General features: G+C 69.3%; 39 protein-coding genes (2 of these 39 cut by a window edge). 22 read left to right on the top strand and 17 right to left on the bottom strand.

Annotation, left to right across the window (positions count from 1 at the left end; genetic code table 11):
- A protein-coding gene (locus ASD47_RS03595) for an NAD(P)H-quinone oxidoreductase (RefSeq protein WP_056751898.1) crosses the window boundary here: on the bottom strand, positions 1–814 show its 5' portion. 173 nt of this gene lie to the left of the window's left edge; the window shows 814 of its 987 coding nt (coding positions 1–814); the start codon lies at positions 812–814; its stop codon lies beyond the left edge, outside the window.
- Between the two features lie 101 nt (positions 815–915).
- Between ASD47_RS03595 and ASD47_RS03590 the strand changes: the two genes are divergently transcribed.
- From ASD47_RS03590 to ASD47_RS03580, 3 genes are all read left to right on the top strand, one after another.
- Positions 916–1,122, top strand: coding sequence for a DUF1192 domain-containing protein (locus ASD47_RS03590; protein ID WP_056751782.1), 207 nt, complete (start codon positions 916–918; stop codon positions 1,120–1,122).
- Positions 1,123–1,309: 187 nt separating this feature from the next.
- Entirely contained in the window at positions 1,310–1,819 is a 510-nt protein-coding gene (locus ASD47_RS03585) for a DUF1465 family protein (RefSeq protein WP_056751781.1), read from the top strand.
- Positions 1,816–2,244: a hypothetical protein gene (locus ASD47_RS03580; RefSeq protein WP_056751780.1), complete on the top strand. Its 429-nt coding sequence runs from the start codon at positions 1,816–1,818 to the stop codon at positions 2,242–2,244. The genes ASD47_RS03585 and ASD47_RS03580 overlap by 4 nt, the downstream gene beginning before the upstream one ends.
- 81 nt (positions 2,245–2,325) lie before the next feature.
- On the opposite strand, the gene rpmE is transcribed toward ASD47_RS03580, so the two are convergent.
- Positions 2,326–2,553, bottom strand: coding sequence for a 50S ribosomal protein L31 (gene rpmE, locus ASD47_RS03575; protein WP_056751777.1), 228 nt, complete (start codon positions 2,551–2,553; stop codon positions 2,326–2,328).
- Positions 2,554–2,667: 114 nt separating this feature from the next.
- Between rpmE and ASD47_RS03570 the strand changes: the two genes are divergently transcribed.
- Positions 2,668–4,521 carry an ABC transporter transmembrane domain-containing protein gene (locus ASD47_RS03570; protein WP_162251614.1) on the top strand — a complete coding sequence of 618 codons (1,854 nt, stop codon included), beginning with the start codon at positions 2,668–2,670 and terminating at the stop codon, positions 4,519–4,521.
- 193 nt (positions 4,522–4,714) lie between these two features.
- On the opposite strand, the gene ASD47_RS03565 is transcribed toward ASD47_RS03570, so the two are convergent.
- Both ASD47_RS03565 and ASD47_RS27215 read right to left on the bottom strand, forming a co-directional pair.
- Positions 4,715–5,521, bottom strand: a complete 807-nt coding sequence (locus ASD47_RS03565) for a hypothetical protein (protein ID WP_156402096.1) — start codon at positions 5,519–5,521, stop codon at positions 4,715–4,717.
- 29 nt (positions 5,522–5,550) lie between these two features.
- Positions 5,551–6,294: a hypothetical protein gene (locus ASD47_RS27215; RefSeq protein WP_056751772.1), complete on the bottom strand. Its 744-nt coding sequence runs from the start codon at positions 6,292–6,294 to the stop codon at positions 5,551–5,553.
- 188 nt (positions 6,295–6,482) lie between these two features.
- Between ASD47_RS27215 and ASD47_RS03555 the strand changes: the two genes are divergently transcribed.
- Positions 6,483–7,877: an MFS transporter gene (locus ASD47_RS03555; protein ID WP_056751769.1), complete on the top strand. Its 1,395-nt coding sequence runs from the start codon at positions 6,483–6,485 to the stop codon at positions 7,875–7,877.
- Between the two features lie 164 nt (positions 7,878–8,041).
- Entirely contained in the window at positions 8,042–10,309 is a 2,268-nt protein-coding gene (locus ASD47_RS03550) for a PAS domain-containing protein (protein ID WP_056751766.1), read from the top strand.
- Positions 10,310–10,315: 6 nt separating this feature from the next.
- On the opposite strand, the gene ASD47_RS03545 is transcribed toward ASD47_RS03550, so the two are convergent.
- The 4 genes from ASD47_RS03545 to ASD47_RS03530 form a co-directional block, all read right to left on the bottom strand.
- On the bottom strand, positions 10,316–10,534 hold the full coding sequence (locus tag ASD47_RS03545; protein ID WP_056751763.1) for a hypothetical protein: 219 nt from the start codon (positions 10,532–10,534) through the stop codon (positions 10,316–10,318).
- 90 nt (positions 10,535–10,624) lie between these two features.
- Positions 10,625–12,178 (bottom strand): hypothetical protein, encoded by a 1,554-nt coding sequence (locus tag ASD47_RS03540; protein ID WP_056751759.1) that lies wholly within the window; start codon positions 12,176–12,178, stop codon positions 10,625–10,627.
- A complete protein-coding gene (locus ASD47_RS03535; RefSeq protein WP_235525751.1) occupies positions 12,175–12,885 on the bottom strand; it encodes an ABC transporter ATP-binding protein in 711 nt (236 codons plus the stop codon). The genes ASD47_RS03540 and ASD47_RS03535 overlap by 4 nt, the downstream gene beginning before the upstream one ends.
- Before the next feature lie 154 nt (positions 12,886–13,039).
- Positions 13,040–13,795, bottom strand: coding sequence for a DeoR/GlpR family DNA-binding transcription regulator (locus tag ASD47_RS03530; RefSeq protein WP_056751754.1), 756 nt, complete (start codon positions 13,793–13,795; stop codon positions 13,040–13,042).
- A gap of 223 nt (positions 13,796–14,018) precedes the next feature.
- Between ASD47_RS03530 and ASD47_RS03525 the strand changes: the two genes are divergently transcribed.
- From ASD47_RS03525 to ASD47_RS03500, 6 genes are all read left to right on the top strand, one after another.
- Entirely contained in the window at positions 14,019–16,790 is a 2,772-nt protein-coding gene (locus ASD47_RS03525; RefSeq protein ID WP_056751751.1) for a TonB-dependent receptor, read from the top strand.
- 61 nt (positions 16,791–16,851) lie between these two features.
- The gene (locus tag ASD47_RS03520; RefSeq protein WP_056751747.1) at positions 16,852–18,639 is read left to right on the top strand and encodes a phosphocholine-specific phospholipase C; all 1,788 of its coding nucleotides are present in this window, start codon (positions 16,852–16,854) and stop codon (positions 18,637–18,639) included.
- A 104-nt stretch (positions 18,640–18,743) separates the two neighbouring features.
- Positions 18,744–21,695 (top strand): LodA/GoxA family CTQ-dependent oxidase, encoded by a 2,952-nt coding sequence (locus ASD47_RS03515; protein WP_056751745.1) that lies wholly within the window; start codon positions 18,744–18,746, stop codon positions 21,693–21,695.
- Between the two features lie 6 nt (positions 21,696–21,701).
- The gene (locus ASD47_RS03510; protein ID WP_082564440.1) at positions 21,702–22,868 is read left to right on the top strand and encodes a tryptophan 7-halogenase; all 1,167 of its coding nucleotides are present in this window, start codon (positions 21,702–21,704) and stop codon (positions 22,866–22,868) included.
- Between the two features lie 409 nt (positions 22,869–23,277).
- A complete protein-coding gene (locus ASD47_RS03505; RefSeq protein WP_235525748.1) occupies positions 23,278–26,079 on the top strand; it encodes a TonB-dependent receptor in 2,802 nt (933 codons plus the stop codon).
- 83 nt (positions 26,080–26,162) lie between these two features.
- Positions 26,163–28,259: a beta-galactosidase gene (locus tag ASD47_RS03500; RefSeq protein ID WP_056751740.1), complete on the top strand. Its 2,097-nt coding sequence runs from the start codon at positions 26,163–26,165 to the stop codon at positions 28,257–28,259.
- A gap of 176 nt (positions 28,260–28,435) precedes the next feature.
- Here ASD47_RS03500 and ASD47_RS03495 read toward each other — a convergent pair whose 3' ends face one another.
- Together ASD47_RS03495 and ASD47_RS03490 are read right to left on the bottom strand one after the other, a co-directional pair.
- A complete protein-coding gene (locus tag ASD47_RS03495; RefSeq protein WP_056751736.1) occupies positions 28,436–29,875 on the bottom strand; it encodes an OprO/OprP family phosphate-selective porin in 1,440 nt (479 codons plus the stop codon).
- Positions 29,876–29,972: 97 nt separating this feature from the next.
- Positions 29,973–31,310, bottom strand: a complete 1,338-nt coding sequence (locus ASD47_RS03490) for a dicarboxylate/amino acid:cation symporter (protein WP_056751734.1) — start codon at positions 31,308–31,310, stop codon at positions 29,973–29,975.
- Positions 31,311–31,541: 231 nt separating this feature from the next.
- Here ASD47_RS03490 and ASD47_RS03485 point away from each other — a divergent pair, with 231 nt between their 5' ends.
- From ASD47_RS03485 to ASD47_RS03475, 3 genes are all read left to right on the top strand, one after another.
- Positions 31,542–33,362 carry an ATP-binding protein gene (locus ASD47_RS03485; protein WP_056751732.1) on the top strand — a complete coding sequence of 607 codons (1,821 nt, stop codon included), beginning with the start codon at positions 31,542–31,544 and terminating at the stop codon, positions 33,360–33,362.
- Positions 33,359–34,717: a sigma-54 dependent transcriptional regulator gene (locus ASD47_RS03480; protein ID WP_056751729.1), complete on the top strand. Its 1,359-nt coding sequence runs from the start codon at positions 33,359–33,361 to the stop codon at positions 34,715–34,717. The genes ASD47_RS03485 and ASD47_RS03480 overlap by 4 nt, the downstream gene beginning before the upstream one ends.
- A 120-nt stretch (positions 34,718–34,837) precedes the next feature.
- A complete protein-coding gene (locus ASD47_RS03475) occupies positions 34,838–37,450 on the top strand; it encodes a response regulator (RefSeq protein ID WP_082564438.1) in 2,613 nt (870 codons plus the stop codon).
- A gap of 25 nt (positions 37,451–37,475) precedes the next feature.
- Here the strand turns inward: ASD47_RS03475 and treF are convergent, their stop codons facing one another.
- From treF to ASD47_RS03455, 4 genes are all read right to left on the bottom strand, one after another.
- Positions 37,476–39,068, bottom strand: coding sequence for an alpha,alpha-trehalase TreF (gene treF, locus ASD47_RS03470; protein WP_082564437.1), 1,593 nt, complete (start codon positions 39,066–39,068; stop codon positions 37,476–37,478).
- A 268-nt stretch (positions 39,069–39,336) separates the two neighbouring features.
- On the bottom strand, positions 39,337–41,931 hold the full coding sequence (locus tag ASD47_RS03465) for a TonB-dependent receptor (protein WP_056751724.1): 2,595 nt from the start codon (positions 41,929–41,931) through the stop codon (positions 39,337–39,339).
- 58 nt (positions 41,932–41,989) lie between these two features.
- Positions 41,990–43,069 (bottom strand): FecR domain-containing protein, encoded by a 1,080-nt coding sequence (locus ASD47_RS03460; RefSeq protein WP_056751720.1) that lies wholly within the window; start codon positions 43,067–43,069, stop codon positions 41,990–41,992.
- Positions 43,066–43,572 carry an RNA polymerase sigma factor gene (locus ASD47_RS03455; RefSeq protein WP_056751717.1) on the bottom strand — a complete coding sequence of 169 codons (507 nt, stop codon included), beginning with the start codon at positions 43,570–43,572 and terminating at the stop codon, positions 43,066–43,068. Before ASD47_RS03455 ends, ASD47_RS03460 begins: the two co-directional genes overlap by 4 nt.
- Positions 43,573–43,759: 187 nt before the next feature.
- Here ASD47_RS03455 and ASD47_RS03450 point away from each other — a divergent pair, with 187 nt between their 5' ends.
- The 6 genes from ASD47_RS03450 to ASD47_RS03425 all read left to right on the top strand — a co-directional run bounded on the left by ASD47_RS03450 (position 43,760) and on the right by ASD47_RS03425 (position 53,524).
- On the top strand, positions 43,760–44,698 hold the full coding sequence (locus tag ASD47_RS03450) for a polysaccharide deacetylase family protein (protein ID WP_082564436.1): 939 nt from the start codon (positions 43,760–43,762) through the stop codon (positions 44,696–44,698).
- A gap of 103 nt (positions 44,699–44,801) precedes the next feature.
- On the top strand, positions 44,802–46,463 hold the full coding sequence (locus tag ASD47_RS03445) for a carboxylesterase/lipase family protein (protein ID WP_056751891.1): 1,662 nt from the start codon (positions 44,802–44,804) through the stop codon (positions 46,461–46,463).
- A gap of 554 nt (positions 46,464–47,017) precedes the next feature.
- Complete coding sequence (locus ASD47_RS03440) at positions 47,018–50,125, top strand: TonB-dependent receptor (protein ID WP_056751714.1); 3,108 nt, start codon at positions 47,018–47,020, stop codon at positions 50,123–50,125.
- A gap of 129 nt (positions 50,126–50,254) precedes the next feature.
- Positions 50,255–50,968 (top strand): SapC family protein, encoded by a 714-nt coding sequence (locus ASD47_RS03435; protein ID WP_056751712.1) that lies wholly within the window; start codon positions 50,255–50,257, stop codon positions 50,966–50,968.
- 14 nt (positions 50,969–50,982) lie between these two features.
- Positions 50,983–52,014 (top strand): cupin-like domain-containing protein, encoded by a 1,032-nt coding sequence (locus ASD47_RS03430; protein ID WP_056751710.1) that lies wholly within the window; start codon positions 50,983–50,985, stop codon positions 52,012–52,014.
- A 19-nt stretch (positions 52,015–52,033) separates the two neighbouring features.
- Positions 52,034–53,524: a tryptophan halogenase family protein gene (locus ASD47_RS03425; RefSeq protein WP_056751708.1), complete on the top strand. Its 1,491-nt coding sequence runs from the start codon at positions 52,034–52,036 to the stop codon at positions 53,522–53,524.
- An 8-nt stretch (positions 53,525–53,532) separates the two neighbouring features.
- Here the strand turns inward: ASD47_RS03425 and ASD47_RS03420 are convergent, their stop codons facing one another.
- The 3 genes from ASD47_RS03420 to ASD47_RS03410 all read right to left on the bottom strand — a co-directional run bounded on the left by ASD47_RS03420 (position 53,533) and on the right by ASD47_RS03410 (position 56,977).
- Positions 53,533–55,497 carry a HAMP domain-containing sensor histidine kinase gene (locus ASD47_RS03420; RefSeq protein ID WP_056751705.1) on the bottom strand — a complete coding sequence of 655 codons (1,965 nt, stop codon included), beginning with the start codon at positions 55,495–55,497 and terminating at the stop codon, positions 53,533–53,535.
- On the bottom strand, positions 55,494–56,225 hold the full coding sequence (locus ASD47_RS03415) for a response regulator (protein ID WP_235525745.1): 732 nt from the start codon (positions 56,223–56,225) through the stop codon (positions 55,494–55,496). Before ASD47_RS03415 ends, ASD47_RS03420 begins: the two co-directional genes overlap by 4 nt.
- A gap of 173 nt (positions 56,226–56,398) precedes the next feature.
- Positions 56,399–56,977 carry a TetR/AcrR family transcriptional regulator gene (locus tag ASD47_RS03410; protein WP_369800251.1) on the bottom strand — a complete coding sequence of 193 codons (579 nt, stop codon included), beginning with the start codon at positions 56,975–56,977 and terminating at the stop codon, positions 56,399–56,401.
- Between the two features lie 146 nt (positions 56,978–57,123).
- Here ASD47_RS03410 and ASD47_RS03405 point away from each other — a divergent pair, with 146 nt between their 5' ends.
- Positions 57,124–57,671 carry the start of an oxygenase MpaB family protein gene (locus ASD47_RS03405; protein ID WP_056751698.1) on the top strand. It continues 769 nt past the right edge of the window, so the window shows 548 of its 1,317 coding nt (coding positions 1–548); the start codon lies at positions 57,124–57,126; its stop codon lies beyond the right edge, outside the window.

The following is a 57,671-nucleotide window of genomic DNA, read 5'->3' as shown; positions in this document are numbered from 1 at the left end:
CCGAGCGCGGGCGCAGGGTCGAGCCGGTGATCACCGCGCGCTTCTGCATGATCTTCATCACCGGAACCTCCAGCACCGGCCCGGCCAGGGCGGCGATGTAGACGATGCGGCCGCCGGTGTTCAGGGCCTCGAGGTTGCGGTCGAGATAGCTGGCCCCGACCATGTCCAGCACCACGTCGACCCCGCCGGCCGCCCTGGCGACCTCGGCGAAGTCCTCGGCCTTGGCGTCGACAGCGATGTCGGCGCCCAGGGCCAGGGCCTGGGCCTTCTTGTCGGCGCCGCGGCCGGTGGCGATCACCCGCGCGCCGTGCGCCTTGGCCATGGCGATCGCCGTTGTCCCGATACCGGACGTCCCGCCGTGAATCAGCAGCGTCTCGCCAACCTTGAGCGCGCCATGTTCGAACACGTTGGCGAACACGGTGAACACGGTTTCCGGCAGGGCGGCGGCATGGGCGAAGTCGAATTCTCCTTCGCTGTTGGCGGGGATCGGCAGGGCGTGGCGAGCGTCGACCACGGCGTACTGGGCGTAGCCGCCGCCGCCCAGCAGAGCGCAGACCTTGTCGCCGGCTTTCCAGCGTCCCGCGCCGGTAACGACCTCGCCGGCGACTTCCAGGCCGAGGGTGGCCGGGGCGCCGGGCGGCGGCGGATAGAACCCCAGGCGCTGCAGCAGGTCTGGACGGTTCACCCCCGCGGCCCGCACGCGGATCAGGATCTGACCCGGGCCCGGTCGCGGGCGCTCGACAATCCCGGGACGGAGCGCGTCGGCCGCTCCCTTGCCGCCCTCGACGGCGATGGCGGTCATGGTGTCGGACATCGGGTCGGACATGGGCGGACATCCCGTGAGGCTTGCGTCGCGCCCTTGGTAGGCGTCAGATGGAGGATCGAAAAGGGGTCGAGCAAAGGGAGACCGATCGGATGATCGAAGAACCGGTCGAGCCGCGCGCCTTCCGTGGCGATGCGCTTAACGCCACCACGCACGAGGACCTGGACACCTATGGCGTGGCGGAACTGGAAGAGCGGATCGAGGCGCTGGAAGCGGAAATCGCCCGCACCCGCGCCCAGCTCAGCAAGAAAAAGGCGGGGCGCGACGCGGCCAATGCGCTGTTTGGTCGCCTAGACTAACGATCGGTTTACGCTACAGGCGGAGTCTCGGACCCGCCTGACTCGGATATCGGACTCGGACACGAGCTTGAAACGGACCTGGGGGCGGGGCGGTCGCGAAACGGGACGATCATGTCTGGCACGGGGGTTGCAGTCCTCCTGTCCGGCGGGACCTTCTCGCGGCCTTTCGAAGGGGCATTGAGTAGCTATGACCGAGTTGAACGTGGCCGCGGCCCCCTGGCGTGCTGGCGTGATCCAGGACTTCGCTCGCTCCGAGCTTTTCGACCGGACGTTCGAGGAGGGCATGACGCTGGTCGAGGAGACCGCCGCCTATCTCGACGGGGCCGGACGCCATGACAGCAAGATCCTCTCGCGCAATGCGGCGCTGGCCTACGCCAGCGAAAGCATGCGCCTGACCACGCGGCTGATGCAGGTGGCCTCGTGGCTGCTGGTCCAGCGCGCGGTCAAGGAAGGCGAGATGGCCGCCGAGGCCGCCTGCGCGGAGAACTATCGCCTGGGCCTGGAGGCCGGTGAACCCGCCGCCGTCGAGGACCTGCCCTTCGGCCTGGTCAACCTGCTGCAGCGCTCCGAGCGGCTGTATGAGCGCGTCCGCCACCTGGACAAGCGCATGTATCTTGAAGCCGCCGCCGACGAGGAAGCGCCCCGTCCCGTGCAGGCGCAGTTCGACCGCCTGAGCGCGGCGTTCGGGGTGGCGTGAGGCGACGCGAAGCTGTCTGGCTGCCGGGTTTCAGGATCCTTCTGACCTGCGTCGCGGTGGTTCTTGCCCTGGGCGCCGCCACGTTCAGCCTGACATTCCAGCCCTATGTACTGGTGGTGGCGCACAATCTCACAGGTGCGCCGGTGGATCTTGATCTGGGCATCGAAGGCTCTGCGATCGGGGCCCGCCACGTGGGACGCGGCGGCTGGAGCCTGGGCGTCCTGAAAGTGGGCCCTGACACCGAGGCCTATGTCACTTGCCGCCCTGAGACCGAGCCGTCAGTTCGCACGGAAACGGGGCTCTACGTTACGTCGAGCCTGCAGCAGCTGCTGGTGGCGGACGTGAAACGGTGCGACCAGATCGATATCGACAGCCACGCCGTGATCGACCCGCTGGTCTGGGTGCTGTCCCGACCTCGCGGCTAATCGGCGCCCGAAACGGAAAAGGCCGGCCCGCGAACGCGGAACCGGCCTTTCGTCGCCCTTACGGCGAGAAGCGTGAGACGCTTACTTCTTGGCGGTGAAGCCGGCGAACTTGGCGTTGAAGCGCGAGACGCGGCCGCCGCGGTCGAGCATCTGGCTGTTGCCGCCGGTCCAGGCCGGGTGCACGCGCGGATCGATGTCCAGCGCCAGGGTCGCGCCTTCTTTCCCGTAGGTCGAACGGGTCTGATAGGTGGTCCCGTCGGTCAGGGTGACGGTGATGAAGTGGTAGTCGGGGTGAATGTCTTGTTTCATCGGGCGATCCAACCGACTTGAGGCGGCGTGTAATGTGAGCGGGCGCCAAACCTTGCGGGTGGCTCTCGGAGACGCGCGGCTATAAAGAAAGCGCGCGATTTTGGCAAGGGTCAGTTGATGAGCGACGTGAACGCGGGCGAGATTTCGGCCGAAGGCAGGCCGAGCGCGGGCGCGGAGCTGGTGCAGAGCCTGGCCGAGGCGGCCAACCGCCGGCCGCGCCGCAAGGATGTCCGCCCGCTGGCCCACCTGCTGCCGTTCGTGCGCCGCCACATCGGCGACGCCCTGGCCGCCGGCTTCTTCCTGCTGTTCTCGACCAGCGCCACCCTGGGCCTGACGGCGGCCTTCAAGGGCGTGATCGACAAGGGTTTCGCCAAGGGTTCCGGCGACGCCGTCAACACCGCCTTCCTCGGCCTGGGCGCGGTGGCCCTGGTGCTGGCCGTGGCGACGGCGCTGCGCTTCTTCTTCGTCACCCGGCTGGGCGAGCGGGTGGTCGCCGACCTGCGCCGGGCGCTGTACGGCCACACCCTGACCCTGGATCCAGCCTTCTTCCTGAAGACCCGCACGGGCGAGGTGCTGTCGCGGATGACCACCGACATCACCATTGTCGAGACCCTGGTGGGGACCTCGGCCTCGGTGGCGCTGCGCAACACGCTCAGCCTGATCGGCGGCCTGGGCTACATGGCCGTGGTCAGCCCCAAGCTGGCCGGCTTCATCGTGCTGATGGTGCCCGTGATCCTGGCGCCGATGTTCCTGCTGGGCCGCAATGTGCGCAAGCTGTCGGTCGCCGCCCAGGACCGGTTCGCCGATGCGGTCGGCTACGCCGGCGAGAGCCTCGACGCTCTGGACACCGTCCAGGCCTTCGGGCGCGAGGCGGCGGCCGACACCCGTTTCGGCGGCGCCGTCGAGGCGGCCTACAAGGCCTCGGTCCGCCGGATCAGCGCCCGGGCGGGCATGACCGCCGTGGTCATCGTCCTGGCGTTCGGCGGCATCACCCTGCTGCTGTGGACCGGCGCGCACCTGGTTCTGTCCGGCGAGATGACGCCGGGCACCCTGGCCCAGTTCGCCCTGCTGGCGATCATGGCCGCCGGCTCGGTCGGGGCCCTGGGCGAGGTCTGGGGCGACGTCCAGAAGGCGGCCGGGGCCATGGAGCGGATCTCCGACCTGCTCAATTCCGAACCGGGCATCGCGGCGCCGGATCAGCCCCGCACGCTGCCTACGCCGGCCCGGGGCGCCATCGCCTTCGAGGGCGTGACTTTCGCCTATCCCGGACGGCCCGACCTGCCGGCCCTGAAGGGCTTCGACCTAGTGGTCAGGCCGGGCGAGACCGTGGCCCTGGTCGGTCCGTCCGGTGCGGGCAAGAGCACGGTGCTGCGGCTGCTGCTGCGCTTCTACGATCCGCAGGCCGGCGTGGTGACGCTGGACGGTGTCGACCTGCGGGCCGCCGACCCCGCCGAGGTGCGCGACCGCATGGCCCTGGTGGCCCAGGACAGTCCGCTGTTCTCCGGTTCGGCCCTGGACAACATCCGCTTCGGCCGCGAGGACGCCACGGAGGAGGAGGCGCGCGCCGCCGCCGACGCGGCCCAGGCCACACCCTTCATCAACGCTTTGCCGCAGGGCTTCGACACGCCCGTCGGCGAGCGGGCCAAAACCCTGTCGGGCGGCCAGCGCCAGCGCCTGGCCATTGCCCGCGCCCTGGTCCGCAACGCGCCGATCCTGCTGCTGGACGAGGCCACCAGCGCCCTGGACGCCGAGAACGAGCGCCTGGTCCAGAAGGCCCTGCACGACGCCATGAGCGAGCGCACCACCCTGGTCATCGCCCACCGCCTGGCCACCGTGCTCAAGGCCGACCGCATTGTGGTCATGGAGGACGGGCGCGTGGTGGAGCAGGGCACCCACGCCGAACTCTCGGCCCAGGGCGGGCTCTACGCCAAGCTGGCCCGGCTGCAGTTCGGGGTGGAAGCGGCTTAGAGCGCATTAGAACGCGTGAGCGGTTTCACCGACGACGCGCTCCAAATGTTTGACTAGAGCCTTTTTAGACGCCTCAACCTGGTCAGGCTAAAAGGCTCTAGTCCGGGTCACGACGACGCCAGGCGCAACAGGCCTTCCGCGCGGGCGACCGGTCGCCGTCGGGAGGGCGAGCAATGCGGCGGTCCTTGCGCCGCTATTGGAACCATTGTGAATGACGCCAGCTGAAACTCAGCAGCGTGGTCGTCAGCGGGGTTTCTCGCAGCGTCAGTGCAATCTGGCCGGAGGGCGTGTCGAGCGACGGAAAGTAGGTCACGCCTTCCACGGGCAGGGTCGAGGTCAGAACCGGCTTGACCGGCCCGGTATTGAGAGCGTCGCGCTGGCTGAAGCTGGCGACCGTCCAACGGTCGCCGTCACGCCACAGGCCTAGATAGTCGCTGACCAAGGCTTGGGCTTCCCTGCGGTAGCCGACCCGTGTCGCCATCAGGAACTGGCCGCCGTTTTGGGGCGGGGGTCCTGCCAGGGCCACGGGCTTGAGCAAGTCGGCCGGTTCCCGCGATGTAATCGATCCGTCCTTGCCGAAGTCGAACCCTTCGCCGCTTTCCAGAACCGCGGTGTTGACCAGGAACGCCTTGACGGTCTTGGCGCATGGCCCCGTCACCCGCCTGTTTTCGACCAGCCGATGGCTGTCGGTCGCCACTTGCGGACTCCAGGCGATCACGCGGTCGACCTCCGCCTCGCCCGGTTTTACGGACAGGGCGGCCAGCCGCTGACCGGCGGGCGCGCAGGCCGGGCCGCGGCCCGGCATATCGGTCGGCGGCCCGGCGACGGCCGTCGAGGTGCAAGCGCTCAAAAAAAGACCAAGGCTCGAGAGGCCCGTCAAAAGCAGGCATGTCTTCATAATATGACCTCGGGTACTGGAGCATTCCCCGACCCGATTGCGTCGGGCCGAGGCTTTTGCTCCTTGGTTTAAAGCATTTTCCAGCGACGAACCGGCGTCCACTCGCCGGAAAATGCCCTAGACTCGCGCCGTTATTGGAAGGTGAGCGGGGCTCCGCTGTAGCCGCCGCCCGGATTCGCCATCACCACGCCCCCCGAACCCGCCACGAGCGCCTGGGCGATGTCGTTGGCGACCCGTTCATTGGCGTCATTCTCGGCTTGCGAAACCGTGCCGTCGTGGTTGGCGTCGATGTTGGAGTTGCTGTCGCGGCCCGCCTGCGTCATGTGCCCGAGCTCGTGCATGGCCAGATAGTCCATGCCGCCGGCCAAGTTGTTATAGGCTGTCAGGATGTCGATATTGTAGCCTACCACCGGATCGCCGTTATTGTAGTTCGCTTCACCGCGCATGCTTTGGTTGGGATAGTTGGTTCCGACCTCGTTGATCTGGAAATCGGTTTTCGACCAAGTATCCTTCAGGTCGGCGCCAGTGACGATATGGCCATTGGGAAGCGTAATCTGCGCAGTGTCCGACAGGCTGTCGATGTAGGCGGTTTCCTTGGCGATCGATACTTTAAGATTATCGACAGCCGCTTGTTCGGCGGGGGTCAACGGCCGGCTGAAGTTGACCTGAACGTCGATGGAGGCTTGGTCGGCCGAGGGATCGGATCCGCCGCCGCCGCCGCCGTCATAGCCTCCGTCGTACCCCCCGTCGTAGCCGCCATCCCACCAACCATCCCAGCCGCCGTCTCCGCCGCCGTCGCCGATGACGGTGATTCCGTCGACGGTGTCCGTGCCGCCGGTGATCAGTTCCATCTCTTCAAGCGTCAGTTCACGCATGTCCCGATTGCTCCCCTGGGGCGTTTCGACAATGCAATCTGAGATTGGCCGCGCGGTTTTGACCAGCGATCATCTGCAGCGTTGGCATGACGATTGTGTGATCTGAGGTTGTGTCCTGTCGAGCGTGCGGCGGCGATCCTTCATCCTTCGAGGTGACATTCCGCCGCGGCGTCGGCGAAACTGCGACCATGACCCCTGTCCGAGTCGCGTCCCCCGCCCGTCCCGCTGGCCTGCCGCTGATCCTGGTCGCCGCCAGCTTCGGCTTCACGATCGTCCAGCTGGACGTGACCATCGTCAACGTGGCGCTGGACGCCATCGGCCGCGAGTTCGGGGCGCCGACCGCCAGCCTGCAATGGGTGGTCGACGCCTATACCCTGCTGCTGGCGGCGTTGCTGCTGTCGGCCGGGGCGCTGGGCGACCGGTTCGGGCCGCGCCGGGCCTTCCTGACGGGACTTCTGTTGTTCGCGGTGTCGTCGGCGGCCTGCGGCCTGGCCCGGGACGCGCTGCAACTGGTCCTGGCCCGGGCGATCCAGGGGGCGGCCGCCGCCCTGCTGGTGCCGCCGTCCCTGGCCCTGATCGCCCATGCGGCGGCCGGCGACGACCGGGCGCGGGCCTGGGCCGTCGGCTGGTGGACGGCGGCGGGCGGCGTGTCGATCGCTGCTGGGCCGGTGATCGGCGGCCTGCTGATCGGCGCCCTGGGCTGGCGCTGGGTGTTCCTGGTCAACCTGCCGCTCTGCCTGCTGGGCGCGGCCCTGACCCTGGCCTTCGTGCCCGAGGTCCCGCCGCGCGAAAAGCGGCCGCTGGACCTGCCTGGCCAGGCCCTGGGCTTCGTCGCCCTGGCCTGCCTGGTGGGAGCGGTGATCGAGGGCGGCCATCGCGGCTGGGGTGATCTCCTGGTGGCCAGCGCCCTGGTCGCCGGCATGGCGGCGGCGGCGGCCTTCCTGTGGGTGGAGATCCGCAGCCCGCACCCCGCCGTGCCGCTGGCGGTGTTCCGGAGCCGCATGGTCTGGTCTGCGGTGGTGATCGGGGTCGGCGTCAACTTCACCTATTACGGCGTGATTTTCGTGTTGGGTCTCTTCCTGCAGCGCTCAGCGGGGTACGACGTCGTGCAGGCGGGCCTGGCCTTCCTGCCCCTGACGGCGACCTTCATCGTCTCCAACCTGCTGAGCGGGCGGGTCGCCCACCGGTTCGGTCCGGCGCGGACCATGGCCGGCGGCGTGCTGGTGGCCGCGATCGGCTACGCCCTGACCAGCCGGCTGTCGCCGTCCACGCCCTACGGGCTGATGATCCCGGGCTTCCTGCTGATTCCGGCGGGCATGGGCACGGCGGTGCCCGCCATGACCAGCGCCTTGCTGGCCAACGTCGACCGTCACGTCTCGGGCGCGGCCTCGGGCGTGCTGAACGCCTGTCGCCAGGCCGCGGGCGCGGCTGGTGTTGCGGTGATGGGCGCCCTGGCGACCGGCGGGCCGGACCGGATCGCCGCCGGCTTGCGGACCTCGGGCCTGATCGCCGCGACGGTGCTGCTGGGCGCGGCCTGGGTGGCGTGGCGCAGCGACCGGGCCCCGAGGCCGACTGTCGGCTAGCCGACGGCAACCGGATGAAATCTCGACTGTTTTCGTCATCGGAGGTGGAATCGGCCGCTTTTTCGGCGCGTGGAAGGCCAAGTCGCCGCGCCGTGCTTGAAACCTCGCCGGCCATGAGGTCTGCTGCACCTTGGCCGTTGTCGCGGTCGGGAAGGAACACGGGCATGGTGAACACCCGTGATCGGGGGCTCGTCGTCGGGACGTCCGCGCCGGGCGAAATGCGAGAGCGGATCGACGCGTTCGACTGGGCGGCGACGCCGCTCGGATCACGCGCCGCCTGGTCGCCCAGCCTGAGCTTCGCTGTCGACATGATCGTCGCCAGCCGGTTTCCCAGCGCCCTGCGCTGGGGCCCCGAGCTGGTGCTGATCTATAACGACGCCTATGCGCCGATGCTGGGCGAGCGCCATCCCCGCGTCCTTGGCAAGACCTTCGCCGAGGCCCCGCCCACCTCGGCCGCCGAGTCCGAGGAGCCGGAGCGCGCCGTCCTGGCGGGCGCCAGCGGCGGCGCGATCATCGAGGAGCTGCCGCTCTCGACCACCCATCCGGACGGCTCGGTCAGCGAGGGCTATTTCACCATCCGCCTCAGCCCGATGCCCGACGCGGCCGCGCCCTCGGGTGTCGGCGGGGTGCTGATCGCCCTGACCGATGTCACGCGGAAGGTGCGGACCGAACAGGCGCTGCGGGCCAGCGAGGAGCGCTATCAACTGGCCCTGCAGGCGGCCAGCGGGGTGGGCACCTGGGACTGGGACATCGTCGCCGACAAGGTCTATGCCGACGCCCGTTACGCAGTGTTCCACAATGTCGATCCGGAGCGGGCGGCTCAGGGCGCGCCACTGTCCGAATTCACCAAGGCTCTGCATCCCGACGATTTCGACCGGCTGCTCAGGTCGGGCCGAACCAGCCTGAAGACCACCAGCGAGTTCCTGGAGGAGTACCGGCTGATCCAGGCCGACGGCTCGGTCAAATGGGTGCAGACCCGCGGCCGGGTCGAGCGTGACGCCAAGGGCTGGGCCGTCCGTCATCGCGGGGTAATGGTCGACATCACCGGGCGCAAGCGCACCGAGCAGGCCCTCGAAGCCGCTCAGGCTGACCTGCGCATCGCCGTCGACGCCGCGGGCCTGGGCCGCTGGGACCACAATCCCCAGACCGGCGAGCGCTTCTGGGACAAGCGCTGCCGCGAGATCTACGGCCTGCCGGACGGCGTGATCGAGAACCCGCCCGAGGCCTTCGAACGTCTGGTCCACCCCGACGACCTGCCGGCCCTGATGGACGCCGTGCGGGTCGCCCTGGATCCGGCCAGCGACAATACGATCAACCGCGAATATCGGATCCGGCGCGATCGCGACGGGGCGACCCGCTGGATCGAGACGTTCGGCCGCGCCTTCTTCCACGAAGGCCAGTGCGTGCGCTTCGTCGGCGTGGTTTCCGACGTGACCGAGCGCAAGGAGGCCGAGGCCGACCAGGTGCTGCGCGAGGCGACCATGGCCCTGGCCCTGGACGCCGGCAATGTCGGCACCTGGGACTTCGACGTTCGCAAGCGCCAGTTGCGCTGGTCGGACCGCGGGTACGACATGTTCGGCATCACCCCCGGGGCGGAGGTCGGGCTGGACGACTTCTACGCCGCTATGCACCCCGAGGACCGCGAGGCCACGCGCCAGGCCTTGCTGGCGGCGATGAACCCGGCCCTGCGCGCCGACATCGACGTCGAATATCGCACGATCGGCCGCAACGACGGCCTGGAGCGCTGGATCTCGGCCAAGGGGCGGGGCTTCTTCGACGAGGCGGGCAGGCCGACCCGCGTGGTCGGCGCCACGGTCGACATCACCGAGCGCAAACGGGCCGAGCTGCACCTGCGGCTGCTGGTCAACGAGCTGAACCATCGGGTGAAGAACTCGCTGGCCACGATCCAGGCGATCGCCGCCCAGACCTTCCACGCCGCCCGCTCCCTGCCCCAGGCCCTGGAGGCGTTCTCGGCCCGCATCGTCGCCCTGGCCGAGGCCCACGACCTGCTGACCCGCGAGAACTGGGAAGGCGCCGACCTGCTGGACCTGCTGAACCGGCTGGAGGTGCTGCACGGCGGGCCCGAGCGGTTCGCGATCATCGGCCAGCCGGTGCGGCTGTCGCCGCGGATGGCCCTGTCGCTATCGATGGTGCTGCACGAGCTGGCGACCAACGCCGTCAAGTACGGGGCGCTGTCGACGCCGCAGGGCCAGGTGCGGATCGCCTGGACCGTGGTCCCGGGCCCCGCCCAGCCCCGCCTGGTCCTGACCTGGACCGAGACCGGCGGGCCGCCGGTCCAGCCGCCGACCCGGCGGGGCTTCGGCTCGCGACTGATCGAGCGCGGCCTGGCGGCGGAGCTGTCGGGCGAGGCGCGGATCGACTTCAAACCGGACGGGGTCGTGTGCCGGATCGAGGCGGCGCTGGACGGGTAGGACGGATCAGGAATCGACCGGCGCCGGCGCCTTGGCGGGTACGGGCTTCAGGGCGCCGATCGCGACGGCGACCAGGGCCATCACGGCCACCGGGACCAGGGCCAGCAGCCAGACCAGCACCACCAGGGCCAGTTGCAGCGCGCTGGTCGCCACCACCAAGGCCTTGGATTCCTTGTGGTGTTCTCGGCGGTTGCGGGCGCGGGACGTCGCGGGCGCGGCGGGCATGGTGCTCTCGAATTCTATGTCCCCGACCCGACATAGACCCTAGCCGCGCGCCTTCCCGGCGAAAATCGGGTAAAACCCTGAACAGCCGCTTTACCGTGTTCGGAGGTTCCGGGCGATCTGGGCGTCGCTGCGCCGCAGGCTCAGCAGGGCCGCGCCGGCCAGGCCCAGCGGGATCAGGGCCCAGGGCGAGAAGCCGGCCACGGCGATGCCGGTCGCCCCGGCCAGCAGGGCCGAGACCAGCATCTCGGCGACCGTGGCCATCCATGAAGCCGCGCCGCGCCGCTTGAACTCCGAGCGCTTGCCCGGCCGCTGGTGCCAGATGTTGATCAGGCCGCTGCTCCAGGCCGCCAGGGCGGCGCCGAGGGCCGTCCAGGCTCCGGCGGCGGGCGCGAACCAGGCCAGAACCGCGATCGGCAGGACCAGGAACAGCGCCACCGGAACCAGGGCGGCGACGATCTTGGCGCGGCGCAGGGTGCGGATCCTGGCCGGCGACACGGCCAGGAGGTCAGGCGCCTCCTCGGCCGACAGGGTGATCCAGGCGAGGCTTCCGGCCACCTGTCCGGCCAGGAACGCCACTACCCCGGCCCCGCCGGCCAGGGCCGCACCCGTCCCGTGCGCGGCGTTGCGGCTGAGCAACAGCGCCGTGGGGATCAGATAGAGCACCCGCAGCAGCACCTGCGACAGCAGGGCCGCGTCACGCCCGATCAGCAGCAGCTCCTTGCGCAGAATGGCGAGGAATGGTCCAGCGGCGAAGGCGCGGCGGGCCTTCCTGCCGCCCGCCCGGGCCGGTCGCGCCGCGGTCTTGCCCTGGGTGGCGGCCGCGGCGTCGGAGAACCGCCGGCCCAGGGTCAGGGCGGCCATGGCGAACAGCGCCGCCGACGCGGCCAGCAAGGCCAGCAGCGGCAGGGGTTGGCCCAGCATGGCCCGCAGCGGCAAGCTGATGACCGGCGTCGGATGCAGCCGTCCCTCCTGCGCCTGGCGGGTGATCTCGGCGAACAGGCTGTTGCTCTTCTGCTCGCCCAGGAGGGTGCGGGTCTGGCTGACCAGGAAGAAGGCGGCGCCCACCAGGGCCGCCATCACCTGGGCCACGGTGCGGGTGCGGCGCGGGCCGATCAAGGCGAACAGCGCCATGGCCAGCAGCAGGCCGACGGCGGTGGAAGCCAGGGCCAGGGCCCCGAGCACGCCGAACACCCCGATCCAGCCGGGATGGCCCCAGATCACCGACGGCAGCAGCAGCGGCGTCACCAGGATCAGGAAGATGGTGATCACTCCGCCCGCCACGCCCAGCGAGCGGACGAACAGCACCTTGGCCGGCCCGATCGGCGAGGAGAACAGCAGGTCCAGGTCGCCCCGCTCGTACAGCGCCTCGCTCGACGCGCTCAAGGTTTGAGACAGCATCAGGGTGAAGATCACGGCGCTGGCCAGGGCCGCCAGGCTGATCGAGATCGGGTTGATCGGAATCTGGATGTCGTGCAGCCCCAGGGCCGCCAGAACGCCGGCCGCCAGCAGGATCGTCGCCACGACCAGCAGGCTGACCAAGCCGCGCGAGCCCTTGCCGGCCCGGCCGGCGCGGAAGTTGCGCCAGTACAGCCGCATCTCGTGGGCCAGCAGCCAGGGGATGGAGCCGGGCGCGGCCAGGGTCACGCCCAGGGTCTCGGGGCGTCTCCGCCGGCGTCGCTGGCGGTCAACTGCAGGAAGACGTCCTCCAGGCTGGAGTTTCCCCGGCCTTCGCCTGCCTGGCCGCGCAGGGCGTCCAGCGTGCCCTCGGCCAACAGGCGGCCGCCGGCGATGATGCCGATGCGGTCGGCCATCCGCTCGGCCACCTCCAGGATGTGGGTGGTCAGGATCACCGTGCCGCCGGCGTCGACGCGTTCCTGCAGCATGTCCTTGACCAGGCGGGCGGCGGCGGCGTCCAGGCCGGTCAGCGGCTCGTCCAGGATCAGCAGGCGCGGGTCGTGGATCAGGGCTCCGGCCAGGGCCACCTTCTGCTTCATGCCGCGCGAGAAGCCCTCGCAGCGGGTGCGGGCCTCGGCCGCCAGGCCCAGCTTGGCCAGCAGGTCCTCGGCCCTGGCCTTGGCCGCCTTGGGCTCGACGTTCCAGAGGCCGGCGACGAACTCCAGATATTCCAGCGGCGTCAGCCGGTCATAGACCATGGCCTCGTCCGGGGCCCAGGCGGTGATCGCCTTGGCGGCGGCCGGGTCGGCCCGGGCGTCGATCCCGAAGATGCTGATGGCGCCCTTGTCGGGCTTGGTCAGGCCGGCCACCATCCGCAGGGTGGTGGTCTTGCCCGCCCCGTTCGGTCCCAGCAGGGCGTAGAGCTCGCCGGCATGGACGGTGAGGTCCAGGTCCATGACCGCCGGCCTGGTGAAGGTCTTGTCGAGGCCGCGAACGATCAGAGCTTCGGTCAAGGCGCGGCGTCTCCCCGTGTGGCGCGCGAGGATGTGAACGCGATTGCGGCGACGGTTTCAAGCGGGGCGACGCGAGCGAAGGATCCGTCGGCGACGCTCAGGCCACCACGATCCGCGCGTGGGTGAACGCTTCGGCGTACTCGGGCGTCAGGGGCTGGTCCGTGACCAGCACGTCGACATCGGTCAGGTGGGCCGTCCGGATCAGGCCGTAGCGGTCGAACTTGCTGGCGTCGGCGGCCAGGATCACCGTGCGGGCCTTGCCATAGACGATCCGGTTGGCGGCGGCCTCGCCCGAATGGAAGTCCATCAGTCCCTGGTCGCGGCTGATCGCTCCCACCGACAGCACGGCCAGGGTCGGCGTGAACTGGGCCAGGTAGTCGCAGCTGCGGTGGTCGAAGAAGGCCTTGTACTGGTAGTCGAGCTCGCCGCCCGACAGGAAGACCCTGTTGTCATTGCGGCCGCCCAGTTCGGCGCTCACCGCCACCGAATTGGTGATCACGGTCAGGGACCTGTGCTGGCGCAGGGCCTTGGCGACGTAGTAGCTGGTCGTGCCGCTGTCGATATGGACGATGCCGCCGTCGGGAACCAGGCCGGCGACGGCCCGGGCGATGCGCTGCTTGGCCTCGGCGTTCTCCCGCAGCCGCAGCTCGAACGGCCCCTCCACCGCGCCCAGCGGCAGGCTGACCGCGCCATGGCCCTTGGAGATGGCGCCGCTGGCTTCCAGCACCTTGAGCTCGCGGCGGATGGTCTCCTCGGAAACCTGGAGTTCCTGGGCCAGGTCGCGAACCGCATAGGCGCCGGCCGCCTGGACACGGGCGATGATCGCCTGTTGCCGAACCCGTCGCTTGGTCATGCTTGCTCCCCGAAACTGACGGAGAAATGACGGAGTTGTACGCAACACGTCAAGGCCACGGTGAATCGCGCGCAGATTTCCACGAGTTGTGAGCACAAAATGTGGATATCGCGCGATCTACGCATGTTTCAGTCAGAATTGTCGCAGAACTGACGCGGAGGGTCCCTAAGGAGGGCGCCGACAGACGGACCCGCTGGGGGGCCGCGCCTGAGCTGGTGACACCATGACCCGATCGACCTTCGGCGGTCTCGACGACCCTCGCGCCGATCACGCGCGGCGTTCGCGCGGCGCCTGGCTGGCCGGAAGCGCCGCCGGCGTCCTGCTCCTGGCGACCCTGGGCCCGGCGGCGCACGCGGCGGACCTGAACGACGACGGCGGCGGCGACGTCTCGGCGGTGGTCGTCAACGGCAAGCGCAACGCCAGCGCCGCCCAGCAGGTCGAGGCGATCGGCGCCACCAACGTGCTGTCGGCCGACCAGATCCAGCGCAATCCCGATCAGAACGTGGTCGACGCGCTGGCCCGTCTGCCCGGCGTCTCGGTTTCCCCCACCGACAACATGGGTTCGCCGTCGCAAGGCAACCACCACGGCGTCGACGCCGCGGGACGGGGCGAAGGCTCCTTCGTCAGCCTGCGCGGCCTGAACGGCGCCTACAACGTCAACCTGCTCAACGGCGTCAACGCCGCCCAGGGCATGCCCTACAGCCGCCAGATCGAACTGAGCCTGCTGCCGCCGGTCGGCCTGGACCGGATCGTGGTGTCCAAGACCTCGACCGCCGACATGGACGGCGACGCCATCGGCGGCACGATCGACTTCCGCACCCCGACCGGCCTGGACTTCAAGGACCCGATGACCCGGATCTACGTCCAGGCCGGCCTGGCGCAGTTGCCGTTGCGCTACGGCCTCAAGGGCGGCTCGGGCCTGGCCCAGGCGGAACTGGCGCGTCGGTTCGGCGCCGACAGCCGGTTCGGGATCTACGCCACGGCCTATTACGGCAAGCGCAACTTCGCCTCGACCATGCAGGACTACCAGGCCGGCCAGTGGGAACACGCCATCTCCGACGGCGAGCAGGGCAGCAACCCGGTCGGCATGGACAAGAGCGACAACCTGCTGCTGACCAGCCTCAACGCCCAGTTCACGCGCGGCCAGCAGAGACGCTATGGGGCCATCGCTTCGCTGGACTGGGAGGGCGAACGCACGACGCTCTACGCCCGCGGCAGCTTCGCCCGCTCGAACATCGACCAGGAGGTCTACCAGAAGAGCGTCCAGGCCGACGGCTATTCGGCCGGGGTGCTGCGACCCGACGGCCTGTACCAGAATGCCGAGGACGACGGCGAATATCACTACTGGTTCGAGACCTCGCCGGAGGTGTCGGAGCTGGACTCGTTCCAGCTGGGCGGCCAGTCGAAGTTCGGCCGCCTGACCGTGGACTACAACGCCTTCTACAGCTGGGGCGAGAACTCGGCCCCCGACCACGCCGAGATCACCTACCAGACCGACGCCGACCACGACCTCAACGGCCCGTTCACGGTGACCTATCGCGACCGCTACCCCATTCCGCAGCTGACGCCCGCCCAGCTGGCGCGACTGAACGACAGCCGCCTGTTCCTGGTCGGCGAGGACAGCGGCGAATTCACCAGCTCGCACAGCGAGCAGCGCAAGACCGGCGGCAAGGTCGACTTCCACTACGACGTCGATGGCGACGTGCTGCGCGACCTGGCGTTCGGCGCGAAATATGTCGAGAGCCGCCGGGAGACCAGTTCACGCGACTACAGCGGGCTCAATCCCTATCCGGCGGGCTCGACCCTGGCCGACAGTCCATTGATCGACCGGACGCTGGGCCAGACCATCAAGGGCGTCTACCCCTACGCCCTGCCGATCGGCGACGGCGCGGCCCTGACCGACCTGATGGCCAGGCTGTCCAAGGCCCAGGCCCTGTCGGCCGACGACTTCAACAAGAACACCATGTCGGGCACGGAAAAGGTCTCGTCCGTCTACGTGCTGGCCAATCTCAAGCTCGGCGTCGTCGAGGTGCAGCCGGGCCTGCGCTACGAGCACACCGAGATCCACGACACGTTCTGGAACCAGGTCACCAATCCGGACGACAGCGCCGGGGCTTCGGCCTTCGCCTCCAACCGGACAACATACGATTTCGTGCTGCCCAGCGTGCACGCCAACTACCGTCCCGACGCCGAGACGGTGGTGCGGGCCTCGATCTGGCGCAGCTATGTGCGGCCGGCCTTCTTCCAGCTGGCCGGCGGCCGGCGAACCACGCTCAATCCCGACGGCTCGATCGACATCACCGAGGGCAATCCGAACCTCAAGGCGATCTCGGCGGTCAACTACGACGTCTCGTACGAGCACGCCGGCGCCAGCGGGACCCAGGTCATGGTCGGGCTGTTCCTGAAGGACCTGTCCAACTACCTCTACGATCGCGGCAACACCTACCGCGCCCAGGCCGTGGCCCAGACGGGGATCTCCTCGATCAGCCGCCCCGAGAACGGCGGGGACGCGCGGGTCTACGGCCTTGAGGTGTCCGGACGGCGCCAGTTCACCGAACTGCAAGGCTGGCTGGGCGGCCTAGGCGTCAGCGGCAACCTGACCCTGCAGCGCTCGAAGGTCGACCTGAAGGATCCGGACACCGACAGCGGCATGCGGATGCAGGGCTCGCCGGATCTGCTCTACAACGCTTCGCTGTTCTATGACCGCGACGGCCTGACCGCGAGCCTGGCCTATCGCTATGGAGGTCCGACCCTGGTCAGCTACCGGTTCGGCGACTACGGCGGCGCGGATCTCAACGAGTGGCAGCGCGCCACCCGCACCCTGGACGCCAGCGTCGCCTACCAGTTCCAGAGCGGTCTGAAGCTGACCCTGTCGGCCTCGAACCTGCTCAACGACTACGGCTACTACCGGACGGTCGGCCGCGACAGCGGGACGATCCCGCAACTGGTCTCGTCCGGTCGTAACGCCTTCATATCAGCGGCCTATAGCTTCTGATCCTTTCCTCGCCCGGCCGCTTCGTGCTCCCCCTAGCGAAGCGGCCCAACCGGAGCGTTCCATGCCCTTCACCCGACGCCGTTTCATGAAGACCGCTTCGGGTGCGGCCCTGGGCGCGACGGTGGCCAGCGGCCCCGCCCGGGCGACAGCGTCCGGGCGGGGTTCGATCCAGGACGTCGAGCACGTGGTCATCCTGATGCAGGAGAACCGCTCGTTCGACCACTATTTCGGGGCGCTGCGCGGCGTGCGCGGCTTCGACGATCCACACCCCGTACTGAAGCCGAACGGCGATCCTGTCTGGATGCAGAAGCAGCTGGAAAAGGACGGCGGCGAGACCATCATGCCGTTCCGGCTGAACACGGGCGCCACCGCCGCCCAATGCCTCACCGGCCTCGACCACAGTTGGAAGGGCAGCCACGACCGCTGGAAGAACTACGACGTCTGGATGCCCGAGAAGGGCCCGATGAGCATGGGCCACCTCACGCGTGAGGACATCCCCTACTACTACGCCCTGGCCGACGCCTTCACGATCTGCGACGCCTATCACGCCTCGGTGCATGGACCGACCGGCCCCAACCGCCTGTTCCTGTTTTCGGGAACCAACGGCCTCAGCGTCGGGCAGGTCACGGTCTCGGCCGTCACCAACGACGGCTCGGACGACAACGGCTGCGCCGACATGGCCAAGGACGACCCAGCCTTCCCCGGCTACGCCTGGACGCCCTATGCCGCGCGCCTGGAGGCGGCCGGGATCAGCTGGAAGGTCTACCAGGAGTACGACAACTACAGCGACAACCCGCTGGCCTATTTCCCGATGTACCGCAATCTCGACCGCGGCTCCGTGGCCTACCAGCGGGCCCGGGCCTGGGTGGCGGGCTCGACCAAGGAGAGCGTCCCCGAAACGACGGGCCAGCACCTGGTCGACGCCTTCGCCGCCGACGTCGCGGCCGACACCCTGCCGGCCGTGTCGTGGATCGTTGCGCCGTTCAAGCTGTGCGAGCACCCCGACGCGCCGCCGGCCTATGGCGAGACCCTGACCGCCCGGCTGGTCGCGGTCCTGGGCTCCAATCCTGACGTCTGGAAGAAGACCGTCTTCATCCTGAACTATGACGAGAACGACGGCTTCTTCGACCACGTGCCGCCGCCGATCCCGGCGATCCGGCCGGACTTGGGCGCCAGCACGGTCGACCTGCGTGGCGAGGACTATCACGGCGAACCGGTGGGCCTGGGCTTCCGGGTGCCGATGCTGATCGTCTCGCCTTGGACGCGCGGCGGTTGGGTCAATTCGCAGGTCTTCGACCACACCTCGGTGCTGCGCTTCCTGGAGCGGCGGTTCGGGGTGGCGGAGCCCAATATCGGTCCCTGGCGACGGGCGGTGTGCGGGGACCTGACCTCGGCCTTCGACTTCGACATTTCCGAGGCCCAGCGGCGCGACACCAGCTGGCTGCGGCAGTTGCCCGAGACCGGCGACTTCAGGGCGCGCAGCGACGCCAGCTGTCGCCTGCCCAAGGCGACCTACGCCCAGCCGCCGGCGATGCCGCGCCAGGAGCCCGGCGTCCGGCCGGCCCGGCCGCTGCCCTACGATCTGGAGGTCCAGGCGCACTGGACCGGCGACCAGCTGACCTTGCGGTTTCCCAACCGGGGCGAAGCCGGGGCGGTGTTCACGGTCTACCGCGACGGGGACGGCAACGGTCCGCGCTATTACACGGTCGAGGCCGGCAAAAGCCTGTCGGGCGTGTGGCCGGTGGCGCGATCGGCCGAGACCGAGGGCTTTGCCGTTCATGGCCCGGCCGGCTTCTATCGCGCGTTCCGGGGCGGGCGCGCCGACGCCGGCGCTCGACCCATGGCGTGACGATCCTTTGGAGTTTTGACGCGGCGGAGTTTGGCGCGAACTTTCAATTGACACAACCATGAGCCGCATGTCCCCCTGAGGCGCGAGCGCCAGGGAGGGCAGCCATGAGCGACAAGAACCCGCCGATACCGCCATGCTTCGACTGCGGCGACGACCCGATCAACCGCCTGATCGAGATGTTCGTCGGCATCGCTCAGAAGAAGCGCATCCGCCTGGGCCAGCGGCCCGCCGAACGCCCGGTGTTCCGCAAGCTGCACGGCGTGGCCCATGGCCGGCTGGAGATCGCCAAGGACATTCCGGCCGACCTCAAGGTCGGGGTGTTCGCCCATGATGACCTGACCGCCTGGATGCGGTTCTCCAGCGACACCTCGCCCACCTCGCCGGACCTGCAGTCGACCGTGGGGATCGGGCTGAAGGTGTTCGGCGTGCCAGGCGAGAAGGCCTACGGCGGCGTCGGCGACACCGCTGATTTCATCCTGCAGAACTACCCCGTCTTCTTCGTCGATAACGCCAAGGAGATGTGCGAGTTCACCTATGCCGGCGTGGTCCAGGGCGACTATCCGACCTATCTGGCGCATCACCCCAAGACCAACCGCATCCTCAACGAGATGGCCAAGGTCGAGGGCAGCGTCCTGACCACCACCTACTGGGGCATCCTGCCGTTCGGGGCGGGCCAGAAGCAGGCGGTGAAGTATCGCCTCGATCCCGAAACCCCGCCCGAGAACGTGGCCAACGACGCGCCCGACTACCTGGCCGTGGACATGGCCAACCGCCTGTCCAAGGACGACTACCGCTTCCGGTTCATGGTCCAGCGCCGGACTCATCCGAAGACCATGCCGCTAGACGAGGCGACGGTCGAATGGCCGGAGTCCGAAAGTCCGTTCATCCAGGTGGCGACCCTGGTCATCCCCCGCCAGGACGTGGAGGAACGCGGCCAGGCCGAGTACGGCCAGTCCCTGGCTTTCAACATCTTTCGCGTGCCGCCCGAGCAGGCCCCGGTTCCCGAATCCTCGATCGCGGCGGTTCGCAAGGCCGTCTACGCCGCCAGCGCCGACACCCGCCACGAGGCCAACGGCCAGCCGCTGAGGGATCCGGCCCAGCCGCGCGAGGTCCGCCTGCCGCCCGAAACGCCGCCGGACACCTGCATCGTCAAGGCGGCGATCTACCCGTCCATCGGCGTCGCGCGGGTCGGCAACAGTCCGGACGAATGGTACCTGGGTCCGGAAACCCCCGATCCCGAGCCGCTGCCGCCCGGCGCCTATCGCGACAAGAAGGGCCGGCTCAAGCGCCAGGCCGCGCGGTTCCGGGTCTATGGGATCAACGCCAAGGGCCAGATCGTCCGCGAGCTGACGGGGGAGGGCGACGACGCCAAGATCGCCTGGTCGGTGGAATTGGCCAACACCAAGTCGGCCTGGTACGGCTTCCAGCTGGCGCTGGACATCCCGGAGGCGGCCTCGGCCCCGCCCACCGTGCTGCGCAACGCGGCTGTCACCGAGCGGTCACGTCTGTCGATCACGCCGGGCGCGCGCGAAGTGGCCGGCCGCAACGCCAGGCCCAAGACCTTCGACGACGGCGAGTTCATGGGGCAGAAGGTCTATCTCGGCGAGGTCTCGACCGACGCCGAAGGCCGGCTGATCGTGCTGGGCGGCCACGGCAAGTCGGCCTCGTGCGACGGCAGCTGGGCCATCACCTTCGCCAACAACGAGGGCTGGTACGACGACATCTCCGACGGCCCGGTCACGGCCAAGGTCTCGCTGAACGGGACGCCGCTCGAGGTCGTGCCGGCTTGGGTGGTGGTGGCCCCGCCCAACTTCGGCCCGCAGCGCAAGTCGGTGCGGACCATGTGGGACCTGATGCGCGACGTCGCCATCACGGCCGGGACCCTGCCTGCGCCCAAGCGTCCGTCATTCACTCACGATATCCTGCCGATCTTCCAGCGGCTGGCCGGACTGCAATGGGTCAACGCCGGCTTCGCGGCGGGCTTCGGCTGGCGCGGGGCGTTCGACGTCTCGACGCCCGAGGGCGTGGCCAGGCTGGCCGACCGGGGCCCGGCCAACCAGGAGATCCGCCGCGTCCTGGCCAATTCGTTCCGCCGCTTCGACGTCGATTCCTGGTCGCCCAAGCCCTGGCCCTGGCTCTATGGCGACGCCATGGCCATTCCGCCGGCCCCGACGCCGCGCCAGAACTGCGCGCTCAGCGACTGTCAGCTCGCCATGCTGGACCAGTGGGCCATGGGCGACTTCGAGGACGATTACGATCCGGCCTATGCGCCGCCCAGCCGGATCGACCAGGTCCCCGTCCATCTGCAAGGCGACGTCCTGACCAGGGCCGCGCTCGACTTCTGCCTGGCCGACGCCTTCCATCCGGGCTGCGAGATGACCTGGCCGGTTCGGACGGCGACGATGTACATGGAGCCTTTCCGCTTCGCTCACGTCCTGCCCGATTGGGTGGCGCCGAACCTTGGCGAGGTGCTGACCAGCGACGGCATGACGATTCCCAACGGCCCGCTCTACGGCCAGGTCCCCGGCGGGATCACCCGCTGGATGGCCGTGCCCTGGCAGACCGACAGCGCCAGCTGCCGCTCGGGCTACGACGCCGCCTATGACCCCTATGTTCCCGCCTTCTGGCCGGCGCGGGTGCCCGACCAGGTCATGACGCGCGAGAACTACGAGATCCTGATGGACGAGAAGCGTCCGCTGTCGGAGCGCCGCGCCGCCTTCGCCAACCGGGCCGCCTGGATCGATCCGCTGGGGACCACCAGCTACACCGACCAGATCAACAACATGATCGAGCATTTCGACCACCTGGGCGTGGTCGAGGTTCTCCCGGGCCCCGGCGACAGCGACGCCTTCCCCAAGATCGTCGAGGTGGAAGACCGCCGCAAGACGATCCACGACGTCATTCCCAAGAGCGGCAAGGGGCCGCGCAGCCTGAAGTCGACCGCCCACCAAGGCGCCGCCCACGCCGGCGCGCCGGGGACCAACCGGCAGGTCGACATCTCGGGGATCGACAAGTTCCGGCGCTTCCCCCTGGGCCTGCCGGTGCAGTTCAAGTAGGCGAGCGTGCCGGACTACGACGTCGTCATCGTCGGGGCCGGGCCGGCGGGGGCGACCGCCGCCCTCAACCTGGCCCCGTTCCGGCGGGTGCTGCTGGTCGACCGCTGGCCCGGGCCGCGCGTCCGGATCGGCGAGTCCCTGCCGGGCGCGGCGCGACGCCTGCTGATCGACATGGGCCTGTGGACGGGCTTCGCGGCGGACGGTCATGCCCCACGCCATGCCCATCGGGGCGTCTGGGGCGAGGCCAGCCCGGTCGAGCGCGACGCGCTGGCCGATCCCGACGGCCACGGCTGGCACCTGGACCGCGCGCGGTTCGAAGGGCGGCTGCGGGCGACGGCGGTCGCCCGCGGCGCGATCCTGCTCGCGCCCGCCCGGCCCCTCGCCCTGGCCCGGGACGGTGCCGGCTGGCGCCTGCGCCTCGACGTGGGCGGCCAGGTTCTGGATCTCGGCGCGCGCCTGATCGTGGATGCGGCGGGCCGCGCCTCGCGCCTCCTCTCGGGCCTGGGATCGCGTCGCGCCGCCGACGATCGTCTGGCCTGCGCCTGGCTGCGGGCGCGGGCCGACCTGCCCGACGGCCTCACCCAGATCGAGGCGGAGGCGGGCGGTTGGTGGTACGCCGCGCCCCTTCCGCATGGCGAGGCCGTGCTGGCCTTTCACACGGATGCGGACCTGCCCCAGGCGCGCCTGGTCCGTGACCGCGCGGCGCTGCTGGAGCGCGCCCGAAGCCTGGCCATGCTGGGGGGAGCGCTGGCCAGCGCCGGCTGGGACGACGCGGGCGCCGGCTACTGCGCGGCCCATGGCGCCACGCTTTCCCCGCCCGCGGGACCCGACTGGATCGCCGTCGGCGACGCCGCCCTGGCCTTCGATCCGCTCTCGTCCCAGGGCCTGTTCAACGCCCTCTATACCGGCCTCGCCGGGGCCGAGACCGCCGACCGCCTGCTATCGGGTGAAGCCGGAGCGGCGGCGGAGTACGTCGACGAACTGGACCGGGTCCGCCAGACCTATGTCCGCCACTTGGCGGCCTGGTATGGGCTGGAGCGGCGCTGGCCGGACGCGCCGTTCTGGGCGCGACGCCACACTTCGGCCAACGCCGTGGTCCAAATGGCCAGGCCCGCGACCTGGGTGACTTCGCCCATCGCTGCGCAGACCGGCGCCGGGTTTTCCTTCTCCTGAGTTTCGGCGGCGGGTCCGTAGGGGGCGAAACCGCGCAGGCCTCCGTTCCGTAGCGGACAACGGAGCCCCGATGCTGTGGCCGGTCGATTCGTCGCCTGAAGGTTCAGAATGTTCCAATTTTGTCCGAGTATATGACGGCTTGGACGGAGCGCTGCGCGACCGGTCGGGCGAGGTTTGAAGCCCGGAAAATGACCTGTGCCCCGGAAGGCGACACGCCGAAAACGCTGGCCCGTATGGCCGCTGGGCCAAGAACGCTGTGCGTCGCGAGCGTTCCGAAATTTCCAGGCCGATTGCTTGATGGCATTAATATTACAAACTTGTTGACGGCCGGAGACTGTGCGGGCAGGTTTGGTCGGACAATTGGCGGTCACGAGGAAAATACCTCGGGCCTATTCACCTAGGGGGAACGATGAAACGTCTCGCTTTCATGCTGTCGGTCGCGCCGATGGCGCTTTTGGCCATGCCCGCCGCGGCCCAGACCGCGCCGCCAGCCCATAAATCGTCGGACAAGCCCGTCGCTGAAGCCTCGGCCGTCGACGAAGTCGTCGTGACCGGTTTGCGGGAAAGCCTGCGGTCGGCGCAGCAGATCAAGCGCAATTCCGACGCCATCCTCGACGCGGTCGTCGCCGAGGACATCGGCAAGCTGCCGGACAACACCGCGGCCGAGACCCTGGCGCGCATCACCGGCGTGCAGGTCGAGCGCTTCAGCGACGAGGCCAACCGCGTGCTGATCCGCGGCCTGCCCGATGTCGCCACTACCTATAACGGCCGCGAGATCTTCACCGCCGAGCTGCGCCGCGTGCAGCTGCAGGACTTCCCGGCCCAGGCGCTGGCGGGGATCGAGGTCTACAAGTCCGGGACGGCCGACATCGTCGAGCCGGGCCTGGCCGGCCTGATCAATGTCCGTACCCGTCGCCCCTTCGACTTCAAGGACTGGTTCGTCGGCGGCGGCGTCCGCGGCACCTATAACGACCAGACCAAGAAGTACGACCCGAACGGCAACATCCTGGTTTCGAACCGCTGGGACACGCCCATCGGCGAGATCGGCGTCCTGGCCAACGCCACCTACGCCCAGTCGCAGTACCGCAACGGCGTGCGGTACAACAACCAGGACATCTCCACGGTCAGTCCCGCGTCGAGCGTTTCGCCAGCGTCAGTGGGCCATAGCTTCCGCTATCCGCACTCGGTCGGCCTCTACAACGACGGCGGCAAGCGCTTCCGGCCTTCCGGGAACATCGCCCTCCAGTGGCGGCCGAACGACAAGCTGGAGGTCTATTTCGACGGCATCTACCAGGGCTATCGTGGCCGGCAGGCGACCGACAACCTGGACGTCAACCTGCGGGACTGGGATTCGACGGTCCAGCAGGATCCCACGCTGACCAACGTCACGCTGGTCCCCGGGACCACCGACCAGGCGGCGGGCTTCACCAAGACCGGTGGCGTTGCGCCGCAGGCCTATCGTTCGACCGGCGCCGACCACACCAACACCTACCAGGGCGCCGTCGGGGCGACCTGGCGCGGCGATCGCCTGACCCTGTCCACCGACCTGGCCTACGAGGACAGCGAGTACGAGGCCCGCAACTGGAGCCTGGACAGCGCCTTCGCTTCGCCGCCGACCGTCGTCGTGAAGTTCAATGAAAAGGACGGCGCGGCGTTCGACATCACCAACTTCAACGCCGCCGACCCCGCCAGCTATCTCTGGCGCGGCTATTACGAGCGCCACTACATCGCCAAGGGCAGCGGGGTCCAATGGCGCGGCGACGCAGTGTTCAACACCGGCTCCTCGTGGCTTCCGGAACTCAAGTTCGGCCTGCGCTTCACTGATCGGGACGCTTCGTTGATCCAGGGCTCGCGCTACGCCTGGGTGCTGCCCCTGAAGCTGCCGCTGGCTGGCCTGCCCGTGGGCGAACTGCAGATGGTCGCGGATCCGTTCCGCGGCAACTCGCAGGGCTTCACCCAATACCTGATGCCGACGCGTGACGGCATCGCCGGGAACTTCACGGGCCTGCAACAGCGTTCCATCGCCGCCTTGCAGCAACTGGTGGCCCTCAACCCCAATGACCAAGGCTACAAGGACACGCTGAAGGCGTTCAGCAGTCCCGACGTGCCGCTGGACCAGGGCGGCGCCTTCAGCGCCACCGAGCAGAGCTACGCCGAGTACGCCCAGGCCAAGTACAACTTCGATGTCGGGTCGGTCGCCTTCGACGGCGTGATCGGCGTCCGAGTCGTCCAGACCCTCGGCGAGTTTTCGGGCACCTCGCGCGTTTCGGTCAATGGCGTCACGTCCCTGATCCCGCGGACGATCCGGCAGAACTACACCGACGTCCTGCCGAACGTCAGCCTGCGGATCCGGCCGATCGACAAGCTGCAGCTACGCGTCGGCTACACCCAGACCCGCACCCGCGTCGATTTTGGCGCGCTCAACCCATCCCTGAACGTCACCCAGGTGGTTCGGGACCCCACGCAACCCATCGATCCCAACGCGCCTCCGCAGCCGAACGCCTACGGCTCGGGCGGCAACCCCGACCTCCTGCCGCTGACGTCCAACAACTACGATGTCAGCGCCGAGTACTACTTCTCCAGCACCGGCAGCATCACCGTCGCCGGCTTCTATCGCGACCTGTTCGGCTTCACGAGCAACTACACCCGGCGTGTCCAGGATCCCGTCTACGGCCTGATCGAGATCAACCGTCCGGAGAATTCCGGCGCGGGCAAGATCAAGGGTTTCGAGGTCGGCGCCCAGACCTTCCTGGACTTCCTGCCGGAGGCGTTCAAGGGCTTCGGCGTCCAGGGGAACGTCACCTATATCGACGGCAAGAACCAGTTTCCCACGGTGCTGGGCGGCGACGCCGACTACGTCCGGATCACGGGCCTGTCGAAGTGGACCTACAACGCCGCGCTGTTCTACGAGCGTAACGGCGTGACGGGGCGGATCTCGTACAATCGCCGCTCGCCGTGGGTGAACTACTATCGCCAGGCGCCCGACGGTTCGCAGTACACGGGGGTCGGGGTCAAGGCGATCTCCCGCCTGGACGCGTCGCTGAGCTATGACATCTCCAAGCACTTGACGATCAGCGCCGACGTCTCGAACCTGCTGGCCAAGCCGTTCGAGAACATCAACAACTACCAGCCCGACCGCACCTATCCGGTCGATGTCCGCTACGAAGGCCGCTATTACGGCCTGGGCCTGCGCTTCCGCTTCGGCGAATGATGCAAGGACCGGCCAGCGGCGTCGCCGCTGGCCGGTCTGGCTTCTACAATACCGACGACTGACGGACGGCTCGGGAGGCCGGGATGCTGAACTTCGATCGACGCCTGCGGGCCGTGGCGCTGGCGCTGCTGTTCATGCTGGGCGGCGGCCGGATCGCGGCGGCGGCGGACCTCCCCGACACCATCCTCTACGGCGTCGCCTACTACGACGAATACACCCCGACCGACCGCGTCGAGGAGGACGCGCGGATGATGCAGGCGGCGGGGATCACCGTCGTCCGCATCGCCGAGTCCACCTGGGGCACGCTGGAGCCCCAGCCCGGCGTCTTCGACTTCAGCCATGTCGACCGGACCCTGGCGGCCATGCAGCGGCACGGCATCAAGGTGATCGTCGGCACACCGACCTACGCCGTCCCCACCTGGCTGGCCCGCGAGCACCCCAACGTCCTGGTCGTCACGCCGAAGGGCCGCGCCGAGTACGGCTGGCGGCAGAACATGGACATTACCGACCCCGACTATCGCCGCGCCGCCGAGCGGGTGATCGTCGCCCTGGTCGACCACGTGAAGGACCACCCGGCGGTCATCGGCTACCAGGTCGACAACGAGACCAAGGCCTATGGCACCAGCGGCCCCAACGTGCAGGCCGCCTTCGTCGCCGACATGAAGCGCCGCTGGCCCGACCTGGACGCCCTGAACAAGGCCTACGGCCTGGACTACTGGAGCAACCGCATCAACCGCTGGGAGGACTTCCCGTCGGTCAACGGCTCGATCAACGCCAGCCTGTCCAACGCCTTCGCGCGGTTCCAGCGCGGCCTGGTCACCGATTTCCTGGCCTGGCAGGCCGGCTTGGTGCGGGCCCACGCCCGACCGGACCAGTTCATCACCCACAATTTCGACTACGCCTGGCGCGGCCATTCGTTCGGCGTGCAGCCCGAGGTGAACCACTGGGAGGCGGCCAAGGCGCTGGATGTGGCCGGTGTCGACATCTACCACCCCAGCCAGGACAAGCTGACCGGCGCCGAGATCGCGTTCGGCGGCGACGTGAGCCGGTCCGTGCGCGACGGGCAGAACTACCTGGTGCTGGAGACCGAGGCCCAGGGCTTCCCCGAATGGACGCCTTATCCCGGCCAGCTGCGGCTGCAGGCCTTCAGCCACCTGGCCTCGGGCGCCAACATGGTCGAGTACTGGCACTGGGCCAGTACGTCCAACGCCATCGAGACCTACTGGCGCGGGGTGCTCTCGCAGGACTACCGGCCCAACGCCGTCTACGAAGAGGCCAAGACGATCGGCGCCGACCTCAAGCGGCTGGGGCCGAAACTGGTCAACATGAAGAAGCGCAACCGCGTCGCGATCTATGTCAGCAACACTGCCCTGAGCGCCTTCGACTCGTTCAAGATCAGCTCGGACGTCGGCTACAACGACGTCCTGCGCCCCTATTACGACGCCCTCTACCGGATGAACGTCGAGGTCGACTTCCTGTCGCCCAGCTCCAAGACGCCGCTGTCGGACTATCAACTGATCGTGGTCCCCGCGCTCTACGCGGCCAGCGACGCCGAGATCGACCGGCTGAACGCCTACGCCAAGGCCGGCGGCCACCTAGTCTACACCTTCAAGAGCGGCTTCACCGACGAGAACACCAAGGTGCGCTACACGCCACAGCCGGGCGGGATCACCGAGGCGGCGGGCGTCCGCTACGAGCAGTTCACCAAGCCCGAGGGGGTGTCCCTGGACGGTGACCCCTTCGCCGTCGGCGACAAGGACAACACCGCCCGCTGGTGGATGGAGTTCCTGACGCCGACCACGGCCACCGTCGTGGCGCGCTACAAGCATCCCTCCTGGCCGGCCTATGCGGCCATGACCCGCAACGCCTACGGCAAGGGCGAGGTCGCCTATGTCGGCTTCATGCCGACCGACGCGGTGATCGAGAAGATCCTGGCCGGCGAGGCCCGGCGCGCCGGCGTCGAGCTTCCGCAGGCCCGGTTCCCGGTCATCGTGCGCGGCGGCCAGCTGTCGAACGGCCGCGCGGTGCGCTACGTGCTGAACTATTCGGCCGCGCCGCAGCGCCTGGCGGGCGGAGCCGGGGCGGGGACCGAGTTGCTGTCGGGACGCAAGGTCGAGGCCGGCCAGGCCCTCGACCTGCCGCCCTGGGGCGTGGCGATCATCGAGGCGACCGGGCGCTGATCGCGAGGGACGCGTTTCCCGTTCGCGTCCCGGTTTGGAGAGCCATTCGGCGCCGGGACCGAAAACCTCGTCCTTCGACAAGCTCAGGATGAGGTTTTCTACGGCTAGGTCTCGAGAGGGTCCTCACCCTGAGCTTGTCGAAGGACGAGGACCACGCACGGCCTGGAACGCCGATCCTAGAACTCCACCTGCAAACGGCCCTGGACGACGGTGACGTCGGCGTCGAGCTCCGAGCCGGCGATATTGCGGTTGTCGATCTTGGCCCGCGTCAGGTTCCCGGTCAGCCGGACATAGCTGTAAGGGTACCAGTTGGCCCCCAGCGTCACGCCGCGATAGATCCCTGCCGTGCCCAGGCCAGTCTGCAGCGACGGGGCGACCACGGTGTTGGCCCCCATGTCGGTGAGGTCGGCATAGTCGTAGCGGGCCGCCAGCTCCACCGCCCCCAAGCCGCCCTTGTCCAGCGGGTGGAGCACCTTGATCCGCCCGAACGAGCCGTTGGGGTTGTAGGGCCGGGTCTCGCCGGTCGGGAACCAGCTGACGGCGCCGTAGGCGGTGACAATGTCGAAATTGTCGCCGCCCAGGGTCGGGCTCAAGCTGGTGGCGATCCGGTCGACCCTGATCCGCGCGGCCTCGCCCTGCACCGACAGGGCCCGGTGCACCCAGGCGCCTTCCAGGGCCAGGGTGGTGTCGCCGTCGCCGACCGCGCCGGTGCTCAACAGGGTCGCGCCCGAGGCGGTCTGCGGCCGGAAGGCGGTGTTGGCGGCGGCCGAATAGGTGAAGCCGGTCTCGCCGCCGCGGTCGCGCCGCCGCGCCCAGGCCCCCAGGTGCAGGCGGTCGTTCTCCGACAGCTTGGGCGACCAGGTCGCCCGCACCGTCGCGCCCGACCGCTCGACCGCCTGGTTGGGGTCGAAGCCCCCGGTCACGTCGGCCTTGTTGATGCTGTCGCCCTGCAGGGCGGCCCACAGCGACCAGTTGGGACCGGTTCGCACCACCTCCAGGGCCAGGGTGTAGCCGGCGTCGATCAGGTCGCCATAGGCGCCGCGTTCCATGAAGGTGGTCGACTTGAACGAGGTCAGGCCCTCCAGCGAGGCGGCCTTCTGGTTGCCGGCCAGGATCGAGGTCTGGCTGTCGAGCTTGTATTCGATGATGGCGTCGTCCCAGCCCCAGGCCCCGCCGCTGACCGCGCCACCCTCCAGCCGGTAGGCCCAGCGGCCGGTCTGGCCCTCGACGCCGAGGAACAGCTGGCGGGCCCGGAATTGCCGGGCGTGGTAGTCGGCCAGGCCGTCGCGCTCGGTCGTGGAGTCCACGGCGTCCAGCGACATCCGCCCCCGCAGCTTGAAGGTCGCGCCCGACGCCGGGTCGGTGAATCGCGGCGAGTTCTCCCAGCGGATCGGTTCGGCGGCTGGCTTGGACGGCAGGGTCTGGATCGGCGCGGCGGCCGGAGCCGGAGCCGGGGCGACGGCAGGCGGCGCGGCGGCCTGGCGCTCGAGCACGTCGAGCCGCGCCTGCAGCGCCTGGATCTGCGCTTTCAGCGCGGCCAGGTCGGAGTCTTCGGCATGGGCCGCGCCGGCGAGGCCGAAGGCGACCAGGGCGGTGGTGGTGAAAAGAACGCGCATGACAAGTCTCCCCCTCTCCGGCGCGGTGCGCCGGGAGCTGGTGGTCGGGATCGGGAAGGGCGGGGAGGCCGCCGGGGCGGCCTCCGATCTGGAGCGCCTATTCGGCGGCGATGGCGGCGGGGTCGGGCGTGGGTTCGACGTCCGAAGGGACCGGATGGCCGGACAGGGCGGCGTCCAGTTGGTCCTTGTCCAGGGCGTTTTCCCAGCGGCTGACGACTATGGTGGCCACGGCGTTGCCGATGAAGTTGGTCAGGGCCCGGCACTCGGACATGAAGCGGTCGACGCCGAGGATCAGGGCCATGCCGGCCACCGGCACCGAGGGCACGACCGACAGGGTGGCCGCCAGGGTGATGAATCCCGCGCCGGTGACGCCGGCCGCGCCCTTGGAGCTGAGCATGGCCACGCCCAGCAGCAGCAGCTGGTCCCAGATCGACAGGTGGACGCCGGTGGCCTGGGCGATGAACAGCGCCGCCAGGGTCATGTAGATGTTGGTGCCGTCGAGGTTGAAGGAATAGCCGGTCGGCACGACCAGGCCGACGACGGGCTTGGCGCAGCCAGCCCGCTCCAGCTTGTCGATCAGGCTGGGCAGGGCCGATTCCGACGAGCTGGTGCCCAGCACCAGCAGCAGCTCGCTCTTCAGGTAACGGATCAGGCGCAGGATCGAGAAGCCGTTGAACCGCGCCACCGCGCCCAGGACCACCAACACGAACACCAGGGACGTGGCGTAGAAGGTCCCGACCAGAGCGGCCAGATTGATCACCGAGCCGATGCCGTATTTGCCGATGGTGAAGGCGAAGGCCCCGAAGGCGCCCAGCGGGGCGGCCTTCATCAGGATGCCGACCAGGCGGAAGAAGGCGTGGGCAATCGATTCCAGCAGGTCGACCACCGGCTGGCCCTTGTCGCCGACCAGGGCCAGGGCGACGCCGAACAGGATCGAGAAGAACAGCACCTGCAGGATGTCGCCGTCGGCGAAGGCGCCGGTGACCGTGGCCGGGATGATGTTGCTCAGGAACCCGACCACCGTCGTCTCGTGGGCCTTGGCCGCGTAGTCGGCGACCTTGTCGCTGTGCAGGCTGGCCGGGTCGATGTTCATGCCGGCCCCGGGGTGGACGACATTGGCGACGATCATGCCCAGGATCAGGGCCAGGGTGGAGAAGGTGAAGAAGTAGACGAAGGCCTTCAGCACCACGCGGCCGAACTTGCCCAGGTCGCGCATGCCGGCGATGCCGGTGACCACGGTCAGGAAGATCACCGGGGCGATGACCATCTTCACCAGCTTGATGAAGGCGTCGCCCAGCGGTTTGAGGGACTCGCCGAAGTGCGGATAGAAGTGGCCGATCAGGGCGCCGGCGGTGATGGCGATCAGCACCTGGACATAGAGGTGGGTGTACCAGCGGCCGGGGCGCGACGGCGCGGCGGGGGTCTGCGGGATCATCGGCGGGCTCCTGGGCTCGTTTCCTCGCGCATCTTTGAAGGCTCGGCGCTTGGGCCTAGAGTGCGGGAATTTTCAGGGTCGCGCCGCCCGTTTTCTTTCTCCTGACGTACTCTTTTGATTTAGTTCAGTAAAAATAACATAGGGTACGGGCTTCGCGGCCTCGGCTGTATCATATTCCGCCCGCAAGGATCGCGGTTTGTGTGGTATATGGCACGATCTCTGGAGGTCGGCTTGGTATCGACATCAACATCGGACGCGCCGGTCTCGCGTCGGCGGCTGTTGGCCTGGGCCCTGGTGGCGGCCGCCATCGGCCTGGCCCTGGCCTGGACGGTCGGGGCGCTGGTCCAGGATCGCGCCATGGCGACGTTGCGGTCCCGGGCGACGGCTTCGGCGGCGCTGCACGCGGCGGTGCTGCGCAGCGAACTGGACAAGCAGCGGGCCCTGCCGCTGGTCCTGGCCGACGACGCCGACCTGGAGGCGGCCCTGACCAGTCGCGCGCCCGAGCGGCTGGCCGCCCTGTCGCGCAAGCTGGAGACCCTGGGGCTCCAGGCCCGCGCCGCCGCCGTCTATGTGATCGCGGCCGACGGTGTGACCGTCGCGGCCAGCAACTGGCGCCAGCCGACCAGCTTCGTCGGCTCGAACTACGGCTTTCGCCCCTATTTCACAGAGGCCCTGCGCCAGGGCCGGGCCGAGCAGTTCGCCTTGGGCACGGTCAGCCGCAAGCCGGGCCTCTACCTGGCCCGCCGGGTGGACGGGGGCGCCGGGCCGCTGGGCGTGGTGGTGGTCAAGCTGGAGTTCGACGGCGTCGAGGCGGCCTGGCGGGCCATCGGCGAGCCGGCCTTCGTGGTCGATCCGCGCGGCCTGGTGCTGATCACCAGCCAGCCCGACTGGCGCTTCCAGGTGCGCCGCCCTTTGCCCGAGAACGAGCGCGCGGCGCTGCGGAAACAGGGCCAGTTCGGCGACGCGGCGTTCGCGCCCTTGCCCCTGAAGTCGCGTGGCGGCGACGGCGTGCAGCGGACCGACGTCGCCCGCGCCGAGCGCCAGGTCGAAACCCTGCTGCCCGACGTCGCGCCGGGCTGGACGCTGCACCTGCTGACCGCCGCGACGCCCGCCGACCAGGCCGCCGCGGCGGCGCGCTGGATCACCGCCCTGGTCTGGATCCTGCTCTGCACGGCGCTGTTCTGGCTGTGGATCCGGCGGCGGCGCATCCGGCTGGCCGCCCAGCGCGAGCGCGAGGCCCGGGCGGAGCTCGAACGGCGGGTGGAGGTCCGCACCCAGGAGCTGACCCAGGTCAACCGGGCCCTGTCGCGCGAGGTTGACGAGCGGCAGCGGACCGAGACCCGGCTGCGGGCGCTGCAGGCCGATCTCGTCCAGGCGAATAAGCTGGCGGCTCTGGGCCAGATCGCCGCCGGGGTGGCCCACGAGATCAACCAGCCGGTGGCCGCCATCCGCGCCAACGCCGACAACGGCTTGGTGCTGATCGGCCGCGGCAAGCCGGAGACGGCGCGGGAGAACCTGGTGGCCATCGCCGCCATGACCGAACGGATCGGCCGCATCACCGACGAACTGCGGGCCTTCTCGCGCAAGGCCGACGGCCGGGTCGAACCGACCCTGGTGTCGGAGGTCATCGAGGGTTCGGTCCTGCTGACCGCCAGTCGGTCGCGCCGCCACGACGCACGGTTGGTCCGCGAGGGCGAGGCGTCGGGCCTGACGGTTTTGGGCGAGCGGATCCGGCTGGAGCAGGTGCTGGTCAATCTGCTGCAGAACGCCTTCGAGGCGGTGGAACACCGGCCGCAGGGGCTCGTGACCCTGACGGTGCGCGACGCGGGCGACACCGTGCAGATCGCCGTCCGCGACAACGGCCCGGGCCTGGCCCCCGAGGTCGAGCGCGGCCTGTTCACCCCGTTCCTGACCACCAAGCCCCAAGGACTGGGCCTGGGCCTGGTCATCGCCCGCGACATCGCGGCGGGTTTCGGCGGCCAGTTGACCGCCGCCTCAGCCCCGGAGGAGGGCGCGACCTTCACCCTGAGCCTGCGCAAGGCCGACCGATGACCGCGTCGGCCGGCAAGGTCCTGTTCATCGACGACGACCACGCCTTGCGGGTGGCCGCCGTCCAGGGGCTGGAGCTGGCCGGCTTCGAGGTTACGGCGTTCGACAACGGTCCCGCGGGGCTGAAGGCGCTGTCGCGTGATTTCCCCGGGGTGGTGGTCTCCGACGTCCGCATGCCCGGCATGGACGGCCTGGCGCTGTTCGCGCGCATCCAGGCGATCGACCCGGACATCCCGGTGCTGCTGATCACCGGCCACGGCGACGTGGCCATGGCCGTCGCCGCCCTGAAGGAGGGGGTCTACGACTTCGTCTCCAAGCCGTTCCCGATGGAGCGGTTGGCGGCGGCCCTGGCGCGCGCCCTGGAAAAGCGGAGCCTGGTGCTGGACAACCGGCGCCTGGAGGCGGCGGCGTCCCAGGGGCCAACCGGCTCACCCCTGCTGGGCGAGGCGCCGGTCATGCAGCGCCTGCGCGCCACGATCGCCCAGCTGGCCGAGGCCGAGGTCGACGTGCTGATCCAGGGCGAGACCGGGGTCGGCAAGGACCTCGTCGCCCAGGCCCTGCATCGCGGCGGCCCGCGCCGTGGCCGCCCTATGGCCACGGTCAACTGCGCCGCCCTGCCCGAGGCGGTGTTCGAGGCTGAGCTGTTCGGGGTGACCGGCGGCGTGGCCGGCGGCCGACCCCGCATCGGTCGCCTGGAGCACGCCGATCGCGGCGTGCTGTTTCTCGACGAGATCGAGGGTCTCACCCCGGCCATGCAGGCCAAGCTGCTGCGGGTGGTCGAGGAGCGCGAGATCTGGCCGATCGGCGCGGCCGAGCCCCGGCACCTGGATTTGCGGATCATCGCCGCCGGCAAGGTCGATCTGGCCGAACGGGTCCGCGAGGGTCTGTTCCGCGCCGACCTCTATTATCGGCTGAACGTCGTCACCCTGGTGGCGCCGCCGCTGCGTGAACGGCGCGAGGACGTGCCGATGCTGTTCGGCCACTTCCTGGCCGAGGCCGCGGCGCGATTCCGCCGGCCTGTCCCGCGCCTCACCGCCGCCGTCCGCGACCACCTGCTGGGTCATGACTGGCCCGGCAACGTGCGGGAACTGGCGCATTACGCCGAGCGGGTGGCCCTGGGGCTAACCTCCGCGGTCACCCCGGACACCGGGACGGGAGTCCAGGCCGACGGCCTGGCCGAACGCGTCGAGCGCTACGAGGCCATGGCGATCCGCGAGACCCTGGCCGCCTGCAACGGCGACGCGCGCACGGCGATGGCCCTGCTGCGCACGCCGCGCAAGACCTTCTATGACAAGCTGCGCCGCCACGGGATCGAGATCGACGCCTATCGGCCATCCCGGCGCGGTCCTCGACCCTGACGGCGCTCGTTCCTCGAGGGGCAATCCGTCGCAGCCGCATTCGCCCTTTTTGAAGGCCCGTTAAGCCTGGCTGCATCAAGTCGTGGTTTGGTCGGCGCGGGGACGTATTTGGGAGCGCCGATGGCGACAATCAGCATCGCCGGCAGGAGCGCCGGTCGCGCGGCCATGGCGGTCGCGCTGGCCATGACCCTCCTGATCCTGACCGCGCCGGCGACCGGCGCCGCCCGCGCTGAAACCCGAGAGGCGCGCCTTGACGCGCTTGGCCAGCAGATCCGCGCCCACCATGGGAAGCTGACGCCGACGCTGATCGAGACGATGGGCCGCTCGGCGCTGGCGGCCAAGGGCGACGCGCGCTTCTACGGCGCCTGGCGGGTACTGAACTACTATCGGAACAACGGCCAGGACGCCGATTTCGCACGCTGGTCCGGCCAGCTCCGCGCGGCCGCGGCGCGCGACGACGAGCCGAGGCTGGCCGGCATGGTCGATGCGATGGCGCTGTCGGCGCCCGTGCTGTCGGGCCGCACGGATCGACTGGACGACACCGTCTGGCGGCGGTTCGACGTCGCCGGGCCGGACGTCCGCCGCGTGGCGCAGCTGGAACGGCTGCGCGTCGCGGTCGCGCTGAGCCAATGGGCCAAGGCCTCGACGGTGGGGGCGGCGCTGATCCGCGACGTCGACGGTCAGGACCGACTGACCTGGCCCCTGGCGGCCGAGGCCCACACCCTGGTGTCGACCACGCTGGGCGATCTGGGGGATCATGTCAGCGCCCTGGACCATATGGCCGCCGCGGCCGCCCTGGATCAAAAGATCGGCTCGGCGACCCAGGACGCCGAGCGGGTCTACGACCTGGCCTACATGGCCAGCGCGGCGGGTGAATACGCCGCCGCCGAACGGCTGGCCGCCTTGCACGGCGAGGTCATCAAGACCTCCGGCGGTCCCCGGGCGCTGTTCTTCAACCGCTATCTTTGCGCCTCGATCGCCTTTGACCAGGCCAAATGGCGACGCGTGCTGAGCTGCCTGGACGACATCGCGCCGCTGCTGGACCGGCCCGAGGACGGATGGGCGGTGGCGGCCCTGCGGCTGCGGCTTGAAGTCAAGGCGCGCCTGGGCGACGCCAAGGGCGCTCGCCGCGACTTCGCGCGGCTGCGCGCCGCGCCCGACGGCCTTGGCGCCGAGGACCCGCTGCTGGACCTGTTCAGCGACGCCTACACGCTGCGGGCCGAGAAGCGCGGCCTGGAGGCGTTCGACGTCTACGACCGCTGGCGCCGCAAGGCGATGCGGGCGCTGGACGAGGACCACCAGCACAAGATCGCCGACATCTCCTCGGCCCTGCAGGCCGAGCTGGGCGCCAAGCGCGAGCGGCTTGAGCACGTCGAGAAGGAGGCCGCGCTCCAGCGCGGGCTGAACACGGCCTGGACGCTGGTCGCAGGCCTGATGACGCTGCTGGCGGCCGGCGGCGCGGCCTGGGTTTTCCATCAGCGCCGGGTCTCGCGACAGCTGCGCGAGGCGCGGGCGCGTGCGGAAGCCGCCAGCGAAGCCAAGTCGACTTTCCTGGCCACGATGAGCCACGAGTTGCGCACGCCCCTGAACGGCATGCTGGGCCTGGCCCAGGCGCTGAAGCTGGAACCGCTGGAGCCGGGCGAGCGAGAGCAGGTGGAACTGCTGGAGGATTCGGGCCGCAACCTGCTCACCCTGCTCAACGACGTACTGGATCTGTCCAAGATCGAGGCCGGCAAGCTGGACATCGCGCCGATCCCCGGCGACCTGGTCCAGACCTGCGCGCGGGCCGCGCGGCTTCATGGCGCCCTGGCCGCCGACAAGGGGCTGGCGATCACCTTCACGGTGGACGGCGACACGCCCGCCAGCCTGTCCTTCGACCCGGTCCGCGTCCGGCAGTGCGTCTCCAACCTGCTGTCCAACGCCGTCAAGTTCACCGCCCACGGCGAGATCGCGATGACCTTGCGGTGCGAGCCGCTGGCGGACGGCGACGTCCGCGCGACCATCCGCGTCGCCGACAGCGGCGTCGGCATGTCGGGCGAAACCCTGTCCCGGTTGTTCGGCGCCTATGTGCAGGCCGACGCGGCCACCGCGCGCGAGTTCGGCGGCACGGGCCTGGGCCTCAACATCACCCGCCGGCTGGCTGAGATGATGGGCGGCGGCGTGACCGTCGAGAGCCAGGAGGGGGTTGGGTCCACCTTCACCCTGTGCTTCCGTTGCGACGCGGTGGCCGTCGAGGCGCCCCCGGCCGAAGCGGAGGAAGCCGCCGCGCCGCTCGGTCTCCAGGCCCGCAAGGTCCTGCTGGTCGACGACCATCCGGTGAACCGCAAGGTGGTGGGAGTGATGCTGGCGCCGTTCGGCTGCGTGGTGGTCGAGGCCGAGCACGGTCAGGCCGCGCTGGACCGGCTGGAGACCGAGGCCTTCGACGTGGTGCTGATGGACGTCAACATGCCGGTGATGGACGGACTGGAGGCGACGCGCCGCATCCGCGCCCGGCCCGAATGGGCCGCGCTGCCCGTCATCGCCTTGACCGCCGACGTGATGGACGACCAGGTCCGGGCCTGCCGGGAGGCCGGCATGGACGACTTCGTGGTCAAGCCCGTCGACATGGCCGCCCTCGTCGCGGCGGTGACGCGGGCCGGTCGGACGCCGGCGACGGGCCACGAGGCTGGGCAAGGCGTCGCCCCGGCCGCGTCGCGGGAAAGGCGAAGGGCGGGCCTGGCGACAGGAAGGTGAGCGTCCGAAGGCTTCGTGGAGGCGGTCAGCCCGGCGCCGGATAGAGGTCGAGCAGGGCGCGGGTGACGCCGTTGGTCCAGCCGAAGCCGTCCTGCAGCGGGTATTCGCCGCCGCCGCCGGCCTTGGCCTCCTCGACGTCGTACTTCTCCAGCATCTTGCCGCTGGCCTTGTACTCGCGGGCCACCGTGGCCAGCCAGCGCTGGCCGATGTCCCTGGCCAGGTCCTCCTCGCCGTAGCGGCGCAGGCCCGACACAGCCACCCACTGCATCGGGGCCCAGCCGTTGGGGGTGTCCCATTGTTGGCCCGTGGCGACGGTGGTGGTGCGCAGGCCGCCCGGCGCGAGCAGCAGGGCGCGGGTGGTCGCCGCCACCGCCTTGGCCTGGTCCGGGCTGGCCGCCCCGACGAACAGCGGATACAGCGTCGCGGCGCTGGGATGGTCCAGCCGCGTCCGTTCGCGCCACTGGTAGTCGAGATAGAGGCCGCGCGGAGCGTCCCAAAGGTAGGCGTCCATCGCCGTCCGGCGGGCCTTGGCGCGGCCGCTGAACTCAGCGACGCAGGGCGCGTCCGCCAGGTCGGCGCAGCCCTGGGCAATGGCCGTCTCCAGGCCGAACAGCAGGGCGTTCAGGTCGACCGGGAGGATCGCGGTCGTCTGGATGGTCTTCAGGCTCTTGCCGTCGGCCATCCACCGCGAACTGAAATCCCAGCCGCTCTCGGCGCCCGAACGCAGGTCGCGGAAGACCTCGCCGGCCGGGCGGTTGGTCACCGCACGGGCGGTCAGCACGTCCTCGCGGTAGGACTCGTCGCGCGGCGTGGTCCGGTCGTCGGCGTAGCGGTTGAGGATCGCGCCGTCAGGCAGGGCGACGACCCGGCGATATGCCTGGCCGGGCGCGAGGGTCTTCTCGCCGTCCATCCAGAAGGCGTGCTCGCGGCGCATCAGGTCCAGGCGCTGCTTGAACCGGGCCTTGTCGGTCTTGTCAGCCAATCCCACCATGGCGAAGTAGAACGGCGGCTGCGAGCGGCTCAGATAGTAGCTGCGCGTGCCGTTGGGGATGTGGCCGTAGCGGTCGATCAGCCCGCCGAAATCGTCGACCATGCTCTCCACCGCGTCCTGGCGGCCGTCGGCGGCCAGGCCCAGCATCGTGAAGTAGCTGTCCCAGTAGTACATCTCGCGGAAGCGCCCGCCGGGCACCACGAACGGCTTGTCCAGCGGCAGGGCGCTGCCGCCGTCCACCGCTTCGACCGGCGGGCGGGTCAGCACCGGCCACAGGGCGGCGATGTGGGCCTTCAGGGTGGTGCGGTCCTTGGACGGGGGCGGAAGCGGCGCGCTTAGCGGAACGACAAAATTGGCGTGCACGAAGCGCTTCAGCTCGGCGTCGGTGAAGGCAGCGTGGGCGCGGTAGGCGGCCAGGATCTGGGCGGGCGAACGCCTGGGCGTGGCGTCGACGAAGGTCTTGCCGTCCGGGAACAGCTTGCGCATCTGCACCTGGTGGAACAGCTCGCCATAGGTGTCGGCGGGGGAGGGGACTTCGCTGGCCTTCGGCGCCTGGGCCAGGGCCATAGCCGGGGCGGACAGGGCGAGCCAGAGGGTGGAGGCTGCGAGGACGCGACGATGCTTCACGAAATTCCTCCTTCTCCTCCACTCATCCCGGCGAAAGCCGGGACCCAAGCGGAGGTGGACGTTCCTGGCTCAAAGCCGACCTTCAAGCTCGGCTTGGGTCCCGGCTTTCGCCGGGATGAGTGGAAATTAAATCGGTCAACTCAAAACGATAAAAGCGCGGATCGGGTCCGTGACGAACCCGACCCGCGAGCGGCGCCGCTGGGGGGAGCGGCTCCGTTGCCGCCGGGCCGCTGGGGACGGCCGCGGCGGGTCCTGATCGGGAAACCGGTCAGAAGTTGTAGCCGACGCTGACCTTGAACGACCGGCCCAGGATCGGGCGGGCGTTGGCGCCGCTGGTCGAGCGCGGGTCGCCCTCGGTCAGGCCGTGGCTGTCGGTCAGGTTGTCGGCCGAGACCTGGACGGTGAAGTCGTTGACGTCGAAGATCGCGCCCAGGTCGACCTTGGTGTAGCCCTTCAGCACCTGGGTGTTGGCGTTGTCGGCGAAGCGGTCGTCCACGGCGCTGACCGTGCCGTAGAAGGTCGACTCCACCGAGCCCAGGGTCACGTCGTAGCTGGGGGTGAAGCGGATCATCCAGTCGGGCTGGCGCTGGGCGCTGTTGCCCTTGTTGCCCGGGATCGACGACTTGACGATCTCGGTCTTCTGGAAGGTGCCGTTCAGGGCCAGGGACAGGCCGAAGTCCGAGCGCCAGCGGCCGTCCAGCTCGACGCCGTGGGCCTTGTTGCTGTTGCTTTCCTGGATGCCGCCGACGTCGGCGAACTTGGCGCCCTCGAACTTGTTGGCGAAGCCGGTGGCGTAGAGCTCGAACTGCCCGCTGCGCAGCTTGTAGCCCAGCTCGTATTGGTCGACCGACAGGGTGTCGGTCAGGCCCTCGCGGAAGTTGTCGAAGCTGGGGAACTTGTAGCCGCGCGAATAGCGGCCGAACACGCCGGAGACGGCGTTGATGTCGTAGTTCACCCCGACCGTGTAGCTGGTCTTGCTGTTGCTGTAGTCGGTGGTGCGCAGGGCAAGGCCATCCGGGAAGCCGGGGCCGTCGTCGACCACGTAGTCGGTCTGGAACCGCTCGCGGCGCACGCCCAGGTCGATGCGCAGCGGATCGATCACCTGCCAGGAGTCGGCCAGGTACAGCGCGTCCACGCGCCCGTCGCCGGCCGAGGTCAGGCCGAACTTGAAGCAGCTGGAGGTGCTGCCGGCTGTCGCCAGATTGGCGCAGGTGACCGGGGCGGCCAGGTAGTCGCCATTGGCCTTGACCTGCATCGGCTCGACATTGCCGATGGTCCAGAAGTCGTCGGACTTGAAGCTGGAGGCATAGTAGCCGGCCGACAGCTGGTGGGTCCCGATCGTCTTGGCGATCGACAGGTCGTTGGTCACCGCCTTGATCTTCTTCTCGACGATCCAGGCGCCCCAGTTCTGGACGTAGTCATTGGCGCCCAGGGCGGTCCCGCCGCGGGTGGTGATCGCGCCGGGAACCACGGTGTTCAGCGCGGCCACGGTGATCGCCGCTCCGTCCGGCACCAGGCCGTAGGTGTTGGCGTCACCGTCGGTCAGGCTGAAGCGGTCGCGCACCTGCCAGCCGTCACCGAACTCGTGCTCGAAGCTGCCGCCGGCCACATAGCCCTTGAAGCCTCGACCGTCGGCCAGGTCGAAATTGCGGGTCGCGCCGGCGCCGTTGACCTGCAGGGTGTGGAAGCGGCTGGCCTCGCCCAGCTGGGTGTATTCGCCCTTGTCCACGCCCGGCACGTTGATCGCGAACGGCAGGTACCAGGCGCCGTGGTCGTCGGTATAGCGGGCGTAGAGGTTCAGCTTCCCCCGCTCCATCCGCTTGGTGATGTTGACGGTGAATTGCTGGCCGACCTCGCTGTCGAATTGGGTGTCGCGCACGCCGGGCGAGGTGGTCGCATAGCCGCCGACCATGAAATAGAGGTCGTCGGCCAGCTTGCCGCTCAACAGGCCGTCGACGCGGCGCAGGTCGTAGTCGGAGGTGGTCAGCTTGACCAGGCCGTGGGTCTCCTCGCCGCCTTCCTTGAGCTGGAAGTTGGTGGTCAGGCCCGGCTGGCCGTTGGAGAAGATCGGGTTGGGGCCGCCGCGCAGGGCCTCCATCCGCGAGATGGTCTCGTCGACCCGGAAGATCGAGCTGTTCTCCAGGAACGACAGGGTCGAAGGCGGATAGATCGGCGAACCCTGCAACTGGATGGTCAGGAACTCGGCGTCGCCGGTGGCGGGGAAGCCGCGCACGAAAACGTTGGCGCCGGCCACCCCGCCGGAGGTCTCGACCCAGACGCCGGGCACCAGGGTCAGCAGCTCGGCCGTGCTCTTGGGGGAGGCCTTGGTGATGTCGTCGGCGTTGACCGTGGTGACCGCGAAGCTGGCGGCCAGCTTGTCGATGCCCTTGCCGCCTGGGGTGCCGACCACGATCAGCTCGTCGACCTGGGCGGGCGTGTCGGGCGTGGGCTCGACGGCGGTGGCGGGCTGGGCCTCGGTCTGGGCGCTGGTGGCCACCAGCAGGGTCTTGGCGCGGATGGCGTAGACGCCGCTGGCGGTGGCCTGGGCGCTCAGGCCCGTGCCGTTCAGCAGACGCTTGAGGCCGGCCTCGGCGGTGTAGGCGCCGGTCAGGGCCGGGGCGCGCTTGCCGCGCACGCTGGCCTCGTCATAGGCCAGCTGCTGGCCCGAGGTCTGGCCGAAGGCTCGCAGGGCGCCGCTCAGGTCCTGGGCGGGAATGTCGAAGCTGTAGGTGGCTCCCCGTGTCTGCTGAGGGGCCTGCTGGGCGTGGACGGCCACCGGGGCGGCCAGCAGCATCAGGGCCGCGGCGGCGGTGGAGCCCAGGGCCCAATGGCGATGCGGGCGGCGGTCGAAGGATCTGCGCATGTGTCTTCCCTCCCAAGCGCGCCGACGTTGATTGCGGCGCTTTGGAAGGTGAGACGCCTCAACTCGTCGAAGGCACACCGGCCGGCGTGGAATTTTTTTGGCCGTGGTCGATTTTCAGCACGGTCACGCCATTGGCCGCAACCGCGTGGACCGGCAGGACGGCCGTCACCCCGTCGACGAAGGCCCCGGTGTCGCCCGAGGTGAACACCCCGCTGATCCGCAGCTTGGCCACGCCCGGGTCGCCAATCCGCAGCTTGTCGCGGGCGTAGCGGTTCACGCGCTCGACGGCCAGGTCCATGGGCTCGTCCTGGAACACCAGCTGGCCGTTCTCCCAGGCCCGGGCCCGGATCGGGTCCAGCTGGCTGACCACGGTGGCGCTGGTCCGGGTCGAGGTCACCAGCTCGTGGTCGGGGGTCAGCAGGCGATCGGCGGGCGCGCCGTCGATCTGGACGGGCGCGGCCTTGTCGGCCCGGCCCGTCTTGTCGTCCAGCACCGCCACGTGGCCTTCGTACAGCACCACCCGCATCTGGCCGGTCAGGCGCTCGACGCTGAACACCGTGCCGGTGGCCACCACCAGCTTGTCGCCGGCCGCCACCGAGAACGGCCGCAGCGGGTCCTTGGCGACCGAGAACTTGGCTCGGCCGCTGTCCAGCCACAGGCGGCGGCGGCCGCTTTCGTACTTCACCTTCAGCACCGTGGCGCTGTCGAGCGAGGCCCGCGAGCCGTCGGCCAGCTCGACGATCCGCCGCTCGCCCTCGGTGGTGCGGTAGACGTCGGGCAGGCTGGCCCGCCAGGCGAGCCCGGCCCCTACGGCGACGACCAGGCCGGCGGCCAGGCCGGCCCACAGCGCCGGGCGGCGGCCGGGACGGGCCCAGCGGCCGTGCTGGGCGCGGCGCAGGTCCTCGAGCGCCTCGCGCCGAAGCGCGATCAGGCCGGGGCTGGCGGCCTGCGCCTCGATGGCGCGCCAGGCGGTGACGGCGTCGTCCAGCAGGCCGCGATGGGCCGGGTCGGCCTCGAACCAGGCCTGCAGGTCGGCCTGTTCGGCCGGGGAAAGGTCGTCGTCGGCCAGCCGCATGCACCACAGGGCGGCCTGCTCGCGGGCGGTGTCCAGCCGGTCGTCGGGCGAGATCATGGTCATTCGCCGGCCCTCACGCGTCGGGTCAGGTGGGTCATGGCCTTGAGGATATGCTTTTGCACCGCGCTGACGGAGACGCCGTACAGGGCGGCGAGTTCGGCTTGTTTCATGCCTTCCAGACGGAACAGGAGAAAGATGGCGCGAGTGCGCTCGGGCAGTTCGCGCAGGGCGTCCGAGACCTCGCCCAGGCTCTCGCGGCCCAGCAGCACCCGGGCGGGGTCCAGGGGCTCCAGGTCGAGGGCGCCGGTGTCGAGGCTGGCGCGGTAGTTGGCCCGCACCTTCTCGCGCCGGCCCCGGTCGCGCAGCAGGTTGGCGGCCATCTGGAAGATGTAGGCGTCGGCGTTGTCGATTGAACTGGCTTCAGCGGTCGCCAGCTTGGCGAACAGCTCCTGGGTCATGTCCTCGGCGTCGCCGTGGCTGGCGGCGCGGCGCATGAAGAACGCCATCAGCGCGGGCCGATAGCGCCGGTCGAGTCTGTTCAGGTCTGGCTCGGTCGCTGGCCGCACGGTTCCGCCTGCTGGAGGGTTTGACGATTTTCCCAGGATGTATGACGCACGTCGCGCCAAAACCCCCACCGTGTCCCGCAAGTTTTCGCGCGGGGCGTCGGCGTCGTGCGATCGGCCTTGCGGCGAAGGCGAAGGGTGGCATAAATGGTAGCGTTATCATTCGCCAAGGAATGAAGCGGGAGGACGCATGGGTATCGAGCGCGCGTGGGTGCGGGTGTTGACGCGCTGCATCGCGCCTCTGGTCGCCGCGACGACGATGGGCGCCGCGCAAGCCGCCACTCCAGTGAAGATCGCCCTGACCTTCGACGACCTGCCCGCCCACAGCGCCCTGCCGCCGGGCGTCAGCCGCATCGACGTGGCCGGCCGGCTGCTGGCCGCCTTCCACGATGCGAGGACGGGGCCGGTATACGGCTTCGTCAACGGTGTGCACGAAGAGCGCGAGCCGGACTCGGTGGGCGTGCTGTCGCTGTGGCGCGCGGCCGGTCACCCGCTGGCCAACCACACCTGGTCGCATCTGGACCTGAACACCCACGGCCTGGCCGACTGGGAGGCCGACCTCGTCCGCAACGAGGCGCTGCTGCAAAGGCACATGGCCGGCCAGGATTGGCGCTGGCTGCGCTATCCATTCCTCAGCGAGGGCGAGACGCCGGAAAAGCACGTCGCGGCGCGCAAGCTGCTCAAGGCCCATGGCTACCGCATCGCCAGCGTGACCATGAGTTTCGGCGACTACGCCTGGAACGAGCCCTATGCTCGCTGCATGGTCAAGGGCGACGCGGCGGCGGTGGCGTCGCTGGAGGCCAGCTACCTGAAGGCCGCCAAGGACAGCCTGGACTATTCGCGCCGCCTGTCGGCCACGCTGTACGGCCGCGACATTGCCTATGTGCAGCTGATGCACGCCGGAGCCTTCGACGCCCGGGTCATGCCGCGATTGCTGAAGATGTACCAGGACAACGGCGCCAAGTTCGTCAGCCTGGAGGAGGCCGAGCGTGACAAGTTCTACGCGGCCGACTTCAAGACGCAGGCGACCGAGGCGCCGACCACGCTGGAGAACGCCATGAAGGCCAAGGGCCTGCCGGTCCCCAAGCTGGACTTGCCCTTCGCGGAGCTCGACAGGATGTGCCGATAGGCCGTTGCTCCGCGTCGCCGACCAAGGTCGGGCTAGGAAGTCCAGGCGCCTTCGGGATGGATCCTAGTTCCGCCTTGGCGGTCCATCGAAACAGGAGTTGCCCGTGACGTCCTTGATCCGCAACGCCGACATCAATCGCCGCCGGCTCCTGGCCACGGGGGCGGCGGCTGGCGTCCTGGCCATGCCGATGGCCGCCTGCGCCGCCGACGCGCCGTCCGAGGCCGTGGAAGTCCAGATCGCCGAGGGGCGGCTGCGCGGCGCGCGGACCGGCGGCGTCGACGCCTACAAGGGCGTGCCCTATGGGGCCAGCGTCTCGGGCATGAACCGCTTCAAGCCGGCCAGTCCGGTCGCGCCCTGGACCGGCGTGTTCGACGCCACCAGGCTCGGGACGCCGTCGCTGCAGGACCCGACCACGGTCTATGGCAAGAACGAGCCCCCGCCCGGCGAGGACTGCCTGGTGCTGAACGTCTGGACTCCGGCCGGCGGCGGCAAGGGCAGGCCGGTGATGGTCTACAGCCATGGCGGCGGCTACACGACCGGCTCCGGGGGCAGCACCGCCCAGGACGGTTCCATGCTGGCCCGTGAGCACGACGTGGTGGTGGTGGCCACCAACCACCGGCTGGGCGTGCTGGGCTATCTGTACCTGGGCGAGCTGGGCGGGGCCGACTACGCCGGCTCGGGCAACCAGGGTTTGTCCGACATCGTGCTGGCCCTGAAGTGGGTACAGCGGAACATTGAGGCCTTTGGCGGTGATCCGGCCAATGTGACGATCTTCGGCGAAAGCGGCGGCGGGGCCAAGACCTCGTGCCTCTACGCGATGCCGTCGGTCGCGCCGCTATTCTCCAAGGCGATTATCCAGAGCGGGCCGGTGGTGCGGATAACCACCCCCGACGTTGCGGCCCAGACGACGCGGATGTTCCTGGAGCAGTTGGAGATCGCCCCGGCCGACTGGCGCGAGGTGCTCGACGTTCCCGCGCCCCAGATCCTGGCCGCCCAGAAGGCGCTGAACGCCAAGGTCAAGAGCGACAGCGGCGGCTGGCGCGGGATCCAGTCGCTGACGCCGGGAACCTATGGCCCGATCCTCGACGGCGACTTGCTGCCGCATCATCCGTTCGATCCCACCGCCCCCGCCAGCGCCGCCGACAAGCCGCTGATGATCGGCTGGCTGGACAACGAAGCGGCCTTCTTCGCCTGGACGGGCAAGGACGTCGAGGCGTTCCGGCTGGACGAGGCGGGGCTGAAAGCGCGGCTGTCGGGCAGGTTCGGCGACAAGGCCCCGGCCCTGATCGACGCCTACCGCTCAGACCGTCCGGGCGCGACGCCCAGCGATATCTACCTGGCGGCGGCCAGCTACTACGCCATGGGCGCGGGTTCGGTGCTCGCCGCCGAACGCAAGGCGGCCCAAGGCCGGGCGCCAGCCTATGTCTACAACATCGCCTATCGCTCGAACCGCAGGATGGACGGGACCGACATCGAGCTGGGGGCCATGCACGCCAGCGACATCCCCCTGGTGTTCAACACCGTCGCCTCGCCCGACACCTTGGCCGGCAGCCGGGCCGACCGCTTCGCCGCGGCGCGCAATGTCAGCGCCATGTGGGCCAACTTCGCGCGGACGGGCCGGCCGAGCGCGCCGGGACAGCCGGCCTGGCCTCCCTACGACCCGAAGACCCGCTCGACCATGGTTCTGGACGTGGCTTGCACGGTGGTTCCAGACCGGTTCGGCGCCGAGCGACGGGCCTGGGCGAAGGTGGATCCGGCGGCGTGAGCTTTGCCGGGCTGTGATCGAAAAGGCGGGGCCGACATCTGGGATGGCGGCCCCTGAAGTGGTCCACGGGCGGATCGAGCAAGCGTTCAAGAGCGCCGGCTCTCAAAGCCGAAGATAGCGGTAACAGTCTCCCCGGTTGCGTCAACGGGGTTTGTCTCGCGCACCTTCGCGACTCGGCGTGGAGGAGAGCCGCGCGTGACCGCCGTGGTAGAGCTTCAAATCCCTTTCAGGCCTAGCGGTTGCAGCGATCCTCTGTGTCTGGTCTGCAACAATGGGTTGGCCAGCGTGAAAAAAGCTTCGTCGTCAAAAAGGCATAATTCGCCTGCGCTGCCTGGCTTTCGAGGCATTTGTATGAATTATAAGCCGAAACAGCGCTGTCAGAATTCATTTTCGGCTGCTTGACCGAGTTCAGATACTGATGTTACCGCTAACGGAGTTGTCGACGTCCGGTTGTTTTTGACGAGGATCGTCAAAAAATCGCCGGGCGAAGTTATCGGCGCTGAAACAAAAAGAACCGAGCCCTCCGTGTGGGGGCCTTGCGCGGGGAAACGGCCATGAAGCGACACCGTCGCCTGAACACCTCTGCCTCCTTGCTGGCGCTGTCCATGGCGGTGTTCGCCGGCGGGCAGGCCCAGGCTCAGACCAACAACGAAAACAGCACGGTCGACGAGATCGTCGTGACCGGCATCCGGGCGTCGCTGGAGCGATCGATCGAGATCAAGCGCACCAACAGCGGCGTCGTCGATGCGATCTCGGCCGAGGACATCGGCAAGTTCCCCGACACCAACCTGGCGGAATCGCTGCAGCGCATCACCGGCGTGTCGATCGACCGCAGCAATGGCGAAGGCTCGCAGGTCACGGTCCGCGGCTTCGGTGGCGGCTTCAACCTGGTGACCGTCAACGGCCGCACCATGCCCACGGCCAACGTCTCCACCGTCGGCGGCGACCAGTCGGTCGACTTTGCGGCCGGCACCAGCCGTTCGTTCGACTTCTCGAACCTGGCCTCGGAAGGGGTCTCGACCCTGGAGGTCTACAAGACCGGCCGGGCGGCGATCCCGTCGGGCGGCATCGGCGCCACGATCAACGTCAAGACCCGCCACCCGTTCGACGCCCGCGAGAGCGGCCTCAGCGGCAGCATCGGCGTCAAGGGCGTCTACGACACCAGCATGGACGAGAAGCTGGAGGATACGTCCAAGTACACGCCGGAAGTCTCGGGCCTGCTGAACTGGACCGACGCGGACGAGAAATTCGGCGTCAGCCTGTTCGGCAGCTATCAGAAGCGCAACTTCACCAGCCGCAGCGTCACCTCCAACGACTGGAACATCCGCACCTACGCCGACTTCATCAATCCGGCCAACGGCTTCGTCCGCAACGGCGGCGCGACCCAGATCACCAACGCGCCGTCCAATCCCAACACCCTGGTGGCGATCCCCAACGACAGCCGCTACCACTTCTCGCAAGGCCAGCGCGAACGCCTGAACGGCCAGGCCACCCTGCAGTGGCGGCCGGTCGAGAGCGTGACCATCACGGCCGACGCGCTCTACGCCCGCAACAAGACCTACGAGCGGCGCAACGACCAGACCAACTGGTTCAACCGGCCGTTCGACCGGGTGACCTTCGACGACAATCCCGTGGTCGCCACGGCGGTCTTCCTGCAGGAAAACCTCAGCGGCGTGAAGGACACCGGCTTCGAGCAGCAGTACCGGGCCAACGAGGACACCCTGAAGTCGTTCGGCCTGAACGGCGTGTGGGACGTCAACGACCGCTTCAAGGTCTCGGTGGACGGCCACATCTCGAAGGCCGACAGCGCTCCCGACGCGCCGAACGGCACCAGCTCGACCTCGGTCAGCATCGGCGCGCCGATCATCTCGTCGCACTCGGTGGACTACAGCGGCAAGATCCCGATCCAGTCGGTGACGATCAACGACGCCCTGCCGCGCGGCAACGGCAATGGCGTGCTCGACATCGGCGACCTGGGCAGCCAGGTGGCCCGCACCTCGGCCCAGCGCCAGCAGCAGGAGGTCAAGGAGATCCGCGCCGACGCGTCCTACGAGCTGGACGACAACGGCAGCCGCTTCGACTTCGGCTTCAACTACCGCACCTCGAAGATGAGCCAGACCAGCATCAACACCCAGCAGGACCTGGGCAGCTGGGGCATCTCGAACCCGCGCGACGTGTCGCAATACGCCGGCAGCCTGGTCAAGCAGTTCTGCCTGGCCTGCCGGTTCGACAACCTCGACCCCAAGCAGACCGGCACGGGGCTGATCGCCTTCCGGGCCGACGCGATCGACCTCTACAACGCCCTGTCGCCAGCCTATGTCGCCCGCGGCAACGCGGTGGGCGTCACCGGCCAGGACAACAACAAGGTCGACGAGGACATCTGGGCCGGCTACGCCCAGCTGACCTGGAAGGGCGAACTGGCGGGCCGCAACGCCAGCATGGTGGCCGGCGTGCGCTACGAGGAGACCAAGTCGAAGTCGGTCTCGCTGATCCGCACCCCGCAGGCCATCGTCTGGACGGCCGACAACGACTTCCGCGTCGACACGACGACCACCTACTCGCCCGTCTCCGGCAGCAACAAGTACAGCAACCTGCTGCCGGCCCTGGACTTCCAGATGGACCTGGCCAAGGACCTGATCGGCCGCTTCTCGTTCAGCCGCACGATCGCCCGTCCTGACTACGGCAACCTGTTCGCCTCGGTCTCGGCCGGCGCGCCCAACCGCCCGACCGCCAACGGCGCCATCCCCCTGGGCACCCGTGGCAACCCCGAACTGCAGCCGCTGATCTCGGACAACTTCGACGTCTCGGTCGAGTGGTACTACAAGCCCAGCAGCTATGTGTCGGCGGGCTTCTTCGAGAAGCGCGTCAACAACTTCGTCGGCACCGGCACCTTCACCCAGACCCTGTTCGGCCTGCGTGACGCCAGCTCCGGGGCCGCCGGCACGCGGTCGGGCGACGCCAAGGCCTCGCTGACGACGATCGGAGCCGACCAGACCGACGTCAACCTGTTCACGATGACGTCCCTGATCCAGTCCACGGGCTCGGTCGCGGCCGCCACGGCCGTGTTCCAGGCCAATCGCGGTCCCTCGGGAGACCTGAACCAGGCCTTCGTCGACCAGGTCCTGGCCAATACCGACATCAGCCCCAACGCGGCCGACCCGCTGTTCAACTTCCAGGTCGCCCAGCCGATCAACAACAAGACCGGCAAGATCCACGGCTTCGAAATCGCCGCCCAGCACTTCTTCGGCGACACCGGCTTCGGGATCGCCGCGGCCTATACCCTGGTGCGCGGCGACGTCGGCTTCGACATCGCCTCGGATCCGGGCGAGGACCAGTTCGCCCTGCTGGGCCTGAGCGACACGGCCAACGCCACCTTGATCTACGACAAGAACGGGATCTCGGCCCGGCTGGCCTATAACTGGCGCGACAAGTTCCTGCAGGCCACCAATCGCGGCGGCTCGCGCAACCCGGTGTTCGTCGCGCCGTTCGCCCAGCTGGACTTCAACGTCAGCTACGACGTCACGCCCCAGCTGGCGATCTCGCTGGAGGGCATCAACCTGACCAAGGAGAGCCTGCGTACCTATGCGCGCGACGAAAACCAGCTGTGGTACGCGCAGGAACTTGACCGTCGCTTCCTGCTGGGCGCGCGCTACCGCTTCTAAAGGACGAGGACGATGGCGGGTCTCAGGGCCCGCCTGGATTGGGAAAGGGTCGCTGTTCGCAGCGGCCCTTTCTTCTCTAGAATGACCGCGCATCGAACCGATGAGGCGTCGCTTGGGCGAAGGGCGGACATGACCAACAGAGTGCTGCTCAACAATGTCGACCATGGCGACCTGCGCGTCCTCACGGGGCACGGCGCCGCGTTCGGCGACAACATCAACCAGGTGCTGGTCTTCCCCACCGAGTTCGAGGCGGTGCAGCGCGAATACCCGATCTTCTTCCGCAAGGACGCCGACGGGGCGTTCCAGGCCGTCGCCCTGCTGGGCCTGGACCGCGACGAGAACCTGTTCCTTGACCAGCGGGGCTGGAACGCCCGCTACGTGCCCGCCGTCCAGCAGCGCGGGCCGTTCTCGATCGCTCTGCGCGAGCGCGACGGCGAGCCGATGATCCATGTCGACCTGGACCATCCGCGTGTTCGGGCCGGCGAGGGCGAACCGGTGTTCCTGCCCGCCGGGGGCAATTCGCCCTACCTCCAGCACGTGGCTCGCCTGCTGGGCCTGATCTATGACGGCCTGGAGATCGGCAAGGCGATGTTCGAGTCCTTGGCGGCGGCCGAGCTGGTCGAACCGGTCGACGTGGAGATCAAGCTGGACGACCATGTCCAGTACGACCTGCCCGACCTCTACACGATCTCCCAGGCGCGGTTCGCCGCCCTGGACGGCCCCGCGCTGGCGGCGCTGCATCAGGCCGGCTTCCTGGCGGCCGCCCAATGGGTGCTGTCGTCCCTGGGCAATGTCGGGACCCTCGTCGAGCTGAAGAACCGCAAGCGGGCCCTGGCGGCTTGAGCGGGAGGGGGCCGATGATCGACATCGCCCGCAGGACGCCGGTGGTCGAGGGGCTGGCGGCCGGCCAGATCCCGTTCGACGAGATCCTGACCCAACAGCGGCCGACGATCTTCCGCGGCCTGGCGCGCGACTGGCCCCTGGTGCGGGCCGGCCTGGCCTCGCCGCGCGCGGCCATGGATCATCTGCTGGAGTACGACCGAGGCGAACGCTTCGTAGCCTATATCGGCGCGCCGGAGATCAAGGGACGGTTCGGCTACGACGCCGAGGTCTCCCGCCTGAACTTCCAGACCGAGCGGGCGCCGCTGCGCGCCTTTCTGGAGCGGGTCGAGCAGCAACTGCACGTGGTCGACGGTCCGTCGTTCTATATCGGCTCCAGCGACATCGACGCCTATCTGCCCGGCCTGCGCGCCGAGAACGACCTGGGCCTGGACCTCGCCGCCCTGGGCGACGCGACGCCTCTGGCCAGCATCTGGATCGGCAATCGCACGGTGGCGGCGGCCCATTACGACATGTCCAACAACATCGCCGTCTGCGCCGTGGGCCGGCGGCGGTTCACGCTGCTCCCGCCCGAACAGGTGGACAACCTCTATCCCGGCCCGCTGGACCCCACGCCCGGCGGCCAGGCGGTCAGCATGGTCGATTTCGACGCGCCGGACCTTGCGCGGTTCCCAAGGTTCTGGGACGCCCTGGCGGCGGCCCAGGTGGCGGAGCTCGAGCCCGGCGACGTGCTGGTCTATCCGGCCCTGTGGTGGCATCAGGTCGAGGCGCTGGATCCGTTCAACGTGCTGGTGAACTACTGGTGGAACGCCGCGCCGGCCTTCATGGACAGCCCGATGAACACCCTGCTGCACGGCCTGCTCAGCCTTCGCGACCGGCCGGATTTCGAGAAGCAGGCCTGGAAAAAACTGTTCGACTACTACGTCTTCGGTCCCGCGGATCGGGCGGGCGCGCACTTGCCCGAGGCGGCGCGCGGCGACCTCTCGCCCTTGGACGAACGCAAGGCCCGACGGCTGCGGGCCTATCTGCTCAACCGCTTGAACCGCTGACGGCCGCCGGAGGGACCCCATGCAGGACCAGGTCGTGAAGAAGGTCGTCGTCGCCGGGGGCGGCACCGCGGGCTGGATGGCGGCGGCGGCGCTGGCCAGGCAGCTAGGTCCGTTGCTCGACATCAGCCTGGTCGAGTCCGATGAGATCGGCACGGTCGGGGTGGGGGAGTCGACGATCCCCACGGCGCGCACCTTCAACGCCCTCCTGGGCATCGATGAGCCAGCCTTCATGCGCGCCACCCAGGCGACGTTCAAGCTGGGCATCTCGTTCGAGGACTGGGGCCGGGTGGGCGACCGCTACATCCACTCGTTCGGCCAGGTCGGGAAGTCGAACTGGATGGGGAGCTTCCATCACTTCTGGCTGCAGGCCCGGGCGGCCGGCTTCGGCGGCGAGTTGGGTGACTACTGTTTCGAGTTGCAGGCGGCCCTTGCCGACCGGTTCTCGGTCGGCGAAGGGCCCGAGCTGAACTATGCCTATCACCTGGACGCCACGCTTTATGGCGGCTTCCTGCGCCAGATGAGCGAGGGCCTGGGCGTGCGGCGGATCGAGGGCAAGATCGGTCAGGTCGAGCGGCATCCGGAGACCGGCTTCATCCGGGCTCTGGTTCTCGAGAACGGCGACCGGGTCGAGGGCGACCTGTTCATCGACTGCACGGGCTTCCGGGGCCTGCTGATCGAACAGACCCTGAAGGCAGGATACGAGGATTGGAGCCATTGGCTGCCAACCAACAGCGCCCTGGCGGTGCAGACCCGTTCGACCGGTCCGGCGGTTCCCTATACCCGCGCCATCGCCCACCAGGCCGGCTGGCGCTGGAAGATCCCGCTGCAGCACCGGGTGGGCAACGGCCTGGTGTACTGCGACGACTACATGTCCGACGACCAGGCCCGCGAGACCCTGCTGGGCGCGCTGGACGGCGAGCGGCTGATCGAGCCGCGGGTGATCCGCTACCGCACGGGCCGACGGCGCAAGACCTGGTCGAAGAACTGCATCGCCCTGGGCCTGGCCAGCGGCTTCGTGGAACCGCTGGAATCGACCTCGATCCACCTGATCATGATCGGGGTGACGCGGCTGATGCAGCTGTTCCCGTTCGGCGGGGTCAGCGACGCCGTCGTCGCTCGCTACAATCAGCAAGCCGTCGACGAACTGGAGAAGATCCGCGACTTCATCATCCTGCACTACAAGCTGACCGAGCGGACCGACAGCCCGTTCTGGGACCGTTGCCGGACCATGGACATCCCCGACAGCCTGGCCCAGCGCATCGCCCTGTTCCACGAGAGCGCCCAGGCCTTCCAGGCTCCGGGCGAGCTGTTCCAGGTCGATTCCTGGTTGCAGGTGATGCTGGGCCAGCGGCTGGAGCCGGTCGCCCACCACCAGATGGGCCGCCTGATGCCGCCCGAGCAACTGCGCGCCGCTCTGGCCGACCTGAGCGGCAACATCGCCCGCGCGGTCGGCAGCCTGCCGAACCACCAGGCCTTCCTCGACCGATACTGCGGCGTCGCGGCCGCCTGATCCGGCCGCTACTCCGCCGCCTGCAGCCGCGCCGGCGGCCGGACCTCCGCGGTTCCGACCAGCGGCAGGCGCACCTGCACCAGCAGGCCCTCGCCCGGCAGGCTCAGCCGGATGTCGCCGCCGTGGGCGCGGATGATGGAGCGGGCGGAACTGAGGCCCAGGCCCACGCCCTGCTTGCTGGAGCCGCGGGCCTCGACGCCGCGGTAGAAGGGCGTGAACACCCGCTCCAGGTCTTCGGGTTCCAGGCCCGGCCCGCTATCGCGAATCTCGACCACCGTCTCGTCGCCCTCGACGTGCAGGGCGACCCGGGCGCTGTCACCATACTTGACGGCGTTGTCGAGGAGATTGGCGAAGACCCGCTGCAGGCCCAGCACTGACACCTCGACCTCGGCCGGTTCGCCGGGCTCCAGCGCCACGTCGCCGCCGGTGACCTCGGCCTCGTCGATCACGCATTCCAGCAGCGAGCGCAGGTCGACCCGCTGGCGGGCGCCGGCCTCGGCGTCCTCGCGCATGAAGGCCAGCACCGAGGTGATCATCGCCTCCATCTGGTCCAGGTCCTGGCCGATCTCGCGGCGCAGCGACGGCGAGGCGCGCTCCAGGCGGAAGCGCAGGCGGGCCAGGGGCGTGCGCAGGTCGTGCGAGATGGCGCCGATCATCGCGGTGCGATCGGTGATGTAGCGGCTCAGACGTCCCTGCATGGCGTTGAAGGCCCGGGCGGCGCGGCCGATCTCGGCGGGACCGTCGGCGACGATGACTGGCGAGGCCGGGTCGCGGCCCAACTGCTCGGCGGCGGCGGCGAAGCCGGCCAGGGGCGCGGCCAGACGGCGGGCGAAGATCCAGCCCAGCGGCGCCACCACCGCCAGGGACAGGGCGAACCACATCAGCACCCGGCGCTGCCAGCTATTGGGGAAGGCCTCGGGTTGGGGGCGCAGGGTCGCCCACTGGTTTGGACCGACGCGCAGGGCGGCCACGAAGTCGCCTTCGATGAAGGGCGGCGGGGCCAGGCCGAACAGGCTGCGCGTCGCCGGCGCGGCCAGGGGGCGGCCGATCGTCGCCTCCGGCTCGGGCTGGGGTTTGGCCGGCGGCGGCGAGGGCGCGGGTAGGGCGACGTGCGGCGCGGCCTGGACAGGCTCGACGACCGGAGCGGTCGCGGTCAGGGGCTGGGGCGGCGGGGGGCGCTTCAAGGTCGGCTCGCGGGCGACGGCGTCGGCGACCGGATCCAGGGGCGGGGCGGGCGGGGCTGGTCCCCGCAGCGAGTCGGGCAGGGTCGTGGTCGCCCGCGAACGGAACGGCGCGGCGAACAGCGGGTCAGCCGAGCGCCCGGCCGCCGCGGCGGACGAGGAGTAGCTGAAGATCCGCTGGCCGCCCGGGTCGCCGGCCTGGAAGACGCGCTGGCCGGTGGCGGCGCGCATCCCTCCGTCGGACGGAAAGCCCTGGCGGATCTGGACGCCGCCCATTCCCGGCCCGATCGGCCCCATGCCGCCGCCCGGACCGCCGATCCCGCCCGGCCCGAGGCCCGGCGGCAGGGTCTGAGCCTCGGCGTAGGTGGTCAGCAGCAGGGCCAGAGGCGAGCGTCCGGGGCGGCGACTCTCGGCGCCGGCGAACGGCGGCGGGGCGTAGAACAGCAGGCGGACGTCGTCACGCGGCGCGTTCAGCAGGCGAGCGAGGTCGGCGCGGGCGGGTTCGGAGGCGACCCAGCCGGGGCTCTGCAGGCTGGGCGGCTGGGTCTCGACCGTGCGGACCAGGGGGCGGTCGGCGTCGTCGTCGGGCACGGCCCCGCGCAGGCCGGCGGCGATGTCGGCCAGGCTGTGGTGCATCGGCGGGGCCGGCGGCAGCAGCACCGTCAGCCCCAGGGTCACGGTCTGGGCCGCCACCAGCCCGGCCAGCAGCAGGGCCATCACCTGGACGGCGATCGGCGGGCTGGGCCATCGACGCTGGAAGACCCTTCCCGCGAGGCGCCCCCAGGCCGTCATTCCAGCGTGACCTTGGCGTCCAGCATGTAGCCCATGCCCCGATAGGTGCGGATCAGGGGCTGCTCGGACTGGGCCTCGATCTTGCGACGCAGGCGGCTGATATGCAGGTCGACACGGCGGCCGAGGTTCTCGACCGTCTCGCCGGCGATGATGGTCAGGAGCTCGTCGCGCGACACCACCGAGCGGGCATGGTCGGCCAGGGTCGACAGGATGGTGAACTCGCCGGGGGTCAGCAGCAGCAGCACGCCATTGGGCGCGGTCAGCTGGCGGGCGGCGGCGTCCAGGCGGAAGCCGGCGAACAGCCGCACGTGGCTGCGCGGACCCTTGCCGCCCGCCCGGCGCCGCAGCAGGGCCTTGACCCGGGCCAGCAGCTCGCGCGGGGGGATCGGCTTGACCACGTAGTCGTCGGCGCCCAGTTCCAGCCCTACGATGCGGTCGACCGGGTCGCCCAGGGCGCTGAGCAGCAGGATCGCCGGCCCGTCGGTCCCCGACACCTGGCGGCACAGCGACAGGCCGTTCTCGCCCGGCAGGTTGACGTCCAGCACCAGCACGTCGATGGGACGGGTCTCCAGCACCTGGCGGGCCGCGGGCACGTCGGCGGCCTGGCGCACGGTATAGCCCTGGCCGGCCAGATAGCCGGCCATCTCCGCGCGCAGCACGTCGTCGTCCTCGACCAGCAGGACGGTGGCGGTCTCGGCGAGGGCGTTCAGGGTCATGACGGCGGACATACAGCCAGATTATGTTCGCGCCTGGACCTTGGCCATGGGCGAAGCGTCGCGGAGATCCGGACTGTCAGGCTTCCCCGCGTCCTTTTTGGCGCCGGTTTGTATCGGGCCGAAACAGGGCGGCATTGGAGCGAAACATTCGCGCCGTGCGGGCGGCGCGCCCCAAAGGCCGGGGGCTATCGCGGCCCCTGCGCCAGCGCCGCGACATAGGCTTCCATCAGCCGGACCAGTTCGTCCTCCAGCTTGGCCGGATCCAGCGCCAGGTCGGGTTCGGCCGCCGCGGCGCGCAGCAGACCGACTGCGGCGTGGGTCAGGACGAAGGCCGACTCGTTGGTCAAGGCGATCTCCAGCCGCGCCCGGCCGGCGATGGCCGCCAGGAAGGCTTGGTGGTGGTGCGCCAGCATCCCGTCCTTGCCCTTCTGGAACAGGGCCTCGAACAGCACCTGGCCGGTGGCGGGCGAGCCCTCCACGCCCTTCATCAGAGACCGGACGATCGCCCGTACGCTGCCGATGTCCGGGCGCTCGATCACCGTCTCGGCGATGGCGTCACGGACGCTGGCGGCGCGGCGCTGGGCCAGGGCGGCCAGGAGGTCCTGCTTGCCGGCGAAGTACTGGTAGAGCGTACCGATGCTGACCCCGGCCCGTTCGGCGATGCGATTGGTCGTCAGCCGGTCGATCCCGTCGGCCTCGAGAAGTTGAAAGGTCGCGTCCAGGATCGCGTCGATCGTCGATTCCGAGCGGGCCTGACGCGGCATTCTGCGTTGTCTTTCAGTCACTTGCCACCCCTGGTGCGGCGCCCGACCCACGTCGCGAGAAGGCGAGTAGAAACCTGAACGACGCTTACATAACCTTTGCGCCGACACCAGAGCCGCCCGTCGCGGCGGCAAGCTCAGGAGCGCCGATGAGCCTCTCCATCGACCAGGTCCGCGCCAAGGTGGCGTCGCAGAAGACGCTGCTGCCGGCGCTGTACGGCGCCGTCGATTTCGACGCCGCGCCGGAGCGCTTCACGCTGGACGCCTCCAAGGCCGTGGTGCGCGACCGCGCGCCGCTGGGCGTGGCGGTGACCCAGGACGACCTGGACCGGATCCAGGCCTATACGATGCTGGGCGACGTGGTCGCCGACGCCTATGCCGCCCTGATCCCGCAATACGGCTTTCGCCGGCTGATCGACATGCTGGTCGCGACCTGCGAGCACGGCGTCGAGGCGGTGGCCTCGGCGCCGCCGCAGTTGGCCGCCTTCATCGCCGACATGGAGGCCCGGCCCGACTGGATCGACATGGACCTGGTGCGCGAGGGGGCGCGGCTGGAGCTCAACGTCATGGCCCACCTGGCGCCGTTCGCGATCCGCAGCGCATTCGTGGCCACCTTCCTGAACAAATACTCGGCCCTGCCCATGGCCCTGACCGGGACCCTGACCAACGCCAGCGCCGCCCGGCGGGTCAACGAGAC

The sequence above is a fragment of the Caulobacter sp. Root1472 genome (assembly GCF_001426985.1).
Classification (GTDB): Bacteria; Pseudomonadota; Alphaproteobacteria; order Caulobacterales; family Caulobacteraceae; genus Caulobacter; species Caulobacter rhizosphaerae.
Note: the sequence above shows the minus strand (reverse complement) of the source record. Positions and strands in the feature narration are given on the sequence as shown.

What these genes read in the sequence shown, in the direction of transcription:
- ASD47_RS03460 (WP_056751720.1), bottom strand. Translation starts at nt 43,069, where the DNA reads ATGACCATGATCTCGCCCGACGACCGGCTGGACACCGCCCGCGAGCAG.
- ASD47_RS03475 (WP_082564438.1), top strand. Translation starts at nt 34,838, where the DNA reads ATGGCGACAATCAGCATCGCCGGCAGGAGCGCCGGTCGCGCGGCCATG.
- ASD47_RS03480 (WP_056751729.1), top strand. Translation starts at nt 33,359, where the DNA reads ATGACCGCGTCGGCCGGCAAGGTCCTGTTCATCGACGACGACCACGCC.
- ASD47_RS03520 (WP_056751747.1), top strand. Translation starts at nt 16,852, where the DNA reads ATGCCCTTCACCCGACGCCGTTTCATGAAGACCGCTTCGGGTGCGGCC.
- ASD47_RS03410 (WP_369800251.1), bottom strand. Translation starts at nt 56,977, where the DNA reads ATGCCGCGTCAGGCCCGCTCGGAATCGACGATCGACGCGATCCTGGAC.
- ASD47_RS03430 (WP_056751710.1), top strand. Translation starts at nt 50,983, where the DNA reads ATGATCGACATCGCCCGCAGGACGCCGGTGGTCGAGGGGCTGGCGGCC.
- ASD47_RS03530 (WP_056751754.1), bottom strand. Translation starts at nt 13,795, where the DNA reads ATGACCAAGCGACGGGTTCGGCAACAGGCGATCATCGCCCGTGTCCAG.
- ASD47_RS03500 (WP_056751740.1), top strand. Translation starts at nt 26,163, where the DNA reads ATGCTGAACTTCGATCGACGCCTGCGGGCCGTGGCGCTGGCGCTGCTG.
- ASD47_RS03590 (WP_056751782.1), top strand. Translation starts at nt 916, where the DNA reads ATGATCGAAGAACCGGTCGAGCCGCGCGCCTTCCGTGGCGATGCGCTT.
- ASD47_RS03525 (WP_056751751.1), top strand. Translation starts at nt 14,019, where the DNA reads ATGACCCGATCGACCTTCGGCGGTCTCGACGACCCTCGCGCCGATCAC.
- ASD47_RS03435 (WP_056751712.1), top strand. Translation starts at nt 50,255, where the DNA reads ATGACCAACAGAGTGCTGCTCAACAATGTCGACCATGGCGACCTGCGC.
- rpmE (WP_056751777.1), bottom strand. Translation starts at nt 2,553, where the DNA reads ATGAAACAAGACATTCACCCCGACTACCACTTCATCACCGTCACCCTG.
- ASD47_RS03515 (WP_056751745.1), top strand. Translation starts at nt 18,744, where the DNA reads ATGAGCGACAAGAACCCGCCGATACCGCCATGCTTCGACTGCGGCGAC.
- ASD47_RS03505 (WP_235525748.1), top strand. Translation starts at nt 23,278, where the DNA reads ATGAAACGTCTCGCTTTCATGCTGTCGGTCGCGCCGATGGCGCTTTTG.
- ASD47_RS03420 (WP_056751705.1), bottom strand. Translation starts at nt 55,497, where the DNA reads ATGACGGCCTGGGGGCGCCTCGCGGGAAGGGTCTTCCAGCGTCGATGG.
- ASD47_RS03545 (WP_056751763.1), bottom strand. Translation starts at nt 10,534, where the DNA reads ATGCCCGCCGCGCCCGCGACGTCCCGCGCCCGCAACCGCCGAGAACAC.
- ASD47_RS03585 (WP_056751781.1), top strand. Translation starts at nt 1,310, where the DNA reads ATGACCGAGTTGAACGTGGCCGCGGCCCCCTGGCGTGCTGGCGTGATC.
- ASD47_RS03490 (WP_056751734.1), bottom strand. Translation starts at nt 31,310, where the DNA reads ATGATCCCGCAGACCCCCGCCGCGCCGTCGCGCCCCGGCCGCTGGTAC.
- ASD47_RS03415 (WP_235525745.1), bottom strand. Translation starts at nt 56,225, where the DNA reads ATGTCCGCCGTCATGACCCTGAACGCCCTCGCCGAGACCGCCACCGTC.
- ASD47_RS27215 (WP_056751772.1), bottom strand. Translation starts at nt 6,294, where the DNA reads ATGCGTGAACTGACGCTTGAAGAGATGGAACTGATCACCGGCGGCACG.
- ASD47_RS03465 (WP_056751724.1), bottom strand. Translation starts at nt 41,931, where the DNA reads ATGCGCAGATCCTTCGACCGCCGCCCGCATCGCCATTGGGCCCTGGGC.
- ASD47_RS03550 (WP_056751766.1), top strand. Translation starts at nt 8,042, where the DNA reads ATGGTGAACACCCGTGATCGGGGGCTCGTCGTCGGGACGTCCGCGCCG.
- ASD47_RS03440 (WP_056751714.1), top strand. Translation starts at nt 47,018, where the DNA reads ATGAAGCGACACCGTCGCCTGAACACCTCTGCCTCCTTGCTGGCGCTG.
- ASD47_RS03535 (WP_235525751.1), bottom strand. Translation starts at nt 12,885, where the DNA reads ATGGACCTGGACCTCACCGTCCATGCCGGCGAGCTCTACGCCCTGCTG.
- ASD47_RS03495 (WP_056751736.1), bottom strand. Translation starts at nt 29,875, where the DNA reads ATGCGCGTTCTTTTCACCACCACCGCCCTGGTCGCCTTCGGCCTCGCC.
- ASD47_RS03425 (WP_056751708.1), top strand. Translation starts at nt 52,034, where the DNA reads ATGCAGGACCAGGTCGTGAAGAAGGTCGTCGTCGCCGGGGGCGGCACC.
- ASD47_RS03450 (WP_082564436.1), top strand. Translation starts at nt 43,760, where the DNA reads ATGGGTATCGAGCGCGCGTGGGTGCGGGTGTTGACGCGCTGCATCGCG.
- ASD47_RS03555 (WP_056751769.1), top strand. Translation starts at nt 6,483, where the DNA reads ATGACCCCTGTCCGAGTCGCGTCCCCCGCCCGTCCCGCTGGCCTGCCG.